Origin of the sequence: Vulcanisaeta sp. JCM 16159, from assembly GCF_001316265.1 — an archaeon.
Classification (GTDB): domain Archaea; phylum Thermoproteota; class Thermoprotei; order Thermoproteales; family Thermocladiaceae; genus Vulcanisaeta.
The window spans coordinates 1-54297 of record NZ_BBDN01000012.1; the positions used below are offsets into that span (position 1 = coordinate 1).

Genomic DNA, 54297 nt, shown 5'->3' on the forward strand with positions numbered 1-54297 from the left:
AGTGAGGCTAAGGCTCGCAATAGGTGATGAGTGGGGTAGCACTAGGGTTGAGGAGGTTTGATCGAGGTAGTTAGTGGGTGCTGGCGCTATGATGGTAGCTCCATGAGTGTGCCTAGTTCCCTCCTTAATCCTTCGTTGTCTGCCCTGTTTATTAATCCCGGTATTGTCATCATGCAGTTGTCCCCGCAGTTGCTGAAGGCGTTTAGTAAATACGTGATGAATTGTTGTAGCCTTACCGGGCCCAGCTCAAGGCTACCACCGTTAAAGCCGATGAAAATATTCATGAGTAAGTCGCACCTGATGCATTCACAACCCTTACCCATCCTCCATACTGGTTCGCAGTCATTATCTAATGCAAATACCTTGGCGCACCTCAATGCGCCGACGGACCTATCCCCGGAGAATAGGCATAAAACCTACGGCCATTAACCTCGATGACCTCGAATAGGCTAAGTCAGCGAATGTCTCGACGTCCCTGGTGACTAATTGATTGCTGAGGATGAGTGGGTCCTGCGGACTCACTCCCTAACCCTGATTAGCATGCATACTGCCGTTATTGCAATTACATCAATCATCAACGCCACAAATACCACGAGCGAGTTAACCTCGTAGATAGCCAAGCCACTCAACCCGTGAATGACGAGCGAATAAGCAAGCGAGGCTATTGAGGCGGTTATTACGGAGGCAATCACCGTTAAACCAAAGGCTTATCCAACACACTCAATGAACCAAGGTTAGTTAGTACAAGTACGGCTAAAACAGCGGCATCAATAATCACCGGCATTAGGCTGATCCCAATGAGTCCAATACGAATGGCGAGTAGTGAGTATGGGCCTAGGCAGTGTAGGAACCAGGAATCACCAAGCAGGTAGAGTTGAAGCCAAACAATGAGTAGGTAGAGGGTTGCGAATAGTAGCGCGCCAATGATGCCGACTAGTATTAGTTTGACACTGCCCATTCATTTAATGCGATTTCATACCTGCTTTTATACATGGCGATTACCCAATACCAAGCCCCTCAGGGTTTCGAGGAGACTAAGTAGCGAACTAATTAATGATTAAAAGGTTGTTAAAGCCACGAAGCCAATCAACGAGTCCCTAAACCGAGCCGAGAGGCATGGAGACAGCATCCTAGCCGGACTAGACTACGGGCTATATGAAGGTTGGTTTTATGGTAAATTTAAGCTTTCGCCTCAAAGCCGTGGGTCTCATGATATTCGATTTTGAACCATTACGGGCAGCCCTATTTTTCATGATGAATTCCTGTGTGAATTAATTCATTAGTTGTGATTTTAATTCCAGAGCTTCGTCGTTGATGACGTTTGTAATTTTCAATTCGAAGTATAGGTTTATGAGTATTTCCCAGAGCCTATCAAGGGCTTCGTCGTAGGGTATTTTTCCCATCCTGGCCCTGCCAATTATTACTAGTGCCTCGTCAATGGCCTTCGTCGGGCTCATAATTGAAAGTCATGGATGAGCATGGTTTTTGGGCTTAATTATCCTGTTCCTGGAAAGTATCTATCTTTCTGTTATTATTTTAAATGAACAGTAGTGTTTTTGAGTCCTAATGCGGTTAATTGATTAGTGATGATTCATTGCAGTACTGACCAGTGAGGAGACTGACCTGCCCTGACTCATTAATGATTAGTTACCCTCATAAGAAATCAGTGTATAGCCGCACTCATCAAGTGTCAGGCACCTCCTCTCTCCTCACCAAACCAGTAACTACGCTAGTGCAGTGCTTTTAAGTCCTTAACTGAGCCCATCACCCTGAGCAATTCCTTGGCTACCCACGCCTTCACTATGATATTTTCCTCACCGGTTACTACCGTCACGTCGGCATAATCATTAACTCCGGCTAAGTCCTCGGGCTTAACCATGGTATTATTAACCACGATTCTAACGTCCACCAAGGAACCACGTCCACTCAATAACTCCACAAGGGCCTCATCAACCAATTGCATTACGAGGTCCCTATCAATAATCCTAAGTGCGCCAAACCTGGCATTAATAATAGCCAGCGCATCAAGGGACATATCCATTGCCCGCCGGGTTTCCTGCACGGTCTCAACAACGTAATTACCAACGCCCCTAGCCACGGACTTAAGCGCAACGTAAAATGCAATACGTGGGTTTAGGTAATTCCTCAATGCTTTAATGCCCTGTTAAGTAATTAGTGATATGTCGAGGGACTTCACCATAGGCGGTATTGTTGTCCTCACGCTGTTAATAATCGCCGCATCCCTAGTAATATACCTATTAGGTGATTACCTGTACACAGCGTACCAGGCATAATCAACGATGGGTAGGATGAACACGAGGCTTACCCAATTATCCAAGTCCTGCATTGCTTACCTAGTCAATGGTTCCCTTTACTTTCCGTATGATGCGCATGCGGAGTACTCAATACCCAGCATGGTGGATCCCGGCTACTATCTTGTCATAAGTCTCTCAGGCATTAACGGTGAAGCCTATTGTTTCTGGATGACTGCGTGATTGTGATTAAATCCACAGGTAATGTCACGGGTTACTGGGTGCCTGGTTATGGCCCTGGCTGACCTGGTCCTCGAAGGACTCACGCTGGCACTAACCATTGCACTTGGCCTGGTGCTAGGGACCAACCAATACTACGTTTACACCCTAGGCCTAAACTATGAACCGGCGTCAATGGCGGTATTGGCATCATCAACGAATTACCCAGGCATTATTAAGGAATTCAGCGCCAACGTATCAACGATTAACTCAATACCACTAATACCTCAGACGCAATCACAACCCAGTCCCAGCCTCATAGACGTGGTGGTAAACGACCCAAGCAATGCCTTCTGGGTGGTGAAGTGGGGGTTCAATACCACGCCGCATTACGGTTGGACCTGCAACAATGGACTCTGCACTTATGGCCTTATTTCCGGGTACAAGAGCGGGGCCTCCAGCGCTACGTGGTTAATACCGGTGACGCCCCACACAGTGGTGTACTTCGCAGCCGCCAGCCAATGTACCATAGCGCCAGCCAATACGACAGCCACTGCAGGCCAAACCGTAGTCTTTAACGTAAACTGCGCTGGGCAGCCCCAGGCATATAACGTAACGGTTGATGTCTCGGCGCCATACGGCATCGCCTTCTATGACCTAGATGTGTGGGTGTCCGCACCAAATATCCAGCCAATTGAGGTTTACTCTTGGTTCACGCCATACGGCTCCACCACCGCCACCTACCACATCATAATGTACGGCGGCATAACGTACTGGTTCAGCTATGTTACGTTCTATATATATATACGCCGGTAATTGCAAAAACCCCGTCGCCAATCCAGCCAAACCATATAACTGGGGCCAGAAGTTCACGCCAATCGAGAGCTTTACCGAATATGTGAGCGCCTCATGCCAAAGCAATAACGGTGGCGGAGGTGGCAGCAGCTCACCTACCGTGACTGTCTATGTTAATGCGCCAAGTGGTGTTTCTTGGACTGTGTACCTGGACCAGTACATTAGTGGGTCCACAATCAATGTTAATCAGTGGAGCGGCAGTGGTAATGGTGGGCCGTATAATCAACCCCTCGGCAGCGGCCTCACGTACCTATTCGAAGTTGGGGGCCTACCCAGCGGCTGCACCGCGAGTGGTAGCCCATACGGCATAGGCCAAAAATGGACCGCGAGTAACTCATTCACAGAAACAATAACAATAAACTGCGACAGGACCGGTAGAGGGGGTTCCGGTTCGATTAGCGTCTCTGTGCAGGACTCCTACGGGGCCGGCTGGCAGGTGTCGTGGAGCGGCGGAGCCAGCGGTAGCAAGAGCGGCTCGTCAAGCGCTTCATGGTCGATAACGGCGTCGAGCACGGTGAACTTCCAAGCCTCGATCACGAGCACGCCAAGCGGCTACTCCTCATGCTCCATAAGCCCGCAAAGCACGTCCGCAAACCCAGATAGCGGAAGTGCATCAGGCGCAACAGGCAGCGCATCATTCAGCGTAACATACACATGCAAACCACAAGGAGGAATATAATTTTATTTTTATTTTAAAACTTTCAATTTAAAAATAACTTATGAATTTGTCTCATTTAACGGTTGCCATCCTACACTCCATACATAGTAGCCCATATACACGTCATATGGGTTGTAGCGTCCCCAAACCGATATGTCCGCCTCCTCCCAGTACTTTATGTAGTCCTGTGGTAGTGTTATGTATAGTGCGGCCTGTGGGTTTGGTGCGTATACCACGGTTATGTTGCAGGTTGGGCCCAGCGTATCTATTGGATAGAATGTGCCGTCCATGGCTATACCGCTGTGGTAGATCATGATTCCCGTATACGTCGTATTAACCTGCGGTATCACAAGCGTCACATTGCTATAAGTGCGATTACTCAGTATGATCTGCGAACCAGCAAATACCGGCGAATCACCAACCGCAATTAATGTGTACTTCTGGTAGTAAACGCCGTTTATGTTTATCAACTCAGCGGGTGGAAATTCCCCTGCCTGTATGGCTACAGGCCCAGCCCCAATAGTGTCCCCGCACACCGCGGCGTAGTAGCCATTTATGGTGACGTTATCCAAGTAGCAGAAGCCGTAAGTGAATAGGCCCATTTGCTCTGGCGCTAGGCCGTAGAAAAAGAAGTGGAGACCTCCTGTAGTTAACTGGGCGTAGTGAGTTGTTGAGTTGTAGTAGACGGTGTATGCCGTGGTCACGAAGTCGCGGTAGAGGATTGGGTTGTTCATTAGGTAGTCCCTGGGTATTAGCCACACGAACACGAACCACGCGGTGTTGTTTGGGAGTATGACCAAGTCCCCAGCGCACCTACCGGCAACGGCCTCCAGGGCAGCCAACGAGGAATTACCCACGTACACGTAGACAGTCCTGTTTATGTAGATTGGCACTGTCTGGTTCACCACCTTAACTATTGTCTGGTTAACGTACACGGTGTGGTTCACGGGCACGTAAATCGTCTGGACTTGCGTCTTTACCTGGACCAAGCCCAACGCCTTACCTACCGGCTGTAGGGGCTTAACATGCGGGCTCGCAACCACCACAACCAAGAGGGCTATCGCCACTATGCCTATTATTGTTATTGCCTTTGTTGCTGAGCCTGTGTAATACCACCAATTACTCAGTCCCATGGTGTGTTGGTGGCTTGCCTGCTTTAATAGCTTTATGGGTCATTGATCCTGCTGGCTATTTTCCTGGCGAGTTCCGTAACCTTCCTATACTCCTTATTCGCTATGATCCTCCTAATAACCTCGATATCGATTACCGCGTATTGATAAACAACCATGTTCCTAAAGGCCACTACGGACTTATAGAGCCTCAGGTACTCGGGACTTATCACACCGAGTATGCTTAGCTTCTCGTCAGCATCCACGTAGTCACTGACCTCCATGCCCATTAGCATGGCTGCCCTCTGGCTAGGTCGATTAATGCCTGGGCCTGTGTCTATAATAGGATGCCTTTACATCACCTAATTCATCGGGGTGAGTACCTATTGAGTAGTGCCTCCCTCCTCCATCATCCTCAGTAACCTGCCTATAACGGCCATGGTGGCTCACCGAGGCCGAGCCTCCTCATACTTATGAAGAAGTCGATGCATAGGTTCTGAAGCCTAAACCTAGTGTCTAGGTATTTCCCAATGTCCCTGACGTATATTGGCCTGTGGCGGAGTATCTCGATTATTAATTGGCAGGGTAGTCTATAATTAAGCGGTACCAGGTCCTCCCTAACGCCTAGGAACCTGGCTAGTGATGCCAATGGGTCCGCGTACTCGTTGATGTCATTAAACCAGACCGCGATGTCCCAGTCGCCCTTAACGATCTTCCCACCTGCCCTTGAGCCAAAGAGTATTGCGAATTCGATGTTGAATTCTCGCTAGGGAAATTTGGTTAGGTCCTGCATTCCTCATTGCCAGTTAAATTAAGTGTTATTAAACTGTGGCGTTGGTAATTACCCGTGGTTAATACATTAGCCGGTATCGACATTGGTGAGTTGGCTAGGATTGTTAAAGGCTACGGTGCATACTTCGGCGGTGCTGTTGGTTTCCCAATAGCCTTTAGGGATAGGGAGTTAGAGGTTGGGAGACTTGTCGATAGGTTAGTTGGTGTTAGGGTTGTCTATGGGCCATTGGGTTGTGGTAAATCGACGCTACTCATGAACCTGGCTAGGGCACTCAGTGAGGTCAGGAGTGACGTCATAGTGATTTACGTTAATTTCGAGGAGAAGGGCTTCATGAACGCTGTCAGGGCTTATATACCTGGCCTAGCGGGTGGTGTTGGGGATTCAATAATTAGGCTGTGGAGAGGGACTTGGGGCCAGTACTTGATAGGGTTGGTCTTGGCGCCGTGGTTGGTGTTGGTAGGTTATTTATGGACATCATTAGGGGCGTGAGTGATGATGCGGTGATTAGGGATAAGTACGTTGTGCTCATATTTGATGAGCTGGATAAGTGGTATAGGTCCATGCTTAACGCACCCGACAATGCCCAGGTTGGTTATGGGCCTATTGAGGGTGAGGTTATGAGCTATGCGGAGCATTTTGAGAACTTCCCAACCATGGACAAGGTCCAGGGCTTATCTGTTGTGTTTGGCTTTAGTGACCAGGGCGCCGTCAATGTGGTTAGGAAATACGGCGGCAAGGGATTGCTCGAGGGGTTACTGCTCTGGTATATACCGAAGGCTGATTTCATGGACGTACTCAATGAGGTCACAACGAAGGCCAAGCCAAGCACCTCAATAGATACTGAGCTTCTCTGGCAATTAACTGGCGGTAATCTCAGGGAGTTGGCGAGGATTGTATTTAACAATGATTGGAGCATCGAGAAGTGGCTTAGGGACGTGATAATTAAGTTGAGCGGTGTTAATGGCGTACTGGCCTTCCTTGAGGAAGCCGGTAGGTATGGGCTCAACATTGCCGAGGCCAGGGCTCATGGGCTTGGCGATGCAGCCCGCATGGCCTTTGATGAACTTCTTTCCATGAACGTGTTCCTCAATGTTTACGACTATGAGTTGAGACTGAGTGAGTTACCTAGTGAGCCTTGGGTCAGGGATGTGAATACGGGCAATGTAATAACCATACTGCCCCAATTACCTGCCTATTACTGGGTACTCAGGGTGATGGCGGGTAAGAGGTCGATAGGTGTTGAACCAAGTGACGTTATTAGGGAGATTACCGAGAACGTTTAACCCGTCCTAACCTGATCTCACCACATTGGCCAACTCCGGCATTAGGCCCATTATCATCTGCTGCCTACTAAGTGTCCTTAGCCAAACCCTACCTGGCCCCTCAACATGCGCCAGCCACAGTCCCTCCTCGCCGAAGATCATCGTCCTCAGTCCACCGACGCGCCTGATGCCGACTCTCATGCCCTCATCAAAGGCCAGTACGTGGCCGGCCTCAACGTCCACGCTCTCGCCGGGGCCAAGCTCAAGCATTAGGGCATCACCAATCGCGTGTAGGAATACGCCTCCATAACCATGAAGCCTAGCCATGAGCAAACCCTCACCACCAAGCCAGCCGAAGCCTAAACCAACCAGCTTAACGTCGTAATTCACCGTGGGCTCCATGGCCAGGAAAGCCCTGTGCTCCACCATGATGCCATTACCATTCAGGTCAATCCTAACTATCTTACCCGGCGCGAAGCCCGCGATATCCACTGCTCCAGGGCCCTCAAGCTCCAGCACGAAGAAGCTGGCCCCAGTTATTGCCCTCCTTAACCCAGTCAGTAGGCCTCCCCCTGTCGTCGCCTTTATGTTGACGCTTGAGGACTTCCAAACGAGATGGCCGCCCTCGGCATAGATCTTCTCGTTAGGTCCCAACTCAACGTATAGATGCTGAATGTCGTTACCCATTATTTTGAAGTTTGCCATGGTAATTACCTAATTACTAACGTATTTAAAGGTTGATTTTAAAGAGTCAGGTTGGTTTTGCTGGTGAGTTTAGTTTATTAATAATTTCTATGTTGATTGCGTAATGAGGCTGGGGGATGCGGTATTATTAATAATCATTGCATTAGTTGTATCGGCATTTTTAGTAAATCCGTCGCTCAATGGCCTGGTGCTTTCAGGTATTAATTACGTGATGAACCATGTGATTAACGGTACAATAAACGTACCAGTGCTAACCACAAGGCCTGTGAGCGGCCCATGCACTTCCTGGAGTCTCGTCAATGTGAGCCTAACCAATGGTGAGCCCCTGTTTGTTGAGGTTATTAATGGCTCATACGTTTACCTACTCACCAATTCCCAACTAAGCGCATGGGGTGGTGGGCCTGGGGCGCCAAATAATTATACCTGGTTTAGTTCTGTGCCTGGCATTTACGTGGTTAGCCCCGGCCCCGGCAACTACGGCTTACTCGTCTGTGGTAATACCGGGATTACCTACAGGGTTCTTAATTACACGGCCATGGGCCTCGCGGTCTATTACGGGCCGGACTACAGCAACATCACGACCAACGCCGTGCTTGGGCTCTTCAATATAACCAATGCGTGCATAGAGAATTCAACGGGCACCGCTGAACCAGGCTTCTCGCTTCAGTTGAATGCATACGTAGTCATTAAGTACGGTGATAATTACGTCATTCACTGGGTTCAGGATGCCTTGGTAGTATTGGGTGGTCAGTATTGGTTCCAGGGTGAGGTGGATGTCGTTAATTACATTGGTTCGTACAAGAACGTTATTTATGAGCAGGGTAAGTGCGTATTTGGGTGTTTCGAGACCCCGATGGTTGGTGAGTTAATAATTGCCGTGAACTCGACGAATTACGGTGTAGTGATTAACTACGGTTATGCACTGCTTCAGTTGGGCAATGAGACCTTTAACCCAAGGATTAATTGGTTTGCCCATGAGTTGATACCAATCCCAAACGCCACGGCCTACATAGTGACCAGCCTCACTGAGGCCCATATGGTTGGCCCATGGATACCGAATTCGTAATCGGCGGGCCAGGTAATGGCGGTGGTGTTGAGTTTAGGGATTTGAATGCATACCTATCACTGTTTTATTGGAATGGTACTTCGTGGGTTCCATACCCAATAACCTATTCCTTCGGCATATCCACAGGCGAGTACGCGGTCAATGTTTACGTACTGCCCATTGGGCCTTCAACGGCTGAGTTGGTGGTTGGTCATAATAATTACCAGAAGTTGGGTGGTTAGTAACTGTAGTATTTATTAAAGTATGCATTGAATAAATCAGTGTATGGTTACTAATGAGGATATTGAGAGACTTAAGAAAAACCCTGGATTGCTCATTGATGCCTTAAATGACTTGTTAACGACGAACCCGGATGCCTTAGTTAGGGCTTTGATGAATAGGCCGGAAATACTCATTAGGCTCATGGCACTGACGGCGTCATTACCATTGGTACTGCCGGCAATGCTTCTGAGGATACTAACAGCCCTTGTAATACCGACTGGAGGTTATGGAGACTTAGATGCGTTGAGGGCTAGGATTAGTGACATTGAGAAGAGGCTTGATGATATTGAGAGTAGGATGATCAAGAGGGAGGATTTGGAAATTTTAATCAAGGAATTAATTAGTAAGTATGGTATTAAAGGTTAGAGACCGCTATGGAGAACCCTATGTGTTGACGCAGCATGCGCGTAATTAACGAGTTTCTCCAACTCTCTGATCACTGCCGTGATTGTACTCCCATCGCATTCAATTGATGATGAGCATTTGGTTAAGAAATCCCTTAAGTCATTGCTTATTACTTCATTTGGTATGAAATCACGGGCGACCTGGACCAAGTGCTCGGGTCCCTAACCCTAATGCCCTTAACAGCTAGGAAGGCCTTTACGGCATTATCGTAGATTGATAGGCTTAGTTTCATAATATTGCTGAGGATGTTAGTATCCCTCGTATTTTCATAGGTGCTCACAAGGTTTGCCATTGTTTGAAGGTCCTTCCGTGCATTATTGACCAGTGATATTGGGTCTAAGTCCACACACTATTATATTTAATCCAATTTTTAAGGCTTAAGCCATAGAACATATTTTTCTATAGTTCCTTGAAGAAAATACTGCTGGGTCCAGGATTAATTATATAAATAATAAAGTAATTAATGATTGTATAAATATTTTACTTTGATCAAGGTCAACGCATAGGGTAAATGACATCCAAAGGCCCTTCTCATAAATTGCCAATGCGAATTCAGGTATGATTCCCAATCTCGATTCCCAATTCCATCATGAACTTCATTAACCCGTAAAGTACATTGCAATCACCATCAAGTAGTATCTTCATGAGCTCAATCTCCTCGCATTCCTGGCCTGCTCAGCACCGCGGCTAACTGCCTAAGGCCATAGTTAACTATGTATCATCAGTTTGTGATGGATGCCTTGATGGCGTTGATGGAGAGTTGACCATACTCAGCATCCCTAATTACTTGGGTGATTCAGGTTCCATGCATTAAATTAATTAGTTTAGGCTAAATAAGCTTGAGGATAGGATCAATAAGGTCGAAGAAGGACTTGGGAATAGGACTGAGGAGGTTGGGAAGAGCCTTAATAATGTTGAGAGAAGATTCGAGAGCACCGAGAGGAGGGTAGGCTTGAGAATGCGGAAAGGAAACTTGCGAATATTGAGAATGAGCTCAGCGGTATTAGGGTTAATATTTATGAGCTCTCTCGATCAATGCTTGGCTTCGGCAATTCATTAATTGATGTCTTGGCAATTAAGAACGTGATTACGCAGTCTGAGACCACGGCATTAAGGGGTTACCTATCCATGATGCCCGTTGCCAGGACGAAGTACTATACGAAGAAGGATGAGGAGAAGCTTAGGTACTTAATAACGGTCAAGCCCTACGAGGAATACACGTGGGATGATGTGAGGACTAAGGGAGATCGCGGACCACATGATTAGGGAATTCCGTGAAACGGGCAGGGAGGAACTCCTGGACTACGCATACCTTCACATGGATTGCCGAAGGACACCTAATAGCCGGAATAATAGGACTAAATAGAAAGAAGCAAGGACAGGAACAACAAAATCGACCTGACCAAGAGTAATGCTAATGTTCTTCCTTATCTATGTAATAATTAATTAATAGTTTTGTATGAATTTACGTGAGAGGAGTACGTAGGAAAGATTTGATAAAATCGCTAATATCCTAGATGATTTTTGGAAAAGACCGCACTAAGGACCATTAAGCTCGTTAATGAAACTACTCTCCTACTTAATGGTGAATTCCTCATTTATGGAAATTCTTCCCTTAGGTAATAAAGCCATGCTGATTGAGGATAAATTATTAAAAATTATACGATCTTCATACTTATTCTTTGAATAACTTAACATGTTTTAATTATTTATTATTGCATCATACTAATAATTTTCATAATACCTATTAATTACAATGTAATGAGTACCAAGTGTGGCTATAACTACATTGGTAAGCATATTAAATGGGATGCTAAGTAACATGAGGAGCGAAATTTCAAGGGGTCAGGGCATTGCTTCGTGAAACATCATGGGAGCCTTCTCGAGGGTTAGGATTAAAAGGTCGTTAATGCTAATCGGTGAGGAGTGACTATCGGATGACGCGTTGAATGTGCTACAGGGGTTAGTGGGTCGTGAAAACGTTAAATACTTACTTGCCTAGGCGCTGTCGATGGGTCATGATAGGATATGTCTCTTCGGACCTGATGGGTCTGGGAAGAGCACATTGGCGCAGTTACTTGCTCAATACGTGATGAGGGACGATTACGTTAGGATTTCCTGGATTAGGGGCTCGCATATGGCTGCATCGCTACTGGCCAGGTTCCTGGCGCTATTCCCAAGCATGAGGGGTATTGATAATCCTTATTACGGAATTTCAATACCGAGGAACTTAAGGCCCCTTTGGTGGTTCCTGGAATTCATATCAGTGCTGCCCAACTGGTTCTTCAGGTTCATAATGTCTGGCTTTTACGAGACCGTGATTGGTGAGAGAGGGCTTCTAGACTTCCTGGTGTGGATTTGCGTAACCACTGAGCCAAGCTTCCTCAAGACGCTGTGGGGTAGGGCGACATTGGCGTTGGCGATCAAACACTGTAAGAACGTGTTTGTAATTGCCGACCTCAAGACATTAATTAAGCGTAAAGGCCGTGAACCAACCGCAAGGATACTACCGAGGCAGTGGGTAATATATAATGCATTGGCTAAGTCCCTCAATCTGGTTAGCGTGGACACGAGCAGTGGTACACCGATTCAATCCCTAATTAAGTTAATAAAGGAATTAAATATAGCCAAGCCAAATCATTAAATGCTCGGTGAATTTCTCTCCCTACCAGACTCAAGGAACCAAACACCAAGCCTATTAGCCTCCTCGACCGCGCCCGGCATGGCCCTTAGGCAGTAAATTACCTTGATGACCCTTCCAGGGAATTTGTCGGGCATTGCCTTAACAGCATCATCTATCTTCTCAACAACCCTCCTAACAGTGTTAGGACTAGCCCTAGTCTTAGCCTCACCAACAATCGTCAATTGCCCATTAGTCCCATAAACATCAAACTCAAATCTACTATTGAAATGCGTAGGCTTAGTCTCCACAGCAATACCCCTCTGCCTAAGGAAATACTGAACAACATCATTAGCCTCCTCCTCTATCGACAACGTCACATGCTCCAAAGTCCTCCTAATACTCCTTATCTCCCTCCATATTTTGTTGTTTTCTTGCCATAGTTTTTCTATGTTCTCGTTGATTCTCCTGTTCTCCTGCCATAATCGCTCGATGTTCTCGTTTATTCGTTTATTCTCCTCCCATAGCCTGTTTATGTCCGTTCTCATGGCATCCTGGCTCTCCCTTAATGCCTTGATTTCCTGCCAAATCTTGTTGTTTTCTTGCCATAGCTTGTTTTGATCCTCACGGAGTGCCCTAACCTCCTGCCAAAGCCTCTCCTGACCTTCACGTAGGGCCTTAATCTCCTCCCAAATCTTATTATTCTCCTGCCAAAGCCTGCCTTGGTCCTCCCTCAAAGCCCTAACCTCTTGCCAAAGCCTATCCTGACCCTCGGCAAGCCTTTGGACAGTCTTCGTCAACTCACCAACCGCACTAACCAACTGCCTAATCGAAGACTGAACATCAGTAATACCGAGTAAGCCCATCACAGCAAACCTAAACTCCTCATCCTCCCTCAACAAACGCAAAAAAATCACCACGAAAAGACATCATGATTGAAATTATTGCTCCTTATTTATAAGGGTTTGTGGCTTAAGTTACGACCGTATTATGGAAAGCAGTATTTAATAGCTTATTCTCATGACACGATTAGTGAATTGCGTAATTGATCTTGAGTCCCAAATCCTCCTAATTCCCTGCATTAGTGACGGAACGTACTCCCTGCGACCTAGAACTCTTGCTAGTAGGTTTACTGCCCAGATGCCCAGTGATAACTTATACGGCAATACTAATGATCCAGTGATCGATGATAGTATTACGGATAAGGCTAATTCCATCGCGTTCCTACACCTTAACTGTTCGCATAGTTTCACGGCATCATTACTTAGCCAAGTCATTATTGTCATGGCATCATTAAGCGTTAAAATACCCTCCTTATAAATGGCGTGTAGTATCGTTAGTGCGACCTCGGCATGCCTATCTATCGTATTTACCTCAATCCCGTGATACTCACCACGAGTCCTTAACCTAAGGAATTCCTCACCCCTGGCGTAGGTGAGGTTGGCAGCTGATGGATGTACATATAGGTCAACGTTAATGCCATCCTTAACAAGTGTTATTGTGTAGGGCTCATAAAGCAGCAACCTATAACCAAGCCTAGTCAATTTAGCCACAGCCAACAGCACTTGGTCCCTCTCAACGAGCACATCAACATCAGCAGGCACATACACGACTGGTTTAATTAACTTAATGAAGGCATGCTCAATACCATCCAGTGCATCCTCAATCTCAGAAACAACGTTAATAATTCTCCTTAGACCATCCTCCTGCCTCCACCGCAACTCACCTCGATAGTCAACAACCCTAAGGACATGAAGTAACACCTTATTGAGACCAGCTAACCTAATAATGCCTTGGTCAACATCAATGCGCTCACCATTAATCAATGCCCTAAGTATCATCCTAAATCTCTCAACGTCATTGAGACTACTTGCAGTGGATCTCATTCAACCACCAATACAATACACTGCAATGACTAAAGTCGATGCAATGCTTTTAAGTTATCCCATAGTAATGCCGTTAGTGTCCAACCACCGCCGCCACACAGGTGTTGATTTCGTGAATGTCTATTAATTAATTTAGCACTTTAGGTAATGTATTGCTATAATTGAATGGAGGTCATTAAGGGTTGATGTATTTTAGTGATGATTTGATTTTGATGATTTTGTTATTGTTGCTGGGTCTTTTGTTGTTCCTGCTTTGTCTCCTCTTCAAGCTTCTTGAGCTCAGCCTCGATCTCCTTCTCAATCTCCTCAATGGGCTTTGGCGGTGGTGTTGTGGCTAGTGCGTAGCTACCCAGGCGAGTATTCCGAAGACCACGATTATTATTAGCGTATCAGTTATTTGAAGCACCAACGTTGTGTATGGCGTGAAGAATGTTAGGTATATGTAGGCCAGTATAATCACTATCGACACCACAAGCAACCCAGTACCGACAGCCTTATCCCTATTCATTAAAAATCACGTGCATCACCACTTAATAAGCATTACGTGATCCGACAATGCAGGAAATGCGTAACTAACGATTAAGGTCATTTACCTTAAACTGCAAAGTGACGGCGTTTGTGTAATAAGCGATTCAATGTGATGAACTGCCTGTTCTATTAAGATTAGTATTGCAACGTTTTAATAACGACCAAGAGATAATTTTAATTCCCTATACTGCGTTATTCCACGTTATTAATTGCCCTTTGTTTCGGTATTATCATCTGAATTACCACTTCATCGAATGGCTTAATGCCGTACTTCTCCCTGACCTCCCTGGGTATGGTGAATTGCCTGGACATGGTATGTTTCGTCTTAAGAAGCTTAACATTACTTAGCTTAATCCTTTGTCCATTATACTCTATGATTATGTCAGCGTACTTAACCTTATCGAGCGCCAGTGACCTAATTAGGTTTGCTGGTATTAGGACTTGGTTATTTATGTATACCTTTATTGTATATGGTAATTCACTTACCGGCAAACCTTTTCTACCAATCTTTATTTCCTCTGTGATTGCCATCATCGATAACGTGATAATTATTTTTTTTAAGGAATTTTGTGAAACAGAATTATGAAACCAACGTGAAACACCACATTTTTAATTAATTAACCCATGACTTATAGTGTGGATTTAATTAGTAATTGAAAATAAAATAAAAGACTAAATACTATCTCAGTAAATACTTTCCGATAATCTTCACAAGGCACCACAGGCTTAAATATGAGTTGCAGCGCATTAGTGCATAGTGATGACGCGGTTGGGTCATGAATGGTGATTGGAATCGCATGGTCTGAATAACTTAATAACCCAGTGATTTTGTATTAGCCGTGCCCTTTAGGGAGGACGTTGAATTAATCAGAGGCTCAAAGAGCAGGTTATTACAGGGTAAGAGGATTGTGCTCGCCTTAACTGGTGGAATCTCCATTTATAGGGTCCCTGACATCGCCAGGGAGTTGATTAGGCATGGGGCTGATGTGACCACGTTCATGAGCAGAGAGGCAAGTGAGTTACTTGGCCCAAGGGTCATGGAGTGGGCTACGGGTAATCCCGTATACGTGGAGTTGAGTGGTTACGCGGAGCATGTTAATATCTGCACAACGGCTAATGCGGTGGTTATTGCGCCAGCCACAGCAAACACAGTAAGCAAGATCGCAAACGGCATTGGTGACACTTCGGTGACACTGTGTGCAATGACCGCCCTGGGTTCAGGGGTACCATTACTACTCGTTCCTGCAATGAATGAATCAATGTGGAGGAACCCAATCGTTAGGGCGAATATTGAGAAACTACGTGACCTTGGTGTTCGTTTTGTGGAGCCCATCATTGAGGAGGGTAAGGCGAAGTTGGCGCCTAATCAGGAGGTTGTTGACTCAGTGATTGACTTGTTATCGCCAAGGGATATGGATGGCTTATCCGTTCTTATTACGTCGGGGCCAACCCACGAGTATATCGACGCCACGAAGTACATAACCACACCAAGCAGCGGCTTAACGGGTTACTACTTTGCAAGGGAGGCCTCTGCCAGGGGCGCCAGGGTAACACTGATAGAGGGACCAGTGAGCATTAGCGATCCACCTGGTGTTGAGGTTTACAAGGTCGAGAGCGTGCTCGAGATGTACGATACCGCCATTAAGTTGGTTAGTAAGCGTCATTATGACCTGGCCATACTCACGGCAGCGCCGCTTGATTTCTACGTTAGGGATCGGGTAAGTGGAAAGATAAGTAGTGACCTGGATAAGGTGGTGATAGAGCTTATTCAGGCGCCAAAGATCGCCAGGGACCTGAAGAAATTCTCGCCAAATACGTTCCTAATAGCCTACAAGGCCGAGGTTGGGATCACAGAGGAGGAGTTGATCGCCAGGACACTAAGGAGGCTAGTGAGGGTGATTGGGACTTGGCACTGGCTCACCTGGTTGGTAAGGGTAGGGGTTTTAGTACCGAGAGGGATGAGGTTATCGTCCTCGATAAGAACGGGGTTATCAGGAGGATAGGCCCATTGCACAAGCGTGAATTGGCGAGGGAAATACTGGGTTTATACCTATCCATGATTGGGCCACGTGTCAAGGGTTAGAAATGTTAAATAGCCATATATATTGCTAGGTAACACTTTAAATACATTCTTAACTCGATAATACGCTATGGGCGGGCCGGAGGTTCCCGAGCATGTTAGAAGGAGGGGCTTAATGCTTGCGTCAATATCAACCTTCTTCGCATGGGCCCTTGAATACTACGACTTCCTAATATACTTCTCATTAATACCATACATAAGCGAGTTATTCTTCCCCAAGTCAAACCCATTAGCGGCACTCCTATATACACTTCTAGTCTTCGCAGTCGGTTACTTCGCGAGACCCCTCGGTGCAATATTCTTCGGTCACATAGGTGATAAGTACGGTAGGAGGAATGCATTACTTGGCGATGCGATTACTATGGCCGTTGCAACAATAGTCATTGCCCTACTACCAACATACTCACAAATAGGGATTTGGGCGCCGACCCTACTTACCATATTCAGGTTTGTCCAAGGGTTTGGTTATGGCGGTGAGGCTGGTGGTGGCGTTGTGTGGGCCCTAGAGTTTGCATCACCGAAGTGGCGCGGCCTCGTTAATGGCGTGCTTAACTCCAGTATGTCAGTTGCCTCATTACTCGCCACAGGCTTGCTACTCCTTGTTAGCGCTTACTACCCAATAGGCACGATTGGTTGGAGAATACTGTTCCTAAGTGGTGCGGTTGTCGTTATCATAGGCCTAATCATAAGGTTCGCGGCCCCGGAGTCAATACTTTGGGAGAGGAAGAAGGAGGAGGGTAGGATCGTCAAGGTGCCGTTGGCTACAGCCATTAGGAGGTATTGGTTTAGCCTAGTTCTTGTAATACTGATTAACCTCGGCCTAACCTTCGTGTTCTATGCGGGTTACGGCTTCGTAACAACATTCACAAAGTTATTATCAAGCTACATGCCACAGCTTCAAAGGGCCTTTGTCCAATTGACGTATTTGCCGTTAATGCTTGGCAGTATTGGCGGTATAATAGGTAACACATTTGGTGGTTACCTGACCGACCTCTTTGGTAGGAGGAGGATGCTGATAATACCAACCGCAATACTCCTCATAACGATATACCACTTTACCTAGCTCTAACGACACTCTCAATACCGATAATGGCCACCTCACTGGCTCTCATGTACTTCATATTCACCCTAAGCGCCACCGTGCAGACGGCGTACTTCTCGGAGATATTCCCAACGGAGGTCAGGTGGAGTGGGATTGGCTTTGGCTGGAATCTGAATGCGGCAATAGGCTCGTTGGCGCCAACCTTCGCATTACTACTGTATGCCAACCTGAAGGGTGTTGTGAACCCAATAATTGCGGCTGCCCTGGCACCATCGATTGTTGTAATGATTGGGGCGGCAATGACTATAATAGGTGCCTCAATAGGGCCTGAAACCGTTAGGAAGCAGCTCGATTGATTATAAGCAATTGAGGAAGAATTTTAAAGTTAAATTATGGCGTCTTCCTGTAATTCCTCAACAGCTCTATTAACTCCTTCACAACATCCCTATAATCACCAACTATTCCATAATCCGCGTACTGGAATATTGGTGCGTTTGGATCACTATTTATCGCCACTATTATCTTGGACTCCTTCATACCAAAGACATGCTGAATAGCGCCACTAACACCAACACCGATGTAAAGCGTAGGCCTTATGGTCTTACCAGTCTGCCCAACCTGCCTATCGGCAGCCAACCAACCAGCATCCACAACCTTCTTAGTACCACCAATGGTACCACCCAATAACTTGGCCAACTCCGTGAGTAGCTTAACACCATCGGCACTACCCACGCCACGCCCAGCAACAACGACTACGTCGGCCTTCTCAACTGGTGGTAACTCCTCGCCCTTTACCACGGACTTAACCTCGATTAAACCCTGCCCATTAGTATTCGGCAACGATTCGATGGCTTCCGCGATGATCTCGCCCTTCCTGCTCGTATCCCTTGGTGGTGTTGGGAATACGTTGGGCCTAACACTGGCTAACTGGGGTCTCCTATTTGGTGTCCTTATGTGTGCGAGTATGTTACCGCCATATGTAGGCCTTACCTGGTCTAGGTCCCTGGTCTTTGGGTCAACATCAAGCTCCGTACAGTCTGCCGTTATTCCAGTCCTGAGTGTGTTGGCTACGTATGGTGCCAATTCCCTACCCCTCTTTGTAGCTGCGAAGAGTATTATCTCTGGCTTGTACTTATTGGCTAGTTGAACAATGACGTTGGAATATATGTGCGGTACGTACTTGGCCAAGGCCGGGTGATCAACGTAGACAACCCTGTCCGCGCCATAGTAGATGGGCTCCTTAACTACGTCACCAAGGTTATGGCCGAGCATTATCGCCGTCACGTCAGTATTAATCTTACTGGCTAGCTCCCTGGCCTTACCAATCAGTTGTAGACTACCGTCCTTAATCACACCATTGACATACTCAACGTATACCCAAATGCCCTTATGCTCGCTCTTGTTGACCGGATTCCACTCACTACAGATCTTCTGCTGAGCCTGGGCCGCGCTCATGGCTTGATCACCCCCTCCTTGGTTAGGTTATCAAGTAACCACTTGGCCGCCTCCCTGGGGTCGCCCTTGAATATTTGCTTCTTCCTCTCTATGGGCTTTGCATCCTCGATCTTGGCGACTATCGTGGGTGAACCCCTAAGGCCTATGCACTCCCTCTCCAGTTTCAGCGTATTGTTGTCTACGGTCTTTACCAAGTTATTTAGCTTGGCCTCAACCTTCCTAACGAGGCTTATGTCCCTGGGTGGATTACTATTCCTATATACACTAACTATTATTGGCATCTTGTATTCGAACGTTTCATAAACACCCTCATCCTCCAGGTACCTAGTGACTAATATCAGCCTATCCTCAAGCTTAACCTCAGCATCAACCGCATAATAAACATAGGGCAGACTTAGCATGAGGCTACCTGGCAGGCATGTGGGCCGTTGATGAATCCGTGGTCTCCTCACCAAAGACTATCAAGTCAAAGTTGGGGAATAGCCTCTGTATGCTCCTTGCCACGGTGTATGAGGTGGCCAATGTATCGGCACCTGCGAATGCCCTGTCAGTGATTAGGTATGCCTCGTCTGCACCCATGCCTATTGTGGACTCGAGGAAGTCCTTGCCACTTGGTGGTGCCATTGATAGTGTTATTACCTTACCACCATACTTATCCTTAAGCCTGAGGGCGAATTCGAGGGCGTTCCTATCATATGGGTTGATCATTAGTGGGACTCCCTCACGCACAAGGTTATGGGTTACTGGGTCAAGCCTTACGGCCGTTACGTTAGGCACCGCCGCCTTCACTGGGACTATTATTGTTAACCCGCCCACGATTGGGAATAGCCATTTGACTTAATATGCATTTCTAGCCTTTGACATATATAGTTTTATCCAAGCATATATAGCCCTCGTAACATGCGGATGGGGTGGGTACTTACTACAATGGCAAAGACTTGTTCATTTTCATCATTAATGATTTTTACTAAGCCTAAATCAACCAAACCTATATTGAACACCAAAGCCGCTCTTGGGGTAATTCCACTCAATGTTGTTCTCTGGGCAGACCACGCGGCATGTACCGCATTCTAGGCATCCCTCGTGCGAGAAGAGCACCGTGCCGTCTGGACCTGGTGTGTAGCACCTTGCTGGGCATAGGTACAGGCAGGGCTTCTTATCGCACTTCCTGCATTGGTCAGGGTCTATAATCCTAATGTGAGGCCTCTGGTCGACATCCCAGGCATTGCTATTTAGTCTCTCCTCGATTATTATCTTTCTGTCCAGGCTCATAGGTTCATCACCAGTCTAATCGCGTCCTTCGCAAGGTCAATTAATGTTAACTTACCCTTACTCTCTAGGAATGTTGAGCCTATCTTCTTGGGCGTTCCATCAACCTCGAAGTACCTCCTCAATAGATTATTTATCATCCTCACGTAATCACTGTACAACCTCGGCTCTATTAAAACTTTGTGTGCATTCTTAAAGGTTTTAAGTTCCTTAAGTACGAAGGATTCCTCAAGTAGTTTGGTATATACCGATAGAGATTCCTCATCGTACTTACCCAGGTCATGGGCCTTGGTAACGGCCTCCGCAGCCACCCTACCGCTCTCAATGGCGAAGTCTACACCCCTGATTAGAATGCTAGGTGTAGTAGGAAGCGGCCGCGTCGCCGGTAACTAGGTAGCCATTACCGTACAGCCTAGACGGCGCAGCATTGATTCCAGCAACCGGCGTTAGGTGGGCTGAGTACTCAAGGAGTTGGCCACCCTTAATAAGTCTCTTAACCATTGGATGCAGCCTAAACTCCTCGATTAAGTCATGAACTGGCACGTCCACTTGATATCCGTAACTTAGGTATAGGACTATGCCCAGGGTTATGGCCTCCTTATTAGTGTATATGAAGCGCCGCCCGGTAGGTAATGAGTTGGGAATCCAGCCGCAACCCACGCCAACCCCTCGTCCTCATCCAGGTTAAACCTGTCATTGATCTCCTCCTTACTCAACTTAATGACCTCCTTAACGCCGAGAGCCACTATCTCCGGGCTTAACTTAGGGGCTAAACCACTCCTCTCTAGGACCAGCCTATTTATTCCCTCGGCTATTATCGTTACGTCACCATAAACCTCATCATTACCAGCCCTAACACCGACGACCCTCCCATCCTTAATTATTAATGAGTCAACTGGGACTTCCGAGACAACTACAGCGCCTGCCGCCTCTGCCTTCTTATCAAGCCACTCAACGAAGTTCGTTAGGTATGCAGTGAAGGATTTATGCTCGACTTTCGTGGTCTCGAAGTCCACGGTCGTCCAGGAATCCTCAGTCATCATTGTTATCCTCTCCCTCCTGACCCAGCGCTCAACTGGCGCCTCCTTAACGTACTCTGGGTATAACCTATCTAGGACGTGAGCGTAGATCCTGCCACCAAAGACATTCTTACTGCCTGGTTTCTTGCCCCTCTCAATAACGAGCACCTTAAACCCCTTGCTTGCCAATTGCTGAGCAGCCGTAAGCCCCGCTGGTCCGGCGCCAACCACTATTACATCGAACTTTGTCCCCACGAGTCAGGGATTAGACATACACCTTATTAAGTATTAGTGCTACATAGACTTATTTAATTCAATTGAATTCTCTTTTCTTAGGGATGATGAGGGCGAACCCTGTGGAATAGAATGACATGACTCTATCCTGGCTGATTATAAAAAGAAACAACATATACGAGAAACCACATGGAAAAAAACACGCTGCTTCTCGAATAAACAGGCTTAATTTGACAACTGAGGAGGTATTGATCAATATGTCATCACTAGGTGAAGGTATTGATAATATGATTGAAAAGAAGATTGAGAATTCAGGAAATGGCGCTGGTGCGTTAATAGCAGCGATTAGATTATTGAATAGGGGCATTGTTAGGTGGGCACTCAGGGTATTGACCAAGGAGGTGGAGTTTAATGGTGAGAAAAAGCCATTGATGGAGTGGGTGTTGGCTAAGTACGCGGGTGAATCCCAGTGCCCAACGGTTGCTCATTTCGTGGCGCCATTCTTCGAGATGGGCATGAAGCTAGCCACGGCCTGGCTTCACGCGGATGAGGAACCAATTAAGGAATTGCTTAGTGACCCGGCGATTAGGAGGGGCATAGTCACGACCCTGAGGGGCATAGCGCTCTTCGGCGTTACCACGCCGCAGAAGCTCCCCGCCCCATTCTTCATAGTGTGGAACTTCACAAACGCCTGCAACCTAAAGTGCATGCATTGTTACCAAAACGCCGGTAAGCCACTGCCTAATGAGTTAACGCTTGATGAGAAGCTTAGGGTTATTAAGGAACTTGATGAGGCCGGTGTACCGGCGATCGCCCTGTCAGGCGGTGAACCAACAGTCCACAGAGACTTCTGGCCAGTATTGGCTGAGATAGGTAGGAGGGGCTTCTACCCAGCCATTGCGACAAATGGAACAACATTCGCAAACATGGAATTTGTAGAGAAGGCTAAGAAACTTGGGCTTAGGTATGTAGAGATAAGTATTGATGCGGCTGACCCCAATGTTCATGATAAGTTCAGGGGTGTGCCAGGTGCCTGGGCTAAGGCGGTGCAGGGGCTTAGTAACGCGGTTAAGCTTGGCTTTAGTGCGGCCCTTGCCTTCACGGTTACTAAGTACAACATTCATGAGGTTGATAAGATACTTGATCTGGCCCAGGAGATTGGCGTTAAGAGGGTTGTGTTCTTCAACTTCGTCCCGGTGGGTAGGGGACGTGAGAACCTGGAGATTGACTTGTCACCTGAGGAGAGGGAGGAGTTCCTTAGGCATATTTATAAGGAGATGAAGAGGAGGAAGATGGAGATCATAAGCACGGCCCCTCAGTACGGCAGGGTAGTTAATCAGTTAAGCGGTGGTGAGGATGTCTCACCAACGCACTTCGTGATCGCTAACGACCCAATAACTAGGGAGTTGACGGAGTTCATCGGTGGTTGTGGCGCTGGCCGTGTTTATGCGGCCATCGAGCCCGAGGGTACGGTAACGCCATGCGTATTCCTGCCATACCCAGTGGGTAACCTTAGGACTAAGTCCTTCTGGGACATTTGGATGGATCCATTCATGGAGAACTTCAGGGATAGGGATAGGCTTGAGGGGTTCTGTGGCAAATGCCATATAAGCTGATCTGCGGTGGCTGTAGGGCCAGGGCATACAATTACTTCGGTGACGTGCTTGCCCCAGACCCAGGCTGTATATATAACTCGGCCGAGTGGAGGAAGTTGCAGGAGGATGTACCGAGGATTAAGGTGAAGGTATCACCGTTAAACTTCAAGTGAGGCGATGAGTGTGAAGGTTCTTCTCGCAGTCCCACCTGGTATTGATAAGCTGGAGCTGTATAAGGTACTTGGTCTGAGGGCACCGCCGCTCGGCCTTGCCTGGATCGCTGCCGTGCTCGAGAGGGCTGGACATAAGGTTAGGATTATTGACTCACCGACCGAGGGTATCGACTTGAGAGCATTCATGGGTGAGGTTAAGTCCTGGCATCCGGACGTTGTTGGTATAACCGCAATAACACCAACTGTTTACAAGGCCTACGAAACGATTAAAGCCATTAAGGAGTATGATAAGGACTTGCCAGTGATAATGGGCGGCCCACATGCAACGTTCATGTATGAGGAGGCACTGAGCAATAATGTGGATGTGGTAGTCAGGGGTGAGGGTGAGTATACGACCCTTGAGCTCATAAACATGGTGGAGAAGTATGGACTAGATCCGCCACACCTAAAGGCGATAAGAGGCTTGGCATTTAAGGATGGTGATCAGGTAATTAAGACTCCCGATAGGCCGCCAATTAGGAACCTCGATGAATTACCACCGCCTGCCCGCCACCTACTTCCCATGGATAAGTACACCGTATTCGGTAAACCAATTAGGATAGTTCATGTAATGGCCAGTAGGGGGTGCCCATACGGCTGTTCCTTCTGTTCAACATCATATTTCTGGGGTAGGATGGTTAGGTATAGGTCGCTAAGGCCGTGGCTGATGAGATTGAGGACGCCGTGAATACGTATAAGACGAACATAATCGTATTCACTGATGATGAGTTCACACTCGGTAAGAGATTCGTGTATGAGTTCCTCAGGGAGCTTGAGGAGAGGAAACTTGACATAAACTTCTCCTGTGGTTCCAGGGTTGACACCATTGATAAGGACATGATGATGACACTGAAGAACCATGGATGCACCGCGCTATACTTCGGCGTTGAGTCGGGGAGTCAGGACACGATTAATAGGATTGGTAAGAGGATAACCCTTGAGCAAGCCGTTAGGGTATTTCAATGGGCTAAGGAGATTAAGATAGATCACGTGGGTTCCTTCGTGATAGGATTCCCATGGGAGTCAATTGATGATATGAAGAACACAGTCAAGTTCGCCATGAAGCTAAACCCAACGTATGCGCAATTCACGGTCGCCACGCCATACCCAGGCACACCACTTTACTACCAGGCGCTCAATGACAATCTCATTGAGGATTGGAATTGGGAGCATTGGACAACGCTTAAGGCCGTTATGAGGGGTCACAAGTTCACTAGGGAGCAGGCCCAGAAAATGCTTCAGTGGGCTTACGTGAAGTATTACAGTAGGCTTGGCTTCCTAATTCATGAATTGGTGCATGGTAGGTTGGGTACGATAGTGTCCGCGATAAAGAACTCCCTGGTTCCCTGGTTCACGGAGAAACTACTTAGACGCAGTGAGTGAGTTAAGTAGTGTTGCTCAATATCTCCCTTAAAATCAATAGGCTTCTCCTACCAGGCAATGTGGCATTGATAAAGGAGTCCCTGTCCAAATTAACGCCCCACTTACTAACTACCTCAAGGACCTTATCAAGGTCATTGCCGAAGGTACCATTCTCAACATAACTATGCACCATATTCAACGCACTATACACGGCATCTAAGCCATAAACCCTTGCCAACCAAATGAGGACGTCAGGTACGTTCAGGACGACTATGTTCTTATCACTCAATTTAATGATTAGTCTCATGTATAGTGTTGTGACGTTATTCACGGTGACACACTGAACCTTATCGCAATCGTCATTGCTCACAATAAAGTTATCATGAACCCTAATACTGCCGGTCCCAAACTCAATAGTCAATGAAGCGCTTAACTTGCCAAGCCTAAAAATTTCAATCTCATTACCAATCCTCTCCACGATCCTCCTCATGCGCCTAAAGAACTTGTGAACATCATTCCTATCGCAATTCCTAACGGTGAGTGGTGTTGTTGCTAGTACGGGTAGGTCCATGCAATTAAGGCCGAGATTTCTGCAGAACTCGGTCCTTTTATAAAGTATGAATAGTATTAGGTGTAATGTGTCCAGGTACTTAATTGGGCATTCATTGATTGGTACCTCCCTAAAATCCATAGGTACATTACTGAGATTATTCACTTAAAAATCTATTGATCTATACAGGTGTAGATTTATATGGTGCATCTACTACTTCTTAGCCGCGGCCTTCTTCTCGGTTTTCCTCTTCTTCATTTCCTCACGTATCTTCTTGGCCTCCTCCTTGGCCATGTTCCTGAGCTTTATATAAAGTGGTTCTACTCTCTCGCCCATGCTCGGATCATCATACACATGAACCTCAATAACACTCCTGTGCCTACCATACTCCGTAATCACCCTAATAATGTATACCTGCTTAACATCAACACCCATGGCTTTGGCAATCTCCTCACGTAATTGAACCCTACTTGGTGTTGGTAGGCCCACGTGCCAAGCCTCGGCGGTGACCTCCTTACGACCAATAACCTTATTCTCCCTAATGTTGAGTAGCTTGAATACGAGCTTACCTGCCTCAACGCCCTCCGGTAATTTCGGCATTGGTATTGACATCAGTCTTGACGTGGAGAAACCCCTTAATAAGTATTAAATTAATTATTTCCAGGGCTATAAAACCTCGATTGCGTACATGCCGGCCTTTGTAATGCCAAGTCTCTTGGCGATGCAGGACTCCTCGGGCTTAAGTATTATTATTAGGCCTATCCAATCCTTCGTGAAGTCATTACCACCGCACACTGGCACTTCTCAACGTCCTCAGGCACCACTGCCTTACAATTCCTGCAAGCCTTGTAGCCAGGTAATGGGCTACGCCTAACCGGTCTCCTACCCCTTGCACTCATTACACGTGTTGCGCGGGTTTACTTTAATAAACTTATCCAGGTATTACGCTCGGTAATGAACGATACCGTGAACAGACTAATCGAAGTCCTCAAGAACATTAAGGACGAGTTGGAGAGCGTGGGTTGGTATCCAGTGAATGCGGAGTCAACTAAGTGGTGGGGTGGTGCAGAGACGCCTGATGAGGTCGTAATCACGGCAATACTCGTTCAACAAACCCGCTGGGACGTGGTTCACGAGGTCCTTAATAGACTCAGAAAACTTGGTTTAAACACTCTTGAGGGTATTGCTAATGCCGACCCTAACTACCTGGCTGAGGTAATTAAGGGCGTTAATTACAGGTTCACGAAGGCCCAAAGGCTTGTTAAGCTTGCCCGTAACATTACGATGATTGGTGGCTTAGAAAGGCTGAGGCTTAGGGGCGATGTCAGGGATTTCCTGCTTAACCAGGAGGGTGTTGGTAGGGAGACGGCGGACTCAATAATGCTCTTTGCCCTGAACATACCAACACTACCTATTTCACAGTATACGAAGCGAGTTCTTAGTAGGGTATTGGGCGTTAATCCCGGTGATGATTATGATTCCTGGAAGGAAACGCTTGAGGGGTTAATACCCAGGGACTTATACACCTATAAGTTGGTGCATGCCTCCGTGGTTACCATCGGTAAGAAGTACTGCCTAACCGATAACCCACTTTGTGATGAATGCCCGTTAAGGGGTGTATGCCTACACGCCAATAGTAGGAAGTAGCCGCTAGTCATCCCTGGTTAATGCGATCATTAATTGCTCAAGCCCATGCTCAACATCATCAACACCAAGCAGTTCCCTCTCCGGCGATAAATCACCCGCGGCGTACCTCTCCAAGTACCTCTGATTAACGCTTATGAAGTTTAAGCCCCACTTATACAGCCTTAGAATCTCCATGGCACCATTCATAAAGCCCATTATGTATAAAGCGGCGGCTACTGCCTCAATCGTACTCAAGATGTAGGGCTTACCGTAGTGGGTCGGGTTAGCCGCTATGAGCAGTGGCAGTCTCCTCCTAATGAAACGGCCCTTAACGAACTTAGCATAGATATCCGTTGCCCTTTTCCACGAACAATCAATCAGTGATAAGCCCCTTGACATGGTGACATCCCTATCGCTGGGCGTTAATGGCGTCTTGGCGGTTGGGTCAAGCATTACTGAGCCACTCGGTAATGCCCTAATACTATCCACTAATTGCACAAGTCCAAACCTAGCCAGCTTAATGGCTGTATTCTTCCTTGGATCGTCCTGCGGCAATCTATAGATGAATATCCTAGGCACCATAGTACTTTATATCGTTATTAATAACTTAATACTTTAATAACCAATCCCCAAATACTGAGTTAATGAGTAAATTGCCTCATTATCGGGAAGGTCTCCGTGCAGTGACTGGTTCTGGCGAGTACATTGATGATATACCCACACCGCCAGGCACGCTCTACATGGCGATTTACAGAAGCCCCTACGCCCACGCCCGGATACTGAAGGTCGACCTGAGCGGGGTCTTTGAGCATGGAGGCATTGCCTACGGGCCCAGTGACCTGGCCAAGGTAATACCAAACCCATTCCCGCTCGCCGTGGATGCGCCGATTAAGTATTATCCATTTGCGCGGGATAGGGCTCGTTTTGTTGGTGAGCCGATAGCCGTTGTCCTTGCCGATGACCCTTACAGGGCTGTGGATCTTCTTGATTATGTTCAGGTGGATTTCGAGCCATTAAAACCTGTTCTTACGCTTGATGATGCGTTGAGGGGTGATGTTCTTGTTCATGAGGAGTTAAAGTCAAACGTAGCCATGTATAGGCACATGAAGTTTGGGCCTGTGGATAAGGCATTCTCTGAGGCTCCCGTGATTGTAAAGCGCGAGTTTTATTATCAGAAATATAATGCAATGCCCTTGGAAACCTATGGAGTTCTTGCGCATTACGTAAATGGGGAATTAAATGTTTGGGCTAATGTTCAAGGGCCAATGCTAATAGCGTACTTCATAACTAGGGCGCTGGGACTACCAACGGGTAGCCTTAGGCTATTTGGCCCTAGGGACATTGGCGGCAGTTTTGGTTCTAAGTATATGCTATACCCATACATAACCTTGGCCGCTGCGGCGTCAATACTTAGTGGCAGACCTGTTAAGTGGATTGAGGGCAGGACGGAGCACTTAATTGGTAGCAACTCAGGTGGTGCCAGAAAGGGCGTTGTGGAGGTTGCGGCGACTAGGGATGGCGTGATTCAGGGACTTAGGTATAGGTTTTATGAGGATGTTGGTGCGTATCCAAGGCCGCCTGACCCTGGTGTTCTATTTAGGTTCATGGGAATATGAATGGTGCGTATGATGTTAGGGCCATTGAGGTTGAGGATTACGTGATAGTCACAAATAAACTACCATCAGGCCTTAATAGGTCTTATGGCGGCCCACCGTTCTACTACATGCTTGAGGTTGCCGTTAATGAATTAGCCCGTGAACTAGGCGTGGATCCACTCGAGCTCAGGATTAAGAATTTAATTAGGGAGTTCCCGAAGAAGATTGGTGATGAGTACTTCTACGAGACGGTCACAGGCGGCCTATACCCAAGGCAAGACTATGAGAGAGTCGTTAGGGCTATAGAGCCTGAGTATAGGCGTTGGCTTGAGGAGAGGAGGAAGAATCCGAATATTGGTGTTGGTATTGCAGTCCTCGTAGAGCCGGCGGGCACGAATTTAGGCTACACAGATTTAGCAATAGAACCAAGCAAGCGTAAATACCCACACTCGGCTCTGGTTCCTACGTAACAATTAGCCTTGACATGAGCGGGTACATTAGGGTTTTCGTTAATGGCACCAACGAGGGGCTCGGTCACGAAACAACGCTTGCCGAGGTTGTCGCCTCAGAATTGGGCGTCGACCCCTCAGTGATAATTGTTGAGAATAGGGTTGATACGACAAGGACGTGGGCACTATCGGATGGTTCATACTCATCTAGGTTCGCCCCAATAGTAGTTAGCGCTGCGATACTTGCTGCGAGGCAATTGAGGGAGAAGTTAACAAGAATAGCCATGGCAATGCTTGGTACGGATAAGGTTAGTTATGAGAATGGTCAGTTCTATGACATAAACAACCCAAGTAGGAGGATTGACATTAGGAGGATGACATCATCAGTTAATTGGGACCCAGGCTCACTACCGGAGGCTTAGATGCCTCATTGAGCGCCACCGTGTTTTATCAACCACCAACGGTCAAGGCGGCGGAGGGTGATAAAATCAACTCATCAGCTACATACGCAATACAGGCGCAGCTCGCCGTTATAGAGCTTGACCCAAACACGTACGACATTAAGGTTAGGAAGTACGTGATAGCCCATGACGCTGGTAGAATACTCAAGAGGGAGTTCGTTGATGGTCAGTTAATGGGTGGTTTAATGCATGGTCTCGCCCTCACGCTTTATGAGGAGTTGATGTATGATGATCAGGGTAACCCATTAACGACGAGTCTCGATATCTATGAAACGCCAACGCTGGCTGAGGCTGTGGGTATGGAGGTGGAGTTCATACACTTTGAAACACCCACGAAGCACCTAGTCTCTGGGGCTCATGGTGTTGGTGAGGGAGCCATGATGGGGGTACCTGCGGCGATAGTCAATGCCTTGGCCTCAATAATTGGTAAAGCAGTGACAGAACTGCCACTGAGGCATATAAGATAATGAGGGCTGTCGAGGGGTGATGGGCATGGCCTACGCCCTTGGTATTCCCAGGGGGTTTAAGTACGTTAGGGCTTCAACGATTGATGAGACGTTGAAGCTACTTAATGAGTATGGTGGCGATGCTAAGTTGCTCGCCGGCGGCATGAGTTTAATGCCCATGCTTAAGCTTAGGATGACTGAGGTTAAGTACTTAATTGACATACTCGGCATTAATGACCTTAGGTACGTCAAGGTTGAGAGCAATTACCTAAGGATTGGCGCATTGGCTACGCATAATGACATCGCAATGAATAGGCTCATTAACGACAACGCAAAGGTACTAAGTGAGTCCGCATGGCATATAGCGGATATTCAGGTTAGGAACCTCGGCACAATAGGCGGTAGCCTAGCCCATGCAGATCCAGCGGCTAATTACTACCCAGCCTGATAGCCCTGGATGCCGAGGTCGTGATTAGGGGAATTGGTGCCGAGAGGACCGTTAAGGTTTCAGAACTCTACAGGGGACCATACACCACTGACCTAAAGCCTAATGAATTAATCACGGAGGTCAGGATACCACTCAGCGGCTCTAGGGGCGTTTATGAATTCTTCAGGAGGGGTGGCGCATCATTTCCGAGCGCTATCATAGCTGTTGCCTATCAGGAAAGGGATGGGGTCATAACAGACTCCAGGATAGCCATTGGCGCGGTTTACCCAGAGCCCGTGTTAGTGAGCGGTCACTTAAATGGGCTTGGGATTAAGGAGGTTAGGGCTAAGGTCAGTGATATTGTGAATTCCATATTCTCATCAATTGACGCCAAGCCCCTTGAGGATACCCACGCACCTGGTGACTATAAGGTCAAGGTGGCCAGGAACTTACTAACTAAGGCCTTGACCGAGATAGCCAGTGGTTCGGTACAGTACATTAAGGCTCCTGTTAAGGACGAGTTAATTAAGTGGGAGTTCAGGGATAGTGTTGAGTATGTGGGGGACTTGATTAGGGTTAGGGTTAACGTTAATGGGCAGTGGATTGAGGATTTGGTTGAGCCAAGACTATTGCTTCTCGACTTCCTGAGGAGGCATGGGTTTAGGGAGGTTAGGAGGGGGTGTGATGAGGGTAAGTGCGGCGCATGCACGGTGCTTGTTGATGGTAGGGCCGTCAAGTCATGCATGGTGCCTGTGGTCAGGGTCTCAGGGCACTCAGTAACAACAATAAGGGGCTTGAGTAAGGGCATGGAACTACACCCAATACAGAGGGCATTCCTTGAGGAGTACGCAATGCAGTGTGGTTATTGCACGCACGGCTTCATGATGGTGACCCATGACTACCTCACTAACATAGACCCAACGGCCAATGACGACATACTGAAACTAAGCATCAAGAATATCTGCCGCTGCACAGGCTACATAAACATAATCAAGCCATTAAGAAGGCCGCCAAATACCTACAATCTTAACAATCGCATCAATAATACTAAGCAAAAAGTCCTTATAGATTACGAAAAGTACTTAAGAGTGATGAATAATGGGCATAAACATCTTCACAGTAAATACCATCAGTAATCCACCCACGGAACACATAGCCCATTTACTAAAGAAAGCATGTAGGAACAACAAGGCATGTTAAAGACCTCCTAGTAATGTGCAGAAACTGCACCAGCGTTAATCAGGTGTATGGGCATTACTTGATTCCTTGCTTGAAGCGCTCATTAACGCCCTCGCCTTAGTTACGAAGGATTTAATTAATGCCATAGCAGTTTCATCATTTGGTATCTTACTCCTAATACCTTCCGGGTCTGGACCGTTGTATTGATACTCATGTAATTGTAGGGCCATGGCCGTTAACTCGGCCACGCCTGGGACTATCCTCTCAATCTCCGCACTTAGCTCAGTCAATCTATTAGTTGGTGCTACTGCAGCTATCCACTCATAAAATGGTATGGTGACATTCCCAACACGTTTATTCCCGCGATACTTTTCCTGAAGTAAATTCACATTCCTTAATGCCAAGTATGAGAGGAACGCCTTCCATGCCTGGAACGCCTTACCCGCAGCGTTCCTGACAAGGCCTTCCCTTAAGAAAATCTCTGCCACATCAAGTTCCTTAATGGCCTCCTCAAGTCTTTCCTTAGCCAGCGTCTCCGTACTTAACCTTCTCATGTGAACCTCCATAATTTAAGTGCACGATACTAATTAATATAAAACTAAGTCTCCAATGATTCTAATCTGTTAATGTTGACTTAATGGACATTAAGGGTAGTGTGAGTATATAAGTTGGCTCAGTCTTCTCTTTCAATCTATTTTAATATTAAATTAACAACAATATGATAACTCATATCGTCAATAGTATTCTCACTAAAATAATAAATACCTTGCTGTAAATCTCTTTAGTAATGAGCGCTACCGTAAATTCAACAGCAACGCAGACCGAGGTATTTGGCTTTATACCACAGGGTGTTTTTTTACACGGTACTAGCCGCCGTGGTTATAATAATCGTTGGTTATGTGGTTGGGAGACTCGTGGAGATACTAATTAAGAAGATATCATATACTACGGGCCTCGACGCCTTCTTTAGGAAGACCTCGGTCGGCCGTGCACTGCTTAGGAGTGGTTATACGGCTGGCGACTTCCTGGGCTTATTCGTTAAGTGGGTCATTTACATAGCCGCAATTTTCTACGCACTCCTTGAATTATCCTACGCTAGCCCAAACCTATCCTTCCTATACGACACATCGAAGAGCGTTTTGACATATCTACCGTACTTGGTGTCCGGTGTTATTATATTAATCATCGGTTTGATAATGGTGGATTGGATAAGTGATTACTTCAAACGTAGTTATCCTGCGAATGACCAATACGCACAGGCCCTGCTTAACTTCGTCGGCGACGCCTTTAGGTTCATACTCTATTACATGGTTATAACAATAGCGTTGAGTGTAATGAAGGTTGATGTCACGATACTCTACATATTTGCACAAGGACTCGCCTGGGCTGTGGCCATTGGACTTGGAGTTGCCATAGGCCTTGTGCTGGCGGTTCCATTGAGGGAGCCGTTGAGGAGGTTCCTGGAGCGTGGGTGGGATCAGTCAGGAAGTAAGGATGAAAGGAGGGGTGATGGCGGTGGTTAAGCCTGTCATTGGCGTTATAATGTATCAGACGAGCAATTCCAAGGGGCAGGAGTTGGTGGCTCAGAGGATGGTTAAGTGGTTTCTTAGGCTTGGTTATGAGGCTTACCTAATAACGAGTATTTATCATGATGGTAATGAAGTCGTTAGGAGGAGGGCTGTGGAGACGTCGTTGGAGGGCTACGTATTTCAGGAGAAGGACGTAACCATTGGGCTGCCAACCATTAGGGTTGATAGTTACATGGCTAAATGGCCTCCCAGGAGGATCATGTTTAAGAACTTCGTTGATGTGCTCAGGAGGATTGGCGAGAACTTTGGCATGAACTCATTAATAACGCATTCCACACTTTGGAATGGGCCTGAGGATACGGCTAAGTACGTGATGTGGAGGAGAATGCTGACTACATTCGGCCTTGAGGGTGGTAACGTGTTCTTCGGCCACATGAGTCATTACCAACCACCAGACCCAACGAGGTATGACGTGGTCGAGAGGACGTATAGGCTTGCCTGGAACCACATGGCGTTTCCCGAGATATTTAAGGCGGCAAACCTTGTCCTTTGTGTAACGCCGCTTGAGGGTGAGGAAATGATTAGGATGGGTGCAAGGCCTGAGCAAATCTACGTATTCCCAGGAGGTATTGATGATGATGAGGTTGCCGATCTAAACGTAGTTGATCCAAGCGATTTCAGGGTTAAGTATAGGATCCCCGATGACGCCAAGATCGTGGCTTACCTAGGCACTGTTGAGGATAGGAAGAACCCACTGGCCGTTGTCAGGGTTGCCAAGTTGCTTAGGCATAGGCGTGACGTGCACTTCGTCATTGCGGGTAAGCCTGGCGATCAATGGGATGAAGTGGTCAATGAGGCTAGGGGCTTGAGTAACGTGACATTGACTGGGGAGTTGAGTGTTGAGGATAAGAAGAAGTTAATCAAGGAGACCTACGTGAACATAATAATGAGTAAGATGGAGGCCCTTGGCTTGACGCAGCTGGAGTTCATGTATGGCGGCGTGCCAGTAATAACCTCCGCTGTTTACGGGCAGAGGTGGGTTGTTAGGGATGGCGTTGATGGCATACACGTTAATGGGCCTGACGATATTGAGGGCGCGGCCAAGGCCGTGGAGAGGCTCCTTGATCACCCTGAGGAAAGGGATAGGATGGGTAGGAATGCCAGGGAGAGGGCATCGCAATTGTTAATGAGTAAGCTCGTCAAGGAATTGGCTATTAAGATCGAGGAATACCTACGTTAGGGGATCAAGTAGGGCGTTATTGGATTGCCCAACTATTAAGTGGACGACTCAACACATTTTCCACAACCCCCCATAGAGAGCAAATCAGCGGCGTGATATTACCATAATGCCGTAGGCACACATTGTGCTTGATATGGGAGGAACATAGTCGTTATAAGCATTGCTCTACTAAGGATACTGGGTATACAAGCACGTGACTAACCAATAAACCACGTAGAAACGCAAGCAAGGCGGTGATCAAGACAATGTACTCACCGCTTAATACCATGAATGACGTGCATAGGCACATCGTGTATGAACTGAGCAGTGAGTTAGTATTAGCATTAGTACGTCCATGACCACATTACCCAATAAATGTTAATTCATGAAAAGACCAGGGTAATTGACATTACCGACAATAAGGTACGTCGATTTAAATAAATCCATAACGACATAGATTAATGGGATTGCAGATTCCTGGTGCGGGGGTGGGATTCGAACCCACGCAGGCCTTCGCCAGCGGATGTCTTACTTATGGCCTTAAGTCCGCCCCCTTTGACCAGGCTCGGGCACCCCCGCAGGATTAGCTAGCATTTACGGTCTTTTTAACTTTTTGCCCTGGTTCCCTTATGGCCTCTGTGTTTAAGATGTTTAATTACATATGCCATGGGTTTTCTTAACCAACTCAATGGTTGTTTCAGTGTTTTTGCGCTTAATTGTACGAGTATTTAATACGTGAAAGCCCACCTAACTAACCCGGAGTTTTTTTATACAAGGTAATGCTTAATTATTTCATTATAATCTTTAATTCTGATTGACCATGGATTTCCTTAAATGCCAGGTTCTGGAAGATTTACTACCCACGGGCTTTCCCTTTGGTTACCTGATCCTCATACGTGGAGATCTGGGCATGGGCAAGACCCTACTCGTTAAATTACTCGCCCGGAGTGTACTGAGTTATTACCCGCTCATTTACGTATCTTTCGATGATAATCCGGAATCCGTGGTTAATGATTTGAAGGACTTCAGTAATAGGCTCTTCATAATTGATGGATTCTCACTTAGTGACCAACGTAGGGTTAAGGCCTCAAACGTCATCGACATGATCACTGAGTTAGACCCTGGGCAGTTAATCAGCAAGGTGACCCAGGCGGTCTATTCAAGGAGTGCCCGCGGCTTATAATCGACTCCATAAATGACCTCCTCATAAACATTGACCCAAGGGGCTTAATCACAATGCTTAAGCAGTTAAAGTCCCTGTCTAGACTCTATAATATGGTGACGTTCATAGTCGCCCACGTTACCACGGAGGACATGGCAAACCTACTCAACAGCATTGAGTACGTGTTTGACGGCGTAATCGAGATGGAGTTTGACGAGAACATGGCAAACCTAGGCATACCGGTCAGGAGGATGAGGATTAAGAGGATGAAGGGCGTGTCGCACTCAATGAATTGGTACTACTTCACCACGGCTAAGGGCACGATAGTCCCCGTAGACATCAACGAAATAAAGAACATGCTGAAGAACACCCTGGAAAGCCTAGGGATCCAGGTACAGGGTGGTCAGTGATCCATGGACCTACTTAAACTGCTCGAAGTCCTCGTAGAGTTTAACACGGTGAATGACCCAGACAATGGTAAAATGCCCGACCCCGGCATTGTTGATTTCGTCGAGGGCGTGTTGAATGGGCTTGGCATTAAGACGAAGGTTCCCGTTAGTCATGGGTATAGGAGCGTGGTTGGCGTCGTTGGTTCCGGCGAGCCCCGCGTACTTCTTCTGGCGCACCTCGATGTTGTTCCGTTTATACGCAGTGAGTGGAAGTACGACCCGCTTAAGTTGACGGTTGAGGGCGACCTTGCCTATGGACGTGGCTCACTTGATGATAAGGGTAATGTAGCTGCCGTGCTCAAGGCGCTCGAGGATTTGGTGAGTATTGGTAGGGGTACGGTTATTGCGGCGTTCACCACGGATGAGGAGGTTGGTGGTGAGAATGGGGCTAGGGTAGTTAGGGATTACCTATTGAGTAATGGCCTTAGGCCTAACTACGTTATTAATGCTGATGGTCATTCGATGGTCATTATAAATAGAAGGAGGGCAATATTCAACGCCAGGGTCAGGTCTAGGGTTGAGAAGGCGATAATTAACGGGCGTAGGGAGGCCATTAGGTTTCAACTTGATTATAAGGTCACGCCTCCATACCACGCTGCTTACTTCATACACGGCGTGGATACGCACCCAGTCATTGCCCTCTCCCAATACTTATGGCTTAACAACGCGTACGTAATTAGCCTTAGGGGTGGCTTTGTCAAGAGTAATGTCACGCCTACCTGGGTTGAGGCCGACGTGGTCAAGCCCTGCAATGATTGCCCGCAGCAAGAGGTTGATGTGGGGCTCACGAGGCTCATTAGGCCTTACTTCCGTTGACTAGGTTTGTGCCCAAGGTCAAGGCTCAGAGCGTTTATGGCATCACGGCAACACCAAACGTGTATAGGGTTGTCGGTGATTACCACGAGTTCGTGGTTAATGTCAGGGCCATGACCGATGATGCGAGGGCCATTGAAGAGGCAATGAACGAAGCGTTGAGGGAGGATTTCCAGGGAATTGAGGTTAGGGTCGAGAGCGAGGGCGGCGGGGGCTACCTATACACCCCGCGCGACTCGAGACTTGTTAAATTAGCCAGCGAGACGCTTAATGAGGTTGGCCTTGAGGCCAGAGTCGTGGAGATGGCCGGCGCAAGCGATGCAAGGTACTTCTCACCACTCGGCATTGAGACAATAGATTTCGGACCAATAGGCGGCAATGAACATGGCCCTAACGAGTATGTTAGTGTTAAGTCCCTGGAATTAACAAGTAGGTTCTACTCATTATTGGTTAGGCGATTAATTTCTTCATGATTAAAGGCGGTTATTTTGATGTTAACTATTCTCGAGACCTTAAATTAGTATAGTATGAAGAGGACAACGAGGCCGTAGATTGCGATTGCCTCTGCCAGGGCAACGAATACCAGGTAAAGCGCGAATAACTCCCTCCTCTCGACCAGGGCGCTTACCGAGGCAGCGCCAGCGATGCCAATACCAATGCCGGCACCAAGGCTGCAAGCCCAAAGCCAATACCGGCAGCCAAAGCCCTAGCTGCCTCAACCTGCGCCTGATCAGTGGCCTGGGCATGAACTATTAAAGCCGCGAGACTAAGCACCAGCATTGCAATTACCAAGACCCTAATAACTCCCCTACTAACCATCAACGAAGCAAGACATGAGACATTATTAAAATTTTATTCCAATAAAGAAGCCACGAAACCCACAACACAAAAAAACTTAAAACAAACAAAACCAAAGCAAGAACCGCCGGGGTGGCCGAGCCAGGTCCAAGGCGCGGGCCTGCTATCGTGGGCAGATAGTCCGTCCCCGCAAGGGGGCCCGGGTTCAAATCCCGGCCCCGGCACCACATTTGTTGGTTTTGTTTTGTGATGTGTTGATTATGCCTGATGTTGTGGGTTTATGGTTATAATGACGATGGGTTTAAAGGGGTGATAAATTACTTGGTAGTGTGCCTAATGCGTATCTTTATATTATCGTGGTTCTCATTGTTGCCGTGGTGGTTCTTGGTATTTACTTGAATGTGTTATTTAATGAGTATATGCATGTAATTAATGAATTGAGGCAGCCTTATGCGGATATAATTCATTTTAGGCTTTACTCGTACCCATTAGAGAATAATACCTTTGCCCTTTACCTGGTCATAATGAATCCGACGGATGATCCGTTGAATATAACGGTATTATTCATTAAGTCGTCAGTATTCACGGTTAAGGCGTTTAAGGTATTGGTGCCTCCTCACGAGACTGTGCAAGTACCATTGGCAATAGCGCTCATAAATACTACGCAGAATGTGATTTGGTATGTGGAGTTTACACCAACATATTTGGGGTGCATTAATTGCCTTATTAATTCCGTAAATGTGCTCCTGAACAAAAGGGTTAGTATTACGTTACGTATTAATGATTTGATTAATTATAGCATCACAATTAATAAGGTGATTACCAACGTTACCGAGACAACGTCATTGAGCGAATTCGGTTTCGCCACGTATTTATTAAATACAACCTACTTATCGCTTGAATTTATGAATCCATCATCAAGCATTATAGACGTGAATGGATATTCAGTTTACTCTTATAGTGGTACTGAGTTGGTCTCGTGTAATCTAACTACTCTAAAGGTGATAAGGGCGATGGATATACGTATAATAAATCTCCCAACGGTATCTACGAAAAATGTTGTTTGTACGCAGAATTACCGCTTCCCAATGGGCATAGCTCAAATACCCTATGGTTATGTCGTACTTCATACTAATGTTGGGAATATAACAGTGGGGTTATTCCCGCAGGAACCACCGTGGTGGTGCATTGCTTATAACGTATTTTGTTGGCCCTGGTGAATGAGTAATTGTGAGTAATTAATAGTGTATAGTAATGTATTAATGCGGAAGGTAGTAATGTCGTAGAGATATGGCGAGATTCACGAGAGTGTGGTTAAGAACGTCATACGCTTAATGCTTAATAATGCATATATTTTGCTTTCCATGTGTCGTTTAATGTTGATATTGAGTTGTACGTGGTTGATCTTAGGTTTAGGTTTGGGGATTTTGAGTTATGAGGGTGTTGTGGATGTCCATGTTAATTCCGCGGGTGACCTGGTGCTTAATGCCGTTGATCTTAAGGTAAGGGCTGTCGAGGTTGATGGTAGGCCTGTTGATTATTTCTATGATGGTAGGGTTTTGAGGGTTCGGGGGCCGGTCAGTGGCGTTGTTAGGGTTGTGTTTGAGGGTAGGGTTAGCGACAAATTACTGGGTATCTATAGGGCTCCGTATGGGGGTGGTTACATAATAACTACGCAGTTTGAGCCCACGGGCGCCAGGTACTTCATACCCTGTGTTGACCACCCGGCTGCCAAGGCTAGGTTTAGGGTTAGGGTCTCGGTTGATGGTGATTATGACGTGATATTCAACACACCGTCGGTCAGGGTTTATTGGGATGGTCCCTGGAAGGTGTTTGAGTTTGCGGAGACCCCTAGGATGTCCACGTACCTGCTTTACCTAGGCATTGGCAGGTTCTTCGAGTCCAGGGATAGGGTCGGTAGTATTGATGCGATCTTCGCCACGCCGATTAGGGATAGGGTTGAGGATGGTAGGTTCGCACTTGATGTTGCGAAGGGCGTACTTGAATTCTACAGTAATTACTTCGGCATACCATACCCACTACCCAAGCTTCACCTGATCCATGTCCCGGAATTCGCGGCTGGTGCCATGGAGAACTGGGGCGCGATAACGTTTAGGGAGACCGCACTGCTCGTGGGTAGGGGCAGTACTGAGTTGACTAGGAGGAGGGTTGCGGAGGTTGTGGCGCATGAGATTGCTCATCAGTGGTTTGGTAATTTGGTCACGATGCGTTGGTGGGATGATCTTTGGCTTAATGAGTCCTTCGCCACATTCATGAGTTATAAGGCAATGGATAGGCTCTTCCCTGATTGGGGTGTTTGGTATAGGTTCCTGGCTGATGAGACTACGGGCTCCATGCTCAGGGACTCATTAATGAGTACTCACCCCGTTCACGTACCCATCAGTAGTGAGGAGGAGGCCTTCGAGATATTCGATGACATTAGCTATGGTAAGGGTGCCTCACTGCTTAGGATGCTTGAGAACTACGTTGGTGAGGAGGACTTCAGGAGGGGCTTGAGCAACTACCTTAGGAAGTACGCGTACTCAAACGCCACCGAGGATGACCTGTGGGGTAGTATTGAGGAGGTCAGTGGCAAGCCTGTTACCAGGGTCATGAAGGCCTGGGTTGATAAGCCGGGGCACCCGGTCATAGTCGTTGAAGAGTCCGGTAAGGGCGTCACACTTAGGCAGTCTAGGTTTGTACTTGGCGGTAATACTGCTGATACCTGGCCCATACCCATTGTATATAGGTTTAATGGCGCGGTGAATACCGTACTCATGGAACGCGATACACTAATGTTTAGCGGTTCACCAGGGTCCCTGTTCCTCAACGTTAATGGCAGTGGCTACTACAGAGTTAAGTATAGTGATTGGTCCAGGGCATTGAGCAGTGCGTCTAATCACCTTGAGAGGTGGAATGTGATAAATGATGCCTATGCCCACCTGCTCCAGGGCTCCATTGGACTAAATGAGTACCTGGGCCTGGTTAAGTCCGTTAGTGACATAGTTAATTACCTATTGACGACTACGGTAATATCCCAACTGGGTACCCTATACTCGATAAAGCCATCTGCCGTTAAGGAGGTATTCACGGAGTACCTAAGGACTCAGAGCAACTTGCTTGAGGGTGTCTCTGGCATGGATGATGTTAGGGAGTTAGTGCTTTCCCGCCGTGCATTGGTAGATGAGGATTACGCGAGGTCAATAGCTGGTTTGATTAAGGATTATCAGGGCTTGAGCCCTGTCATGAGGCAGGCGGTTGTTAATGCCTATGCCGTTGTTGGTGATAAACCATTTGAAACTCTTAGGGGGCTCTATAAGTCGTTAGTGACTGATGAGGATAGGAATAAGGTCTTGGCTGCCATGCTAAGTATAACCAATAGGATGAGTATCAGAGGTCCCTGGACTTCCTAATATCTGGTGAGGTTAAGAGGCAGGACCTTCAGTTCTTCACGGTTGGTTCTAGGAATCCGTACGTGCGCGACCTTAACCTGGGGTGGTTCATGGTTAATTATAAACGCTTCATAGAGGCTTACGGCGATCCTGGCGTCTTGTCTAGGGTAATTACGTACTCAATACCGTTAATAGGCATTGGGCAGGAGGGTGAAGTGGAAGGGTTCTTAAGAGGGCTGAGCATACCTGGCATCGAAATGGGGATTAAGGCTGGCCTTGAACTTATGAGGACATATTCACGCTTATTCCATAACATCTAAGCTATCCAGGTTAAAAACAAATATTCACTTCACTGTTTTATTTCCTATTTAATTTTTAATTAAATCTTTAAACAATACTCGTAAATACGATGCCACGTATTAAAGTAATATTTTTAAGAGAAGGTAATAACGGCATCCAACGTGTCATTTATTAATTGGTTGACACCACCAACAGTCACCACCGTTAATCCCAGGAGGGAGGTACTGGCTGGGTTGACAACGTTTCTAACAATGGCGTACATATTATTCGTAAATCCAACAATAGTTGGTGATGGTTTTGAACTAGCCCTAATGCATGCACTGGGTACGAACACATTAGGTGCGCAGTACCAGGCATTGGTTTACACGATAAAACTGGGCGTTGCGGCGGGCACGGCAATAGCGGCTGCCTTTGGAACACTATTCATGGCGTTCTACGCGAGGTTACCCTTCGCAATGGCCCCTGGCATGGGTGAGAACTCCTTCATTGCGTATTCCGTGATCCCAGCATTCACAACGGTGTTGCTTGGCATGGGTGTTGTTGGTTCTCAGGCAGCCGTGATAGCATTGATGACGGCGATAACGGCTGTGTTCATCGATGGCTTAATATTCCTATTCACTGCATGGTCAGGGATTAGGGAGAGGATCATTAAGTCAATATCGCCTAATTTATCCATTGGCATTAGCGTTGGTATTGGATTATTCATAACGTTCATAGGGCTCTCACTGGGTGGTTTCGTAATACCTGGCAGTGGTACACCCGTCGCCTTTAATACGAGGGCCTTTGTGACCCCAGCATCAATACTCGCGTTTGTGGGTTTCATACTTGCGGTATTCCTATATATTAAGAGGGTACCAGGCGCGTTCTTGATAACCATAGTCACGATAACCCTGGTAAGCCTCGTGTTTAACCTTGCCAAGCCACCATCAACGCCAGTCCAGTTCCCGGTATTTACCACATCGATAATACCCAACCTACCCAATAACATTGAGTGGTGGTTTAGGCTCGTGAGCTTGGCCTTCCCAGTGGCTTTTTCGCTGTGATGATAGAGTTCTTTGATGGTATAGGCACAATAGTGGCCTATCCAACAGGGCCGGTCTCGTGGATAGTAATGGCAGGCCCATTAATATAGGAAGGGCATTGTATGCAGACGCCATTGGCACTATTGTTGGCGCATTGGCTGGCACAACGACGACGGTAATCTACGTCGAGTCGGCCTCAGGAATAGAGAGTGGTGGGAGGACTGGGCTGACGTCATTGGTGACTGGGCTATTATTTCTTGCGTTTTTACCGCTGGGGCCTATAGTGGTTATGATACCTGACTGCGCAACGGCACCAGTACTGATACTGGTGGGTTTAATGTTTGTGTCGTTAATACCCAGGATAAACCTTAACGACTTAACCGAGGCTATACCGGCCTTCGTGGCCATGATAAGCATACCACTTACTTACAGCATAGCCACCGGCATTGGCCTGGCTTCATAACTTACACACTCACTAAGCTCGTTACTGGCAGGTTCCGCGAGATCTCAGTGACAACCTTGGTAATAACGATAATATTCATCCTATACTTCACGGCAATGGTCCCCATGCTCAATCCATAAAACGGTAATTATGGGTACATCAAGGCATTCAAAGCCTAGGTAATGGAAGCGGGAAAACCCTAACCTGCAGTGAGGATATCCTTAAATAGTTATATAGACGTATACAGCATTAATGAGCTCGCAAGAGTTCATAAACCTACTTAAGAAACTAAGTGAGGCTTTTGGCCCGTCTGGCTTTGAGGACGAGGCCAGGGACTTAGTAATTAAGGAGCTGGAGCCTTATGTTGATGACTTAATGATAGATAGGTGGGGCAATGTAATCGGTATCCGGTACGGCAGACGGAAGGACCTGAAGGCCATGGTTGCGGCTCACATTGATGAGATTGGCCTATTAATTGATAGTATTGATAAGAACGGCTTCCTGCGGTTCCGGGCCATTGGTGGTTGGAACGAGGTAACCCTTGTCAGCCAGAGGGTTGTCATTAAGACCGCCGATGGCAGGAAGATCAAGGGCGTAATCGGTAGTAGACCACCTCACGTTACGCCACCTGGTAAGGAGAGGGAAGCCCCTGAACTCAAGGACCTGTTCATAGACATCGGGGCATCAAGTGATGAGGAGGTTAGGAAGCTGGGCGTCAGGGTTGGTTCCGTGGCAGTCCTAGATAGGGATTTAGAAGTCCTTAATGAGGATGTCGTCACGGGTAAGGCATTTGATGATAGGGTTGGCGTTGCGTAATGCTTTGGGCCGCTAGGCAGTTGAGGGATAGTGAGGTTACTGTGTACTTCGTAGCCACTGTTCAGGAGGAGGTTGGTCTTAGGGGTGCCCAGATCGCCGCTGACAGGGTTTACCCAGACTTTGCGATTGCCCTTGATACCACAATCGCCGCTGACGTACCCGGCGTTAATGAGCGGGAGTTCGTGACTAGGATTGGTAAGGGACCCGCGATTAAGGTTATGGATGGTGGTAGGGGTAACGTATTCATTGCCCACCCAGCATTGACGAACTTCCTGGTTTCGGTTGCTGAGGAATTGAAAATACCATACCAACTGGAGGTGCTGATTGGCGGCACTACGGATGCCCTGGGTATTGCCTTTAGGAGGATGGTATACCGGCAACCACCATATCAATACCCACAAGGTACGTTCACAGCCCTGTGGAATTACTGAACATCAATGACGCACTAAACGCCGCTAAATTACTTAGCGAGTCACTATCCAAAGCCAATGATAGACTTATTCAGAGCCTTAGGGAAAAGACGATTAAGTCTAAATCGGCATGACGTAGTGTTATTTACCTTAATAATTGATTAACAATGCCTATTGCATTATTTATCAATTCCTCAACCCTACCCGCACTAAGGGCCTCACTATAAATCCTCAACTTGGGTTCTGTGCCACTACCCCTAATTAGGATCCAGGAACCATCACCAAACACGACCTTAACACCATCAATAGTTACGGGCCTTGGATTTGGACCTAACGAGCTAAGCATCTTAAGAAGTGCGTCCTTATTATCATTTACAAACCTCTTTGAATTTCTCATGTCCAAGTCAACCCTCTTGAAGTAAGCCCTACCGTACTTGCTCCTAACATCGCTCACCAAGTTTGTTAGGCCTCCATACTCAGATGCCATGGCTATTATTAGGGATGCCGTGTATATGCCGTCCTTATCAGGTATGTGCCATGAGTAAACTAGGCCGCCGCTCTCCTCACCACCCATGTCGGCCTCTCTATTCAGTATTGCCCTGGCCACGTACTTAACACCCACCGGAACCTCAACGACCTTAAAGCCATACTTGGCAGCTATGTTGTCAAGTATGTGCGTTGTGGATACCGTCCTAACAACACCCGTCCTTATTATTGATGCAGAGGCCAACCTCTCGACTACTATTGGCAGTATGTCGTTAGCGCTTAAGTAACCGTGAATCCTATCAACTAAGGCTATCCTGTCTGAGTCACCATCATGTGAAATGCCGATGTCGTACTTACCAGCGTGACCTCCTGAATGAGCTCAGGTATGTTTTGCGGCTCTGGGTTTGGGTCCCTGCCTCCAAAGCTTGGATCGTAATTATCGTGAATCTCCGTAACCTCCATGCCGAGTCTCCTCATAACCTCACTCGTGTAGCCTATTGAGGTTGCGTAGATCGGATCGATGATTACCTTGAACCTACTCCTTGGCCTGAACATTTTGGTTACGCTTTCATAGACGTAGTTAATATACTCGGGAGCCGGATCCACGGTGGGTATTGGCCTTAATTCGATGGTATTAACCGATTTATTAATATCATGCCACTCCTCATTATATAATCTTTCTATTTCCTCCGTATCCTCCTCCTGAACCGGTGATCCCCTGCTTGTTATTACCTTAAAGCCGTTGTATATTGATGGATTATGGCTGGCCGTGATCTGAATAACAAGGTCAAAACCGAACCTAAAGCCGTACCAAGCAGCCGCCGGGGTTGGTGTTGGCTTATTAACCGTAACGACATCTAACCCGTGGTTTACGGCCACACTGGCTGCAATGTACGCGAAGTCCTTAGACTTCCTCCTGGCGTCGAAACTTACCAGGACCCTACGTAACCCATACCTACGTGACCAATAACGAATAGTCGACTCGGCAAGTACGGCAACCAAGAACTCCGTGAACTCCGTATCAATAACACCACGCACGCCATCTGTTCCAAAATGAAACGTGAGTTTATCGTTCATTACTTAAGACCTATTAAACAACCCTTAAATTAATTTTATCCCTCTGCATTATCATGAAAGAGCTCCTTAACCACGCTCAACCATTCATTGACTACCCTAGGTACACTAAAGGCCATAGCCTCTCCCTAGCCCTAACCCTCATTAAATCATCATAATTACCCTCCCACAGTTTAACCGCCAACCTAACAAACTCCCCTGGATTATCCACCAACCAACCCGTCTCGTTATTAATCACTGTCTCCCCTGGACCTTGCTTACCATAGGTGAGGACTGGCGTGCCGCATGCCATAGATTCAACCGGTACATACCCAAAGGGCTCATGAATGAATGGAAATACCGTAAACTTCGCGTTGGCGTATAACTTAACCAACTCCTCATCACTGACCCTACCTCTATAATCAATGTTCCTATGCCTAATGAACCAACGCGGCAGCCAGGGGACCTTGGAGCCGAAGGCACTATCCTTATCCCCGCATTGGCCATGGCCCTAAGTACATTAAATTGGGTCTCCTTACCCACGTAGGCCAACACATAGTCCTGGGTGGGGTTGGGCACGGGTTTAAAGAAGTCCGTATTCACCGGCGGATTTATCACATCCCAAACCCTAACGTTTCTTGATATTACAGCTTCCGCTGAGTACCTCGAGTTGGCTATTACGTATTTAGAGCGTGATAGTGCCTATGGTATGTAGAATCCGCGGCAATTATTAGTGGTGTTGCAAGGTAATAACCCAGCCTATAGTGTATTGGGAATTCCCTACTTAAATCCCTGAGTAGGTCACCTACGTAACCCTGCGCATAGAATATGGTTGCTGGTATTGGTAACTCAAAGGATAGATTTATTGTTAGGCAATCATCGCGATAATCGATCAAACCCCTTATACCATTCATTAGCCATATTAAAAGATGCCCAGACTGCCCAGAAAGCGGAGGCCTTAGTTCAAGGTCCCTTACCTTAATACCTACGTACTCAAGGTCCTTCTTAACCTCTTTACTCACATATGGCGCAACAACATTAACGTTAAATCCCATCTCAATTATTGATTTACCGAGTAAATAGGCAACCCTAATTGGCCCCGTTATCCCATCAATCCCGTCAGTTATCAATGATACGCATGGCATGGTTATAGGTTAACCCCATTATCCATGTACATCCTCGCAAGTCTTAGGTAGGCCTGGTAATTATTCCTAATGTACTCCCTATCATCATCCGTGGCCTGCCTAATGACCTTAGCAGGCACGCCAACAACGATACTATTAGGTGGTACCTTAGTCCCCTGAGTAACGACAGCGCCAGCCCCCACAATACTACCACTGCCAATTACCGCGCCGTTAAGCACTATGGCGCCCATACCTATTATTACCTCATCCTCCACCGTGGCACCGTGTACAATGGCCCTATGCCCAATGGTGACGCCACGACCAATCCTCGCTGGGAATCCAGCATCCGTATGTATCACAGCGCCATCCTGAATATTTGAATCATTACCAATCACTATGCTATCCTCATCACCCCTGATGACTGCGTGGGGCCAGATGCTCACGTTATCCCCAATAACCACGTCCCCAATTACGTAGGCCGTACTCGCTATGAAGACATTCCTGCCAATCCTAGGCACCTTATTCCCAACCCTCACGATGGGCATAGCCTAGTCATTAATCTGCATTATTTAAAGTATTAAGGCATACATCACGTAAAGTAATGCCGCTTAAACGCTTAAAAGGTATTGAGCAGTCATTGATTGCATGCCTAGGATTGATGTACTCGATGCATTGCTTGGTAGGGGCGGATTCCTAGATGATTATCCGTATAAGGGGAAGTTTGGAGTATTCACTAGAAGCCCATACCCACACGCCAGGGTACTAAGTATTGATACGTCAAAGGCAGTTAGCGAGGGAGCCCTCGTACTCACTGGTAGGGACTTTATAGCGAGGACTCTGGGCTCGACAGAAAGGGAGGGTGCTGGTCTCGAGACATTGCCTTTGGCGGTGGATAAGGCCCGTTACCAAGCGAACCGGTGGCCCTAGTGATTGCTGATGACCCTACAGGGCCATGGATCTGGCGGAACTCGTTGATGTTCAGTATGAGCCGCTAAAGCCCGTGCGTAATATAGATGACGCCTTGAAAAACGAGTCACTGGTCTTTGAGGAGTTGGGCACTAACATCGTTCAATCACAGGTAATCGAGTACGGGCAAATACCCAGTGGACCGAGAGAGCTAGAGCTTAACCTTTACTGGTCGAGGAGTTCTGGAAACCCCATAGAGGCCTTCGCAGCCATAGCATACCCAGAGGGTAATGGAGTCACAATGATTTCCAACCTGCAGGGAGGTAAATCAATAATCACCGAGATAGAGAGGTCACTGGGTATACCCATTAAGCATGTTCCAGTGAGGCATGGTGGTAGCTTCGGCTCTAAGATCTCTCTCGTCAGGTACTTAATAATCCTGGCATACGCAGCCTATAAATTCAAGACACCGATTAAGTGGATTGAGACAAGGACCGAGCACCTAATGGCATCCAACTCAAGCGGGCCTGAGAGGAGGTTCAGGATTAAGGCTTACTTTGACGGTGACGGCATTGTCAAGGGTCTAGACATCAGTATTTGGGAAGACGCGGGCGCCAGCAGGAGTAGTGGGCAGGCCTTTAAGCCCCTGGGCATATTGGCTGGTCCGTACAAGATTAGGAATCTGAGGTATAACGCCACGGTTGTGGCAACCAACAAGAACCCCGCAGGCGCCTTTAGAGGTGCTGGAACGCCTCCACATACCTGGGCTTTGGAAAGGGTCATGGATGCAATAGCCGATGAGCTCAACATGGATCGGGCGGAGATAAGGAGGAAGAACTTGATTGACTCATTCCCGTACGAGGCGCCCTACGCGTATTATGACTCAGGTAATCCAAAGGGGCTTCTCGAGCTTGCCCTGTCGCGTAATGACCTATTCTCCCTGAGGGATGGGAATACGGGCGTTGGTATTGCCGTATCGACAGACCCATCAACACCACAGGGTACTGAGGGCATTAAGTTGAGGATTAGGAATGGTAAGTTAGTCGTGGGTCTTGGGTTTGGTGGTGAGGGTCAGGGTAATGAGCACACGGCTATTAAGCTCGTGTCCCAACTCCTCGATGTGCCCATGGACTGGATCACCTATGAGTACTTACCAAGTGACGAGAGCCCTGAGGCCTTTGGGCCTGGTGGTAGCCGCATGGCAGTGTTCACGGCAGGCGCCGTGCTAGGCGCCGTTGAGGAGTTGAGGGCTAGGTTGTATAATAAGGCCGTTAGGGTGCTCGGCAGTAACATTACGTATGAGCGTGGGTACTTCCGCTCTAGTGATGGCAGGAGGGTCAGCATTCTTGAGCTTGGTGATGAGGAGGTCACCTTCACATACACCGCGGAGGCGAGGATCGGTAGGTACATTGCATACCCATTTGCCTGCGACATTGCCGTTGTTAGGTATGAGGATGGCAGGCTTAAGCCCATTAAACACGTGGTTTATCTTGACCCGGGCAATGTAATAGATGAGGAGCTCGTTAAGGAGCAGGTAATGGGTGGCACCGCGATAGGAATATCATTGGCACTTTACGAGGCTTACAGGTATGATGAGGACGGCAACCTACTAACACTGAGCTTCGGTGATTATGGGCTGCCAACAGCCATAGACATACCGGAGATTGAGGTTCACTTGGTACCATCACCATCCCCCGTGACTCCAATGGGTGTTAAGGGAATCGGTGAGGTGCCCGTGGGCGTGGCCGCGGCTGCCGTGACAAGCGCCGTGGAGGACATACTAAGGAGGAGGGTTGGTAAGGTTAGGATTGATAAGGTGCCCATTGACCCAGCATTACTTACACCACAAAGTATTTAAATTAAGTATCAATTAAGCCGTGGTATGTCCTCAACCGCCACATTTGATATCAAGATTAAGTCTATACCAAGGGATCCGCGTAACACACTCATAATGGCATGCCCTGAACCATCATTGGCCTCCATAGTGGCCATTGAGTATCTCGTGGAGACACTCAAGATGGAGGAGATCGGTTCAATAAAGCCGAGGGGTCATGTACCTATCGTCACCGTCATCGACGGTGCGGCCAAGTTACCCTATAGGTTATTCTTCGATAGGGAGCACGCAATCGTGGTGATTAGGCAGCATGTGCCGATTCCACCAATGCTCTATAGGCAGTTTGTGGATAAAATACTGGATTGGGCTGAGGATAATGCCGTGGGCAAGGTCGTATGTCTGACCTCGACACCACTCCTTGACGAGCAAGAGAGCGATAATGTTTATTTTGTCTCTGAGGAAGAACATGTCGATGAGTATAAACAACTTGGCTTAATACCGCTTCGCGAAGCGACGATAACGGGTATCGAGGCCGTATTCCTCGATTCAGTACTTTCCAGGAATATAAACGGTGTGTTACTACTTGCTGAATCAAAGGTATTAACCGCGATCAATAGGTTAATCGAGAGTGGTAAGTTATCGAGTCATAAGGATGTATTGACAATACTTAATCAAATGGTTGGTAGGTATGGACCCGACGTTACTGCGGCCCTAAAATTAGTTAAGGCATTAAGTAAGGTTGTTGGTTTTGATATACCTGCCGATAAGTTAGCCGAGCATGCAAGTAAGTATGCTTTCTTAATTGACAAAAACCTGGAAATGTACATGAAGCCGCCGAAGGAGGAGGAATTACCTGTATACTATTAATCATTTTTAAGGAATTGATCAGGCATTCACTAAAACACACACCTCACATAGCCGCCATCAATCAGGATCATTGATCCATTTATATACGCAGCCCTATCACTGGCTAGGAAAGCAACCAAGTAACCGATTTCCTCAGGCCTTCCATACCTACCCGCCGGTATCTCCCTACTCCACGCCTTGATAACCTCATCAACACTAATACCCCTGGCCCTAGCTCCTCCTGTGCCAACTGGTTTATTCTCTCCGTCATTATGTAGCCCTGCATTATCCCATTAGCCGTTATTCCATACTGCCCATACTCAACAGCCAACGACTTAACTAAACCAGCTAGGCTAAGCCTGACGGTGTTCGAGAGTACCAGGTTCGGTATTGGTTGCATAAGGGTTAGCGATGTTACATAAATCAACCTACCCCAACCCCTACTAACCATGTTATTAACGACACGCTTCGTGAGCCACACCGCACTTAGGAGTAGTAGTCTCGTCGCGTACTCCCAATCATCCTCACTCAATTGTGAGAATGTACCAGGCTTTGGAGGACCAGCATTGAAGACCAAGATGTCTATGTTACTAAAGGTACTCATTGCCTCCTTGACGAGTCTATCTACGTCATCCTTAACCGTTAAGTCGGCCCTGACGGCTAACACCTCAGCACCACTCTCCTTAACAATGGTCTCCCTAGCCCTGGCGAGCTCATCCTCACGCCTGGCACTAATGACGACTTTAACGCCCTCCTGAGCGAGTACCCTGGCTATGCCAAGCCCAATACCCCTGCTTGAGGCTGTCACGAGCGCGACCTTACCCTTTAATCCCAGGTCCATACAGGTTAGCTTTGTATTTACCCCCTTATTCAATGTGACCCTATAATTCGTTAATAACACATGTAATGCCAAGATTTATATTTTAGTGCCTTCACGTAAGTGGCGATGAGTTCTCTTGAAATTGATTTGCGAAGGAAGGATCGGTACGAAGATATAATAAGGAGCATTAATGAATATGGATCATCGGTAAAGGAGTTGGTATTTGAGAATTTACCTGATGAATTAATGGTTCCATATCAGAGAATACGTGAATTATATATTCAAGAAACAACGAGGGGTAAGGGTAGGATTGACGTTAACTTCCTCATTCAATTATACATGAATGTACCCAAGACAGAGGAACTCCTGAGGTACCTACTGCTTGTCACGGTATTATTCACGGGGTTCCGAAACCTGAGAAATGAGGTGATATATAGGGTTATACGTAGGAATTACGACACGGTAGGCCGCCTAATCTCAAGCCCTGACTACTCATTAATTAATGACGTAAGTATGAAATTACTAAATGATTATGAGGGTGAGGGTATTAAGGGTGAGGACATTCAGGAAGTAAGTAATGCGGTTCACAGCTTCGTTTATGGCCTAAGGAAGTTGATAAAGGCCTACGGAACAACACTACTCAGGTGGATACCCAAGTTCCGCGACATAAACGATTTTGAAAAGTCGCTACAAATGTTCTATCCACCGAGGACCAATGAGAGGAGGAAGAGGGCCATTAGGACGTTCATCAGGTGGGTATCGCATGAAACCAACTTGCCAGTGGCGCTCGGCATAATTTCGAGGGGTGGGCATAGGCGCTATACTATGATTGCGGATGTTTATAGTACCATGGTCACAATAAGGAGCGGCGCATTCCTAGCCCTGAATAACGATCACAGTATGAAGATACTAAATAAAATATTGGTTAACAAGGATGGTGGGGTTACAGTAAAGGTCGATGAGGTTAAGGGGCTCGTTAGGGCAACAGGTAGGTTGAGCAATGACCCAATAACCTATGAGAGGGGTGCGTTCAGGATAGGGCATGAGTACTGCTCGCGTCTCAAGTGCGGTGAGTGCCCCTTAAATAAGGTCTGCATGAAGTTTACCTGGGTGAACGTTAAATGAGCATAAACATGCCGGAGGACCTTAAGAAACTCATTGAGGAAATAACAATGAACAAACTAGGCACAATTAAGGGCAAGATGGAGACTCTAAGCTTCGTCGACTCAGTGATTGAAGAGCTCAAAAGGAGGGGCATAACTCTGAATGATGATATAGAAGCAATGGCAAGACCCTACGTTGTTGATATACTGTGGTCACTGAGGAAGAGGGGCATTGTAAACATGGATGAAGACCTACTACACTTCTCATTGGCGAAACAGGAGTCTTAACCAATACTAATAAATTGATTTAGCCAGTAAACAAAATGCCCCTGCATGCACCCACACCAAGGCCCGCCCGGTCTTGGCCTGGGCGGGTCATAACTTATTTAATTCGGCATTGACGGTGCCATCCTCATAAACACTCACATTCGCGTAATAACCGTTAAATAATGGACCGGGATTGACAATTACGGTATTACCCAACTTATCAATGCCCCTTGATTCATGAACATGACCGCATAAAACAACCAGTGGCTTAACATCCTCAATCAATCTCCTCACAGACCTACTACCAATGTGCTCGCCATTCCAAGCCCTGTCTACACTCGTACCATGGGGTGGATAATGAGACACAAGTATTAATCTAGAACCAAGGTCCCTAATGCTATCCGCGGTAATTGGATAACCAGCCAGGTAAAATGACCCAATAGGTACCACACGCCCCTCAATTAGGTATTTTTGAACCCTTGATCTAATGCCGTAAGGATCCATATTACCTATAACCGCATACACAGGCCCGCCATAATTACTTAATACGTCTAGTACCTCTGGATTTTCAAAATCGCCGCTTACGACTATTGCATCAAAATTCCTGGCAATACTGCTTATTAATTTTATATATTGCATATCGCCATGAACATCAGATATATGCAATATTTTAATACCCATTAATATTTTACCGAGTTATAACACCTAAATTAAGTTTCCCCACTAGGTATTACTTAAAAATAATTATTAAATGTTAATCACTATGACGCTGAAAACAAGTGGAAATATATCTACATGGCGTAAAGTGGTTGCTGGCATACTACTTGTGATACCATGGATACTATACACGTTATTACCGATATATAACATGGTACAGCCTGAGCTTGGCGGTGTGCCATTCTTTTACTGGTTCCAAACACTATGGTTAGTAATATCATCAATACTCTTCATAACCGCAGTGCTATTGCTTTACCCCAGTAAGAGGTGATGGGATGAGCACAGTGAGCCCACTGGTTGGCCCCTTGGGTTGGGGTTTATTCCTCGGGTTCTTCGTGATATTCGTATTCCTGGCTTCTATGGCGCCAGGTGGCGTAGGGGTGACCTCAGTCAATTACACGAGTGGGCTTTGGCTGGTCGTAGGCTAGGTACATTCCTTGTCTGGTTCCTGGTTGGCGCCGATCTCTATACGGCCTATACATTCGTTGCAGTACCATCTGGCGTGTTTGCCAGCGGTGCTCTTTACTTCTATGCTGTCCCATATGTAGCCACGGTATTTGCACTGGCCGCAGTTACAATGCCAGCACTCTGGAGATGGAGTAGGCTAAGGAATTATGTTACAGCTGCCGACTTCGTTCAGGATAGATTCAAGAGCAAGTTACTGGCTGGCTTCATTGCCGCCACCGGAGTTGTTGCCGAGTTCCCATACATAGCCCTACAAATAGTTGGCATGCAGGCCGTACTTACGATAATGCTCCTTGGCATTGTTAAGAACGTAAAGCTCGTCAGTGATATCGCATTGACGATATCCTTCATAATACTAGCCGCGTTTACATACACCAGTGGGCTTAGGGGCGCCACATTAACGGCTGTGTTTAAGGACGCACTCGTGTTCCTAGGCGTCATAGCCATACTTGCTGCTGCGCCCTTCGCAATACCAGGTGGCTTCGCAACGGCCTTTAAGGCCGCGACGCTCAAGGCACTACCAACAGGTGTCTCCACGCTTAAGGACCCATTCTTCATAACATACACAACACTCTGGGTTGGCAGTAGCCTAGCCCTATACCTATACCCACACTCAATTAATGGCGCCTTAAGTGCCGAGAGCGATAGGAAGCTGGCAATGAGCACGGCGCTTCTCCCAATATACGGCATCGCACTAGCATTGC

67 protein-coding genes, 2 tRNA genes and 9 pseudogenes (1 of these 78 only partly in view) are annotated in these 54297 nt (G+C 47.0%); 42 read left to right on the plus strand and 36 right to left on the minus strand.

Features of this window, described 5'->3' with window-relative positions:
• Nucleotides 1-86 precede the first annotated feature (86 nt).
• The 5 genes from JCM16159_RS10890 to JCM16159_RS10905 all read right to left on the minus strand — a co-directional run bounded on the left by JCM16159_RS10890 (nt 87) and on the right by JCM16159_RS10905 (nt 2149).
• A complete protein-coding gene (locus JCM16159_RS10890) occupies nt 87-377 on the minus strand; it encodes a hypothetical protein (RefSeq protein WP_054857840.1) in 291 nt (96 codons plus the stop codon).
• Between the two features lie 141 nt (nt 378-518).
• A complete protein-coding gene (locus JCM16159_RS17305; RefSeq protein WP_243666701.1) occupies nt 519-692 on the minus strand; it encodes a hypothetical protein in 174 nt (57 codons plus the stop codon).
• A gap of 2 nt (nt 693-694) precedes the next feature.
• On the minus strand, nt 695-958 hold the full coding sequence (locus JCM16159_RS10895; protein WP_054857841.1) for a hypothetical protein: 264 nt from the start codon (nt 956-958) through the stop codon (nt 695-697).
• A gap of 313 nt (nt 959-1271) precedes the next feature.
• Nucleotides 1272-1457, minus strand: coding sequence for a hypothetical protein (locus JCM16159_RS10900; protein ID WP_054857842.1), 186 nt, complete (start codon nt 1455-1457; stop codon nt 1272-1274).
• Nucleotides 1458-1729: 272 nt separating this feature from the next.
• Nucleotides 1730-2149: a hypothetical protein gene (locus JCM16159_RS10905; RefSeq protein ID WP_054857843.1), complete on the minus strand. Its 420-nt coding sequence runs from the start codon at nt 2147-2149 to the stop codon at nt 1730-1732.
• A 160-nt stretch (nt 2150-2309) separates the two neighbouring features.
• Here JCM16159_RS10905 and JCM16159_RS10910 point away from each other — a divergent pair, with 160 nt between their 5' ends.
• From JCM16159_RS10910 to JCM16159_RS10920, 3 genes are read left to right on the plus strand one after another with little or no spacing between them, the layout of a single operon-like run.
• Nucleotides 2310-2495, plus strand: a complete 186-nt coding sequence (locus tag JCM16159_RS10910) for a hypothetical protein (RefSeq protein WP_243666702.1) — start codon at nt 2310-2312, stop codon at nt 2493-2495.
• A 48-nt stretch (nt 2496-2543) separates the two neighbouring features.
• On the plus strand, nt 2544-3287 hold the full coding sequence (locus tag JCM16159_RS10915; RefSeq protein ID WP_243666703.1) for a hypothetical protein: 744 nt from the start codon (nt 2544-2546) through the stop codon (nt 3285-3287).
• Nucleotides 3256-4005: a hypothetical protein gene (locus JCM16159_RS10920; protein WP_243666704.1), complete on the plus strand. Its 750-nt coding sequence runs from the start codon at nt 3256-3258 to the stop codon at nt 4003-4005. The genes JCM16159_RS10915 and JCM16159_RS10920 overlap by 32 nt, the downstream gene beginning before the upstream one ends.
• A 38-nt stretch (nt 4006-4043) precedes the next feature.
• On the opposite strand, the gene JCM16159_RS10925 is transcribed toward JCM16159_RS10920, so the two are convergent.
• From JCM16159_RS10925 to JCM16159_RS10935, 3 genes are all read right to left on the minus strand, one after another.
• Nucleotides 4044-5117 carry a hypothetical protein gene (locus JCM16159_RS10925; RefSeq protein ID WP_054857847.1) on the minus strand — a complete coding sequence of 358 codons (1074 nt, stop codon included), beginning with the start codon at nt 5115-5117 and terminating at the stop codon, nt 4044-4046.
• A 32-nt stretch (nt 5118-5149) separates the two neighbouring features.
• Nucleotides 5150-5383, minus strand: coding sequence for a HepT-like ribonuclease domain-containing protein (locus JCM16159_RS10930; protein ID WP_243666705.1), 234 nt, complete (start codon nt 5381-5383; stop codon nt 5150-5152).
• A gap of 137 nt (nt 5384-5520) precedes the next feature.
• The gene (locus tag JCM16159_RS10935; protein ID WP_367834483.1) at nt 5521-5847 is read right to left on the minus strand and encodes a nucleotidyltransferase domain-containing protein; all 327 of its coding nucleotides are present in this window, start codon (nt 5845-5847) and stop codon (nt 5521-5523) included.
• A gap of 93 nt (nt 5848-5940) precedes the next feature.
• Here JCM16159_RS10935 and JCM16159_RS10940 point away from each other — a divergent pair, with 93 nt between their 5' ends.
• Both JCM16159_RS10940 and JCM16159_RS10945 read left to right on the plus strand, forming a co-directional pair.
• Nucleotides 5941-6375, plus strand: coding sequence for a hypothetical protein (locus JCM16159_RS10940; RefSeq protein WP_054857849.1), 435 nt, complete (start codon nt 5941-5943; stop codon nt 6373-6375).
• Complete coding sequence (locus JCM16159_RS10945) at nt 6282-7169, plus strand: hypothetical protein (protein ID WP_243666706.1); 888 nt, start codon at nt 6282-6284, stop codon at nt 7167-7169. The genes JCM16159_RS10940 and JCM16159_RS10945 overlap by 94 nt, the downstream gene beginning before the upstream one ends.
• Before the next feature lie 6 nt (nt 7170-7175).
• Here JCM16159_RS10945 and JCM16159_RS10950 read toward each other — a convergent pair whose 3' ends face one another.
• The gene (locus tag JCM16159_RS10950) at nt 7176-7853 is read right to left on the minus strand and encodes a TIGR00266 family protein (RefSeq protein ID WP_054857851.1); all 678 of its coding nucleotides are present in this window, start codon (nt 7851-7853) and stop codon (nt 7176-7178) included.
• 103 nt (nt 7854-7956) lie between these two features.
• Between JCM16159_RS10950 and JCM16159_RS19450 the strand changes: the two genes are divergently transcribed.
• The 3 genes from JCM16159_RS19450 to JCM16159_RS10965 are packed head-to-tail and all read left to right on the plus strand — an operon-like array spanning nt 7957 to nt 9546.
• Complete coding sequence (locus JCM16159_RS19450) at nt 7957-8919, plus strand: thermopsin family protease (protein WP_054857852.1); 963 nt, start codon at nt 7957-7959, stop codon at nt 8917-8919.
• Nucleotides 8901-9140, plus strand: coding sequence for a thermopsin family protease (locus tag JCM16159_RS19455; protein WP_054857853.1), 240 nt, complete (start codon nt 8901-8903; stop codon nt 9138-9140). The genes JCM16159_RS19450 and JCM16159_RS19455 overlap by 19 nt, the downstream gene beginning before the upstream one ends.
• Before the next feature lie 43 nt (nt 9141-9183).
• Complete coding sequence (locus JCM16159_RS10965; RefSeq protein WP_054857854.1) at nt 9184-9546, plus strand: hypothetical protein; 363 nt, start codon at nt 9184-9186, stop codon at nt 9544-9546.
• Here JCM16159_RS10965 and JCM16159_RS17315 read toward each other — a convergent pair.
• Nucleotides 9543-9734: a hypothetical protein gene (locus tag JCM16159_RS17315; RefSeq protein ID WP_243666707.1), complete on the minus strand. Its 192-nt coding sequence runs from the start codon at nt 9732-9734 to the stop codon at nt 9543-9545. The genes JCM16159_RS10965 and JCM16159_RS17315 overlap by 4 nt on opposite strands.
• Nucleotides 9695-9931, minus strand: a complete 237-nt coding sequence (locus JCM16159_RS10970; protein WP_054857855.1) for a hypothetical protein — start codon at nt 9929-9931, stop codon at nt 9695-9697. The genes JCM16159_RS17315 and JCM16159_RS10970 overlap by 40 nt, the downstream gene beginning before the upstream one ends.
• A gap of 689 nt (nt 9932-10620) precedes the next feature.
• On the opposite strand from JCM16159_RS10970, the gene JCM16159_RS10975 reads away from it, so the two are divergent.
• Nucleotides 10621-10851, plus strand: coding sequence for a hypothetical protein (locus JCM16159_RS10975; protein ID WP_054857856.1), 231 nt, complete (start codon nt 10621-10623; stop codon nt 10849-10851).
• 745 nt (nt 10852-11596) lie between these two features.
• On the plus strand, nt 11597-12229 hold the full coding sequence (locus JCM16159_RS10980) for an ATP-binding protein (RefSeq protein ID WP_054857857.1): 633 nt from the start codon (nt 11597-11599) through the stop codon (nt 12227-12229).
• On the opposite strand, the gene JCM16159_RS10985 is transcribed toward JCM16159_RS10980, so the two are convergent.
• The 4 genes and pseudogenes from JCM16159_RS10985 to JCM16159_RS11000 form a co-directional block, all read right to left on the minus strand.
• On the minus strand, nt 12226-13107 hold the full coding sequence (locus JCM16159_RS10985; RefSeq protein WP_367834475.1) for a hypothetical protein: 882 nt from the start codon (nt 13105-13107) through the stop codon (nt 12226-12228). The genes JCM16159_RS10980 and JCM16159_RS10985 overlap by 4 nt on opposite strands.
• Nucleotides 13108-13209: 102 nt before the next feature.
• Nucleotides 13210-14091, minus strand: a complete 882-nt coding sequence (locus JCM16159_RS10990) for a hypothetical protein (RefSeq protein ID WP_054857859.1) — start codon at nt 14089-14091, stop codon at nt 13210-13212.
• Between the two features lie 221 nt (nt 14092-14312).
• A pseudogene (locus tag JCM16159_RS10995) lies at nt 14313-14599 on the minus strand (transcriptional regulator).
• A gap of 212 nt (nt 14600-14811) precedes the next feature.
• On the minus strand, nt 14812-15150 hold the full coding sequence (locus tag JCM16159_RS11000) for an AbrB/MazE/SpoVT family DNA-binding domain-containing protein (protein WP_054857897.1): 339 nt from the start codon (nt 15148-15150) through the stop codon (nt 14812-14814).
• A 308-nt stretch (nt 15151-15458) separates the two neighbouring features.
• Here JCM16159_RS11000 and coaBC point away from each other — a divergent pair, with 308 nt between their 5' ends.
• The 3 genes from coaBC to JCM16159_RS11015 all read left to right on the plus strand — a co-directional run bounded on the left by coaBC (nt 15459) and on the right by JCM16159_RS11015 (nt 18097).
• Nucleotides 15459-16622 (plus strand): bifunctional phosphopantothenoylcysteine decarboxylase/phosphopantothenate--cysteine ligase CoaBC, encoded by a 1164-nt coding sequence (gene coaBC, locus JCM16159_RS11005; protein WP_367834476.1) that lies wholly within the window; start codon nt 15459-15461, stop codon nt 16620-16622.
• Nucleotides 16623-16769: 147 nt separating this feature from the next.
• Nucleotides 16770-17762, plus strand: a complete 993-nt coding sequence (locus JCM16159_RS11010; RefSeq protein ID WP_054857860.1) for an MFS transporter — start codon at nt 16770-16772, stop codon at nt 17760-17762.
• A 26-nt stretch (nt 17763-17788) separates the two neighbouring features.
• Complete coding sequence (locus JCM16159_RS11015; protein WP_054857861.1) at nt 17789-18097, plus strand: MFS transporter; 309 nt, start codon at nt 17789-17791, stop codon at nt 18095-18097.
• A gap of 34 nt (nt 18098-18131) precedes the next feature.
• On the opposite strand, the gene JCM16159_RS11020 is transcribed toward JCM16159_RS11015, so the two are convergent.
• The 6 genes and pseudogenes from JCM16159_RS11020 to JCM16159_RS17330 all read right to left on the minus strand — a co-directional run bounded on the left by JCM16159_RS11020 (nt 18132) and on the right by JCM16159_RS17330 (nt 21739).
• The gene (locus tag JCM16159_RS11020; protein ID WP_054857862.1) at nt 18132-19196 is read right to left on the minus strand and encodes an electron transfer flavoprotein subunit alpha/FixB family protein; all 1065 of its coding nucleotides are present in this window, start codon (nt 19194-19196) and stop codon (nt 18132-18134) included.
• A pseudogene (locus JCM16159_RS11025) lies at nt 19193-20012 on the minus strand (electron transfer flavoprotein subunit beta/FixA family protein). The gene JCM16159_RS11020 and the pseudogene JCM16159_RS11025 overlap by 4 nt, the downstream one beginning before the upstream one ends.
• Nucleotides 20013-20174: 162 nt before the next feature.
• Complete coding sequence (locus tag JCM16159_RS11030) at nt 20175-20468, minus strand: ferredoxin family protein (RefSeq protein ID WP_054857863.1); 294 nt, start codon at nt 20466-20468, stop codon at nt 20175-20177.
• The gene (locus tag JCM16159_RS17320; RefSeq protein ID WP_243666708.1) at nt 20465-20776 is read right to left on the minus strand and encodes a hypothetical protein; all 312 of its coding nucleotides are present in this window, start codon (nt 20774-20776) and stop codon (nt 20465-20467) included. The genes JCM16159_RS11030 and JCM16159_RS17320 overlap by 4 nt, the downstream gene beginning before the upstream one ends.
• A 43-nt stretch (nt 20777-20819) precedes the next feature.
• Complete coding sequence (locus JCM16159_RS17325) at nt 20820-21125, minus strand: hypothetical protein (RefSeq protein WP_243666763.1); 306 nt, start codon at nt 21123-21125, stop codon at nt 20820-20822.
• Complete coding sequence (locus JCM16159_RS17330; protein ID WP_243666709.1) at nt 21053-21739, minus strand: FAD-dependent oxidoreductase; 687 nt, start codon at nt 21737-21739, stop codon at nt 21053-21055. Before JCM16159_RS17330 ends, JCM16159_RS17325 begins: the two co-directional genes overlap by 73 nt.
• Before the next feature lie 236 nt (nt 21740-21975).
• Between JCM16159_RS17330 and JCM16159_RS11040 the strand changes: the two genes are divergently transcribed.
• The 4 genes from JCM16159_RS11040 to JCM16159_RS17345 are packed head-to-tail and all read left to right on the plus strand — an operon-like array spanning nt 21976 to nt 24908.
• Nucleotides 21976-23334: a radical SAM protein gene (locus JCM16159_RS11040; protein ID WP_243666710.1), complete on the plus strand. Its 1359-nt coding sequence runs from the start codon at nt 21976-21978 to the stop codon at nt 23332-23334.
• Nucleotides 23319-23486 (plus strand): hypothetical protein, encoded by a 168-nt coding sequence (locus JCM16159_RS17335; RefSeq protein ID WP_243666711.1) that lies wholly within the window; start codon nt 23319-23321, stop codon nt 23484-23486. The genes JCM16159_RS11040 and JCM16159_RS17335 overlap by 16 nt, the downstream gene beginning before the upstream one ends.
• A 4-nt stretch (nt 23487-23490) precedes the next feature.
• Entirely contained in the window at nt 23491-24213 is a 723-nt protein-coding gene (locus JCM16159_RS17340; protein ID WP_243666712.1) for a radical SAM protein, read from the plus strand.
• A complete protein-coding gene (locus JCM16159_RS17345; protein ID WP_243666713.1) occupies nt 24186-24908 on the plus strand; it encodes a radical SAM protein in 723 nt (240 codons plus the stop codon). Before JCM16159_RS17340 ends, JCM16159_RS17345 begins: the two co-directional genes overlap by 28 nt.
• A 1-nt stretch (nt 24909) precedes the next feature.
• Here JCM16159_RS17345 and JCM16159_RS11050 read toward each other — a convergent pair whose 3' ends face one another.
• The 3 genes and pseudogenes from JCM16159_RS11050 to spt4 form a co-directional block, all read right to left on the minus strand.
• On the minus strand, nt 24910-25578 hold the full coding sequence (locus JCM16159_RS11050; protein ID WP_054857864.1) for a hypothetical protein: 669 nt from the start codon (nt 25576-25578) through the stop codon (nt 24910-24912).
• A gap of 72 nt (nt 25579-25650) precedes the next feature.
• On the minus strand, nt 25651-26049 hold the full coding sequence (locus tag JCM16159_RS11055) for a 30S ribosomal protein S24e (protein WP_054857865.1): 399 nt from the start codon (nt 26047-26049) through the stop codon (nt 25651-25653).
• A gap of 54 nt (nt 26050-26103) precedes the next feature.
• Nucleotides 26104-26336, minus strand: a pseudogene (spt4, locus tag JCM16159_RS11060) (transcription elongation factor subunit Spt4).
• Nucleotides 26337-26391: 55 nt separating this feature from the next.
• On the opposite strand from spt4, the gene JCM16159_RS11065 reads away from it, so the two are divergent.
• Nucleotides 26392-27084, plus strand: coding sequence for an endonuclease III domain-containing protein (locus JCM16159_RS11065; protein WP_054857866.1), 693 nt, complete (start codon nt 26392-26394; stop codon nt 27082-27084).
• A gap of 3 nt (nt 27085-27087) precedes the next feature.
• Here the strand turns inward: JCM16159_RS11065 and JCM16159_RS11070 are convergent, their stop codons facing one another.
• Nucleotides 27088-27645, minus strand: coding sequence for a DUF367 family protein (locus tag JCM16159_RS11070; RefSeq protein ID WP_054857867.1), 558 nt, complete (start codon nt 27643-27645; stop codon nt 27088-27090).
• 158 nt (nt 27646-27803) lie between these two features.
• On the opposite strand from JCM16159_RS11070, the pseudogene JCM16159_RS19460 reads away from it, so the two are divergent.
• The 5 genes and pseudogenes from JCM16159_RS19460 (at nt 27804) to JCM16159_RS17350 (ending at nt 31577) form a co-directional block, all read left to right on the plus strand.
• Nucleotides 27804-29128, plus strand: a pseudogene (locus JCM16159_RS19460) (xanthine dehydrogenase family protein molybdopterin-binding subunit).
• 14 nt (nt 29129-29142) lie between these two features.
• Nucleotides 29143-29529: a molybdopterin cofactor-binding domain-containing protein gene (locus tag JCM16159_RS19465; RefSeq protein ID WP_367834478.1), complete on the plus strand. Its 387-nt coding sequence runs from the start codon at nt 29143-29145 to the stop codon at nt 29527-29529.
• On the plus strand, nt 29499-30035 hold the full coding sequence (locus JCM16159_RS19470; protein WP_367834479.1) for a molybdopterin cofactor-binding domain-containing protein: 537 nt from the start codon (nt 29499-29501) through the stop codon (nt 30033-30035). The genes JCM16159_RS19465 and JCM16159_RS19470 overlap by 31 nt, the downstream gene beginning before the upstream one ends.
• Nucleotides 30036-30060: 25 nt before the next feature.
• A pseudogene (locus JCM16159_RS11080) lies at nt 30061-31118 on the plus strand (xanthine dehydrogenase family protein subunit M); the annotation flags it as partial.
• A gap of 33 nt (nt 31119-31151) precedes the next feature.
• Complete coding sequence (locus JCM16159_RS17350; protein WP_367834484.1) at nt 31152-31577, plus strand: (2Fe-2S)-binding protein; 426 nt, start codon at nt 31152-31154, stop codon at nt 31575-31577.
• Between the two features lie 99 nt (nt 31578-31676).
• Here the strand turns inward: JCM16159_RS17350 and JCM16159_RS11085 are convergent, their stop codons facing one another.
• The gene (locus JCM16159_RS11085; protein ID WP_243666714.1) at nt 31677-32186 is read right to left on the minus strand and encodes a PaREP1 family protein; all 510 of its coding nucleotides are present in this window, start codon (nt 32184-32186) and stop codon (nt 31677-31679) included.
• 264 nt (nt 32187-32450) lie between these two features.
• Here JCM16159_RS11085 and JCM16159_RS11090 point away from each other — a divergent pair, with 264 nt between their 5' ends.
• Both JCM16159_RS11090 and JCM16159_RS11095 read left to right on the plus strand, forming a co-directional pair.
• Nucleotides 32451-33143, plus strand: coding sequence for a hypothetical protein (locus JCM16159_RS11090; protein ID WP_243666715.1), 693 nt, complete (start codon nt 32451-32453; stop codon nt 33141-33143).
• Nucleotides 33088-34389 carry a glycosyltransferase family 4 protein gene (locus JCM16159_RS11095; RefSeq protein ID WP_243666716.1) on the plus strand — a complete coding sequence of 434 codons (1302 nt, stop codon included), beginning with the start codon at nt 33088-33090 and terminating at the stop codon, nt 34387-34389. Before JCM16159_RS11090 ends, JCM16159_RS11095 begins: the two co-directional genes overlap by 56 nt.
• A gap of 457 nt (nt 34390-34846) precedes the next feature.
• Here JCM16159_RS11095 and JCM16159_RS11100 read toward each other — a convergent pair.
• Nucleotides 34847-34947 (minus strand) — tRNA-Leu (locus JCM16159_RS11100).
• Between the two features lie 241 nt (nt 34948-35188).
• Here JCM16159_RS11100 and JCM16159_RS19475 point away from each other — a divergent pair.
• From JCM16159_RS19475 to JCM16159_RS11115, 4 genes are read left to right on the plus strand one after another with little or no spacing between them, the layout of a single operon-like run.
• On the plus strand, nt 35189-35551 hold the full coding sequence (locus JCM16159_RS19475; protein ID WP_367834485.1) for an ATPase domain-containing protein: 363 nt from the start codon (nt 35189-35191) through the stop codon (nt 35549-35551).
• 47 nt (nt 35552-35598) lie between these two features.
• Nucleotides 35599-35940: an ATPase domain-containing protein gene (locus tag JCM16159_RS19480; RefSeq protein WP_367834486.1), complete on the plus strand. Its 342-nt coding sequence runs from the start codon at nt 35599-35601 to the stop codon at nt 35938-35940.
• A gap of 3 nt (nt 35941-35943) precedes the next feature.
• Nucleotides 35944-36795, plus strand: a complete 852-nt coding sequence (locus JCM16159_RS11110) for a M20/M25/M40 family metallo-hydrolase (RefSeq protein ID WP_243666717.1) — start codon at nt 35944-35946, stop codon at nt 36793-36795.
• A gap of 8 nt (nt 36796-36803) precedes the next feature.
• A complete protein-coding gene (locus JCM16159_RS11115; protein ID WP_054857870.1) occupies nt 36804-37265 on the plus strand; it encodes a M20/M25/M40 family metallo-hydrolase in 462 nt (153 codons plus the stop codon).
• Between the two features lie 44 nt (nt 37266-37309).
• Here the strand turns inward: JCM16159_RS11115 and JCM16159_RS17355 are convergent, their stop codons facing one another.
• Both JCM16159_RS17355 and JCM16159_RS17360 read right to left on the minus strand, forming a co-directional pair.
• Nucleotides 37310-37450, minus strand: coding sequence for an ATP synthase subunit C (locus JCM16159_RS17355; protein WP_367834487.1), 141 nt, complete (start codon nt 37448-37450; stop codon nt 37310-37312).
• A complete protein-coding gene (locus JCM16159_RS17360) occupies nt 37417-37611 on the minus strand; it encodes a hypothetical protein (protein ID WP_243666718.1) in 195 nt (64 codons plus the stop codon). Before JCM16159_RS17360 ends, JCM16159_RS17355 begins: the two co-directional genes overlap by 34 nt.
• 105 nt (nt 37612-37716) lie before the next feature.
• Here JCM16159_RS17360 and JCM16159_RS11125 point away from each other — a divergent pair.
• The 7 genes and pseudogenes from JCM16159_RS11125 to JCM16159_RS11145 all read left to right on the plus strand — a co-directional run bounded on the left by JCM16159_RS11125 (nt 37717) and on the right by JCM16159_RS11145 (nt 44106).
• A tRNA-Ser gene (locus JCM16159_RS11125) sits at nt 37717-37817 on the plus strand.
• Nucleotides 37818-37919: 102 nt separating this feature from the next.
• Entirely contained in the window at nt 37920-38810 is an 891-nt protein-coding gene (locus tag JCM16159_RS11130; protein WP_054857871.1) for a hypothetical protein, read from the plus strand.
• A gap of 144 nt (nt 38811-38954) precedes the next feature.
• Nucleotides 38955-41003 carry a M1 family metallopeptidase gene (locus tag JCM16159_RS11135; protein ID WP_243666719.1) on the plus strand — a complete coding sequence of 683 codons (2049 nt, stop codon included), beginning with the start codon at nt 38955-38957 and terminating at the stop codon, nt 41001-41003.
• Nucleotides 41004-41065: 62 nt separating this feature from the next.
• Complete coding sequence (locus JCM16159_RS17365; RefSeq protein ID WP_243666720.1) at nt 41066-41302, plus strand: ERAP1-like C-terminal domain-containing protein; 237 nt, start codon at nt 41066-41068, stop codon at nt 41300-41302.
• A gap of 141 nt (nt 41303-41443) precedes the next feature.
• Nucleotides 41444-42325 (plus strand): NCS2 family permease, encoded by an 882-nt coding sequence (locus JCM16159_RS17370; protein WP_243666721.1) that lies wholly within the window; start codon nt 41444-41446, stop codon nt 42323-42325.
• A 58-nt stretch (nt 42326-42383) separates the two neighbouring features.
• A complete protein-coding gene (locus JCM16159_RS17375; protein WP_243666722.1) occupies nt 42384-42767 on the plus strand; it encodes a solute carrier family 23 protein in 384 nt (127 codons plus the stop codon).
• A gap of 231 nt (nt 42768-42998) precedes the next feature.
• A pseudogene (locus tag JCM16159_RS11145) lies at nt 42999-44106 on the plus strand (M42 family metallopeptidase).
• 11 nt (nt 44107-44117) lie between these two features.
• On the opposite strand, the gene JCM16159_RS17380 reads toward JCM16159_RS11145, so the two are convergent.
• From JCM16159_RS17380 to JCM16159_RS11165, 5 genes are all read right to left on the minus strand, one after another.
• On the minus strand, nt 44118-44702 hold the full coding sequence (locus tag JCM16159_RS17380) for a hypothetical protein (RefSeq protein WP_243666723.1): 585 nt from the start codon (nt 44700-44702) through the stop codon (nt 44118-44120).
• Nucleotides 44703-44767: 65 nt separating this feature from the next.
• Complete coding sequence (locus JCM16159_RS17385) at nt 44768-45535, minus strand: hypothetical protein (protein WP_243666724.1); 768 nt, start codon at nt 45533-45535, stop codon at nt 44768-44770.
• A gap of 91 nt (nt 45536-45626) precedes the next feature.
• Complete coding sequence (locus JCM16159_RS11155; RefSeq protein ID WP_054857872.1) at nt 45627-45905, minus strand: glycosyltransferase; 279 nt, start codon at nt 45903-45905, stop codon at nt 45627-45629.
• Nucleotides 45906-46188: 283 nt separating this feature from the next.
• Nucleotides 46189-46656, minus strand: a complete 468-nt coding sequence (locus JCM16159_RS11160; RefSeq protein ID WP_054857873.1) for a hypothetical protein — start codon at nt 46654-46656, stop codon at nt 46189-46191.
• A gap of 2 nt (nt 46657-46658) precedes the next feature.
• Entirely contained in the window at nt 46659-47180 is a 522-nt protein-coding gene (locus JCM16159_RS11165) for a gamma carbonic anhydrase family protein (protein WP_054857874.1), read from the minus strand.
• 100 nt (nt 47181-47280) lie between these two features.
• On the opposite strand from JCM16159_RS11165, the pseudogene JCM16159_RS11170 reads away from it, so the two are divergent.
• Together JCM16159_RS11170 and JCM16159_RS11175 are read left to right on the plus strand one after the other, a co-directional pair.
• A pseudogene (locus JCM16159_RS11170) lies at nt 47281-49399 on the plus strand (xanthine dehydrogenase family protein molybdopterin-binding subunit).
• A gap of 24 nt (nt 49400-49423) precedes the next feature.
• Nucleotides 49424-50242 (plus strand): proteasome assembly chaperone family protein, encoded by an 819-nt coding sequence (locus JCM16159_RS11175; RefSeq protein WP_054857875.1) that lies wholly within the window; start codon nt 49424-49426, stop codon nt 50240-50242.
• 29 nt (nt 50243-50271) lie between these two features.
• On the opposite strand, the pseudogene JCM16159_RS11180 reads toward JCM16159_RS11175, so the two are convergent.
• Nucleotides 50272-51062: pseudogene (locus JCM16159_RS11180) on the minus strand (SDR family oxidoreductase).
• 105 nt (nt 51063-51167) lie between these two features.
• Between JCM16159_RS11180 and JCM16159_RS11185 the strand changes: the two are divergent.
• Together JCM16159_RS11185 and JCM16159_RS11190 are read left to right on the plus strand one after the other, a co-directional pair.
• Complete coding sequence (locus tag JCM16159_RS11185) at nt 51168-52166, plus strand: hypothetical protein (RefSeq protein WP_054857876.1); 999 nt, start codon at nt 51168-51170, stop codon at nt 52164-52166.
• Nucleotides 52163-52432, plus strand: a complete 270-nt coding sequence (locus JCM16159_RS11190) for a hypothetical protein (RefSeq protein ID WP_054857877.1) — start codon at nt 52163-52165, stop codon at nt 52430-52432. The genes JCM16159_RS11185 and JCM16159_RS11190 overlap by 4 nt, the downstream gene beginning before the upstream one ends.
• A gap of 87 nt (nt 52433-52519) precedes the next feature.
• Here the strand turns inward: JCM16159_RS11190 and JCM16159_RS11195 are convergent, their stop codons facing one another.
• Entirely contained in the window at nt 52520-53092 is a 573-nt protein-coding gene (locus JCM16159_RS11195) for a metallophosphoesterase family protein (protein WP_054857878.1), read from the minus strand.
• Between the two features lie 106 nt (nt 53093-53198).
• On the opposite strand from JCM16159_RS11195, the gene JCM16159_RS11200 reads away from it, so the two are divergent.
• Nucleotides 53199-53399, plus strand: coding sequence for a DUF3311 domain-containing protein (locus JCM16159_RS11200; protein ID WP_054857900.1), 201 nt, complete (start codon nt 53199-53201; stop codon nt 53397-53399).
• A 22-nt stretch (nt 53400-53421) separates the two neighbouring features.
• Nucleotides 53422-54297 (plus strand): annotated as a pseudogene (locus tag JCM16159_RS11205) (sodium:solute symporter); it runs 632 nt beyond the window's last position.

Coding starts and splice junctions, on each gene's coding strand:
- JCM16159_RS10895 (WP_054857841.1), bottom strand. CDS start 958: ATGGGCAGTGTCAAACTAATACTAGTCGGCATCATTGGCGCGCTACTA.
- JCM16159_RS10900 (WP_054857842.1), bottom strand. CDS start 1,457: ATGAGCCCGACGAAGGCCATTGACGAGGCACTAGTAATAATTGGCAGG.
- JCM16159_RS10910 (WP_243666702.1), top strand. CDS start 2,310: ATGAACACGAGGCTTACCCAATTATCCAAGTCCTGCATTGCTTACCTA.
- JCM16159_RS10915 (WP_243666703.1), top strand. CDS start 2,544: ATGGCCCTGGCTGACCTGGTCCTCGAAGGACTCACGCTGGCACTAACC.
- JCM16159_RS10920 (WP_243666704.1), top strand. CDS start 3,256: ATGTTACGTTCTATATATATATACGCCGGTAATTGCAAAAACCCCGTC.
- JCM16159_RS10925 (WP_054857847.1), bottom strand. CDS start 5,117: ATGGGACTGAGTAATTGGTGGTATTACACAGGCTCAGCAACAAAGGCA.
- JCM16159_RS10930 (WP_243666705.1), bottom strand. CDS start 5,383: ATGGGCATGGAGGTCAGTGACTACGTGGATGCTGACGAGAAGCTAAGC.
- JCM16159_RS10950 (WP_054857851.1), bottom strand. CDS start 7,853: ATGGCAAACTTCAAAATAATGGGTAACGACATTCAGCATCTATACGTT.
- JCM16159_RS19450 (WP_054857852.1), top strand. CDS start 7,957: ATGAGGCTGGGGGATGCGGTATTATTAATAATCATTGCATTAGTTGTA.
- JCM16159_RS19455 (WP_054857853.1), top strand. CDS start 8,901: ATGGATACCGAATTCGTAATCGGCGGGCCAGGTAATGGCGGTGGTGTT.
- JCM16159_RS10965 (WP_054857854.1), top strand. CDS start 9,184: ATGGTTACTAATGAGGATATTGAGAGACTTAAGAAAAACCCTGGATTG.
- JCM16159_RS10975 (WP_054857856.1), top strand. CDS start 10,621: ATGCTTGGCTTCGGCAATTCATTAATTGATGTCTTGGCAATTAAGAAC.
- JCM16159_RS10980 (WP_054857857.1), top strand. CDS start 11,597: ATGGGTCATGATAGGATATGTCTCTTCGGACCTGATGGGTCTGGGAAG.
- JCM16159_RS10990 (WP_054857859.1), bottom strand. CDS start 14,091: ATGAGATCCACTGCAAGTAGTCTCAATGACGTTGAGAGATTTAGGATG.
- JCM16159_RS11000 (WP_054857897.1), bottom strand. CDS start 15,150: ATGGCAATCACAGAGGAAATAAAGATTGGTAGAAAAGGTTTGCCGGTA.
- JCM16159_RS11010 (WP_054857860.1), top strand. CDS start 16,770: ATGGGCGGGCCGGAGGTTCCCGAGCATGTTAGAAGGAGGGGCTTAATG.
- JCM16159_RS11015 (WP_054857861.1), top strand. CDS start 17,789: ATGGCCACCTCACTGGCTCTCATGTACTTCATATTCACCCTAAGCGCC.
- JCM16159_RS11020 (WP_054857862.1), bottom strand. CDS start 19,196: ATGAGCGCGGCCCAGGCTCAGCAGAAGATCTGTAGTGAGTGGAATCCG.
- JCM16159_RS11030 (WP_054857863.1), bottom strand. CDS start 20,468: ATGAGCCTGGACAGAAAGATAATAATCGAGGAGAGACTAAATAGCAAT.
- JCM16159_RS11040 (WP_243666710.1), top strand. CDS start 21,976: ATGTCATCACTAGGTGAAGGTATTGATAATATGATTGAAAAGAAGATT.
- JCM16159_RS17335 (WP_243666711.1), top strand. CDS start 23,319: ATGCCATATAAGCTGATCTGCGGTGGCTGTAGGGCCAGGGCATACAAT.
- JCM16159_RS17340 (WP_243666712.1), top strand. CDS start 23,491: ATGAGTGTGAAGGTTCTTCTCGCAGTCCCACCTGGTATTGATAAGCTG.
- JCM16159_RS11050 (WP_054857864.1), bottom strand. CDS start 25,578: ATGGATTTTAGGGAGGTACCAATCAATGAATGCCCAATTAAGTACCTG.
- JCM16159_RS11055 (WP_054857865.1), bottom strand. CDS start 26,049: ATGTCAATACCAATGCCGAAATTACCGGAGGGCGTTGAGGCAGGTAAG.
- JCM16159_RS11065 (WP_054857866.1), top strand. CDS start 26,392: ATGAACGATACCGTGAACAGACTAATCGAAGTCCTCAAGAACATTAAG.
- JCM16159_RS11070 (WP_054857867.1), bottom strand. CDS start 27,645: ATGGTGCCTAGGATATTCATCTATAGATTGCCGCAGGACGATCCAAGG.
- JCM16159_RS19465 (WP_367834478.1), top strand. CDS start 29,143: ATGAGCGGGTACATTAGGGTTTTCGTTAATGGCACCAACGAGGGGCTC.
- JCM16159_RS11085 (WP_243666714.1), bottom strand. CDS start 32,186: ATGGAGGTTCACATGAGAAGGTTAAGTACGGAGACGCTGGCTAAGGAA.
- JCM16159_RS19475 (WP_367834485.1), top strand. CDS start 35,189: ATGGATTTCCTTAAATGCCAGGTTCTGGAAGATTTACTACCCACGGGC.
- JCM16159_RS11110 (WP_243666717.1), top strand. CDS start 35,944: ATGGACCTACTTAAACTGCTCGAAGTCCTCGTAGAGTTTAACACGGTG.
- JCM16159_RS17360 (WP_243666718.1), bottom strand. CDS start 37,611: ATGGTTAGTAGGGGAGTTATTAGGGTCTTGGTAATTGCAATGCTGGTG.
- JCM16159_RS11135 (WP_243666719.1), top strand. CDS start 38,955: ATGTGTCGTTTAATGTTGATATTGAGTTGTACGTGGTTGATCTTAGGT.
- JCM16159_RS17385 (WP_243666724.1), bottom strand. CDS start 45,535: ATGAACGATAAACTCACGTTTCATTTTGGAACAGATGGCGTGCGTGGT.
- JCM16159_RS11160 (WP_054857873.1), bottom strand. CDS start 46,656: ATGCCATGCGTATCATTGATAACTGACGGGATTGATGGGATAACGGGG.
- JCM16159_RS11165 (WP_054857874.1), bottom strand. CDS start 47,180: ATGCCCATCGTGAGGGTTGGGAATAAGGTGCCTAGGATTGGCAGGAAT.
- JCM16159_RS11175 (WP_054857875.1), top strand. CDS start 49,424: ATGTCCTCAACCGCCACATTTGATATCAAGATTAAGTCTATACCAAGG.
- JCM16159_RS11185 (WP_054857876.1), top strand. CDS start 51,168: ATGAGTTCTCTTGAAATTGATTTGCGAAGGAAGGATCGGTACGAAGAT.
- JCM16159_RS11190 (WP_054857877.1), top strand. CDS start 52,163: ATGAGCATAAACATGCCGGAGGACCTTAAGAAACTCATTGAGGAAATA.
- JCM16159_RS11195 (WP_054857878.1), bottom strand. CDS start 53,092: ATGGGTATTAAAATATTGCATATATCTGATGTTCATGGCGATATGCAA.